Annotated in this window: 43 protein-coding genes (2 of these 43 running past the window's edge); 19 read left to right on the plus strand and 24 right to left on the minus strand. The window is 45.7% G+C overall.

Features of this window, described 5'->3' with window-relative positions; all coding sequences use genetic code 11:
- The 6 genes from AC1XUF_RS22760 to AC1XUF_RS22785 all read right to left on the minus strand — a co-directional run.
- Window positions 1-995 carry the 5' portion of a RagB/SusD family nutrient uptake outer membrane protein gene (locus tag AC1XUF_RS22760; RefSeq protein ID WP_483344146.1) on the minus strand. Its footprint begins 784 nt before the window's first position, so the window shows 995 of its 1779 coding nt (coding positions 1-995); its start codon is at window positions 993-995; the stop codon falls past the left edge of the window.
- 39 nt (window positions 996-1034) lie between these two features.
- Window positions 1035-4223, minus strand: coding sequence for a SusC/RagA family TonB-linked outer membrane protein (locus tag AC1XUF_RS22765; RefSeq protein WP_483344147.1), 3189 nt, complete (start codon window positions 4221-4223; stop codon window positions 1035-1037).
- 484 nt (window positions 4224-4707) lie between these two features.
- Window positions 4708-8259 (minus strand): VCBS repeat-containing protein, encoded by a 3552-nt coding sequence (locus AC1XUF_RS22770; RefSeq protein WP_483344148.1) that lies wholly within the window; start codon window positions 8257-8259, stop codon window positions 4708-4710.
- Between the two features lie 143 nt (window positions 8260-8402).
- A complete protein-coding gene (locus tag AC1XUF_RS22775) occupies window positions 8403-9551 on the minus strand; it encodes a carboxypeptidase-like regulatory domain-containing protein (protein WP_483344149.1) in 1149 nt (382 codons plus the stop codon).
- Between the two features lie 97 nt (window positions 9552-9648).
- Window positions 9649-9885 carry a hypothetical protein gene (locus AC1XUF_RS22780; protein ID WP_483344150.1) on the minus strand — a complete coding sequence of 79 codons (237 nt, stop codon included), beginning with the start codon at window positions 9883-9885 and terminating at the stop codon, window positions 9649-9651.
- A gap of 109 nt (window positions 9886-9994) precedes the next feature.
- Complete coding sequence (locus AC1XUF_RS22785) at window positions 9995-10144, minus strand: hypothetical protein (protein ID WP_483344151.1); 150 nt, start codon at window positions 10142-10144, stop codon at window positions 9995-9997.
- Between the two features lie 175 nt (window positions 10145-10319).
- Here AC1XUF_RS22785 and AC1XUF_RS22790 point away from each other — a divergent pair, with 175 nt between their 5' ends.
- Together AC1XUF_RS22790 and AC1XUF_RS22795 are read left to right on the plus strand one after the other, a co-directional pair.
- On the plus strand, window positions 10320-10691 hold the full coding sequence (locus tag AC1XUF_RS22790; RefSeq protein WP_483344152.1) for a BlaI/MecI/CopY family transcriptional regulator: 372 nt from the start codon (window positions 10320-10322) through the stop codon (window positions 10689-10691).
- 33 nt (window positions 10692-10724) lie between these two features.
- Window positions 10725-12497: a M56 family metallopeptidase gene (locus AC1XUF_RS22795; RefSeq protein ID WP_483344153.1), complete on the plus strand. Its 1773-nt coding sequence runs from the start codon at window positions 10725-10727 to the stop codon at window positions 12495-12497.
- Window positions 12498-12545: 48 nt separating this feature from the next.
- Here AC1XUF_RS22795 and AC1XUF_RS22800 read toward each other — a convergent pair whose 3' ends face one another.
- The 6 genes from AC1XUF_RS22800 to AC1XUF_RS22825 all read right to left on the minus strand — a co-directional run bounded on the left by AC1XUF_RS22800 (window position 12546) and on the right by AC1XUF_RS22825 (window position 21482).
- Entirely contained in the window at window positions 12546-14309 is a 1764-nt protein-coding gene (locus AC1XUF_RS22800; RefSeq protein ID WP_483344154.1) for a phospho-sugar mutase, read from the minus strand.
- Between the two features lie 59 nt (window positions 14310-14368).
- Window positions 14369-17059, minus strand: a complete 2691-nt coding sequence (locus tag AC1XUF_RS22805; protein ID WP_483344155.1) for an MGH1-like glycoside hydrolase domain-containing protein — start codon at window positions 17057-17059, stop codon at window positions 14369-14371.
- 50 nt (window positions 17060-17109) lie between these two features.
- Window positions 17110-18825, minus strand: a complete 1716-nt coding sequence (locus AC1XUF_RS22810; protein ID WP_483344156.1) for a D-alanine--D-alanine ligase family protein — start codon at window positions 18823-18825, stop codon at window positions 17110-17112.
- A 162-nt stretch (window positions 18826-18987) separates the two neighbouring features.
- Window positions 18988-19245: a NifU family protein gene (locus AC1XUF_RS22815; protein WP_483344157.1), complete on the minus strand. Its 258-nt coding sequence runs from the start codon at window positions 19243-19245 to the stop codon at window positions 18988-18990.
- Between the two features lie 68 nt (window positions 19246-19313).
- A complete protein-coding gene (locus AC1XUF_RS22820) occupies window positions 19314-20420 on the minus strand; it encodes an Mrp/NBP35 family ATP-binding protein (RefSeq protein WP_483344158.1) in 1107 nt (368 codons plus the stop codon).
- 48 nt (window positions 20421-20468) lie between these two features.
- A complete protein-coding gene (locus tag AC1XUF_RS22825) occupies window positions 20469-21482 on the minus strand; it encodes a GSCFA domain-containing protein (RefSeq protein ID WP_483344159.1) in 1014 nt (337 codons plus the stop codon).
- A 367-nt stretch (window positions 21483-21849) separates the two neighbouring features.
- Here AC1XUF_RS22825 and AC1XUF_RS22830 point away from each other — a divergent pair, with 367 nt between their 5' ends.
- Both AC1XUF_RS22830 and AC1XUF_RS22835 read left to right on the plus strand, forming a co-directional pair.
- The gene (locus tag AC1XUF_RS22830) at window positions 21850-22602 is read left to right on the plus strand and encodes a glycoside hydrolase family 16 protein (protein ID WP_483344160.1); all 753 of its coding nucleotides are present in this window, start codon (window positions 21850-21852) and stop codon (window positions 22600-22602) included.
- 35 nt (window positions 22603-22637) lie between these two features.
- Window positions 22638-24398, plus strand: coding sequence for a DNA polymerase III subunit gamma/tau (locus AC1XUF_RS22835; RefSeq protein ID WP_483344161.1), 1761 nt, complete (start codon window positions 22638-22640; stop codon window positions 24396-24398).
- Here AC1XUF_RS22835 and coaE read toward each other — a convergent pair.
- The 6 genes from coaE to nusB all read right to left on the minus strand — a co-directional run bounded on the left by coaE (window position 24395) and on the right by nusB (window position 27930).
- Window positions 24395-25003, minus strand: a complete 609-nt coding sequence (gene coaE / locus AC1XUF_RS22840) for a dephospho-CoA kinase (RefSeq protein ID WP_483344162.1) — start codon at window positions 25001-25003, stop codon at window positions 24395-24397. The genes AC1XUF_RS22835 and coaE overlap by 4 nt on opposite strands.
- 32 nt (window positions 25004-25035) lie before the next feature.
- Window positions 25036-25650 carry a YbbR-like domain-containing protein gene (locus AC1XUF_RS22845; protein ID WP_483344163.1) on the minus strand — a complete coding sequence of 205 codons (615 nt, stop codon included), beginning with the start codon at window positions 25648-25650 and terminating at the stop codon, window positions 25036-25038.
- Between the two features lie 95 nt (window positions 25651-25745).
- Complete coding sequence (gene yajC / locus AC1XUF_RS22850; protein WP_483344164.1) at window positions 25746-26048, minus strand: preprotein translocase subunit YajC; 303 nt, start codon at window positions 26046-26048, stop codon at window positions 25746-25748.
- Window positions 26049-26071: 23 nt separating this feature from the next.
- Complete coding sequence (locus AC1XUF_RS22855; RefSeq protein ID WP_483344165.1) at window positions 26072-26515, minus strand: DUF1573 domain-containing protein; 444 nt, start codon at window positions 26513-26515, stop codon at window positions 26072-26074.
- Window positions 26516-26521: 6 nt separating this feature from the next.
- The gene (locus AC1XUF_RS22860) at window positions 26522-26824 is read right to left on the minus strand and encodes a YtxH domain-containing protein (protein ID WP_483344166.1); all 303 of its coding nucleotides are present in this window, start codon (window positions 26822-26824) and stop codon (window positions 26522-26524) included.
- A gap of 101 nt (window positions 26825-26925) precedes the next feature.
- On the minus strand, window positions 26926-27930 hold the full coding sequence (nusB, locus tag AC1XUF_RS22865; protein ID WP_483344167.1) for a transcription antitermination factor NusB: 1005 nt from the start codon (window positions 27928-27930) through the stop codon (window positions 26926-26928).
- A 388-nt stretch (window positions 27931-28318) separates the two neighbouring features.
- Here nusB and AC1XUF_RS22870 point away from each other — a divergent pair, with 388 nt between their 5' ends.
- A complete protein-coding gene (locus AC1XUF_RS22870) occupies window positions 28319-30100 on the plus strand; it encodes an ABC transporter ATP-binding protein (protein ID WP_483344168.1) in 1782 nt (593 codons plus the stop codon).
- A 12-nt stretch (window positions 30101-30112) separates the two neighbouring features.
- Here the strand turns inward: AC1XUF_RS22870 and AC1XUF_RS22875 are convergent, their stop codons facing one another.
- Window positions 30113-30922, minus strand: coding sequence for a LexA family transcriptional regulator (locus AC1XUF_RS22875; RefSeq protein ID WP_483344169.1), 810 nt, complete (start codon window positions 30920-30922; stop codon window positions 30113-30115).
- A 90-nt stretch (window positions 30923-31012) separates the two neighbouring features.
- Between AC1XUF_RS22875 and dinB the strand changes: the two genes are divergently transcribed.
- From dinB to AC1XUF_RS22895, 4 genes are all read left to right on the plus strand, one after another.
- Window positions 31013-32242, plus strand: a complete 1230-nt coding sequence (gene dinB, locus AC1XUF_RS22880) for a DNA polymerase IV (protein ID WP_483344170.1) — start codon at window positions 31013-31015, stop codon at window positions 32240-32242.
- A gap of 415 nt (window positions 32243-32657) precedes the next feature.
- Complete coding sequence (locus AC1XUF_RS22885) at window positions 32658-35627, plus strand: DNA polymerase III subunit alpha (protein ID WP_483344171.1); 2970 nt, start codon at window positions 32658-32660, stop codon at window positions 35625-35627.
- Window positions 35628-35703: 76 nt separating this feature from the next.
- The gene (locus AC1XUF_RS22890) at window positions 35704-36432 is read left to right on the plus strand and encodes a lipocalin family protein (RefSeq protein ID WP_483344172.1); all 729 of its coding nucleotides are present in this window, start codon (window positions 35704-35706) and stop codon (window positions 36430-36432) included.
- 48 nt (window positions 36433-36480) lie between these two features.
- Window positions 36481-39291, plus strand: a complete 2811-nt coding sequence (locus AC1XUF_RS22895) for a M16 family metallopeptidase (protein WP_483344173.1) — start codon at window positions 36481-36483, stop codon at window positions 39289-39291.
- A 74-nt stretch (window positions 39292-39365) separates the two neighbouring features.
- Here AC1XUF_RS22895 and AC1XUF_RS22900 read toward each other — a convergent pair whose 3' ends face one another.
- Window positions 39366-40844: a nicotinate phosphoribosyltransferase gene (locus AC1XUF_RS22900; RefSeq protein WP_483344174.1), complete on the minus strand. Its 1479-nt coding sequence runs from the start codon at window positions 40842-40844 to the stop codon at window positions 39366-39368.
- Between the two features lie 106 nt (window positions 40845-40950).
- Window positions 40951-42435: a glycine--tRNA ligase gene (locus tag AC1XUF_RS22905; RefSeq protein WP_483344175.1), complete on the minus strand. Its 1485-nt coding sequence runs from the start codon at window positions 42433-42435 to the stop codon at window positions 40951-40953.
- A 213-nt stretch (window positions 42436-42648) separates the two neighbouring features.
- On the opposite strand from AC1XUF_RS22905, the gene AC1XUF_RS22910 reads away from it, so the two are divergent.
- Both AC1XUF_RS22910 and AC1XUF_RS22915 read left to right on the plus strand, forming a co-directional pair.
- The gene (locus tag AC1XUF_RS22910) at window positions 42649-45042 is read left to right on the plus strand and encodes an ABC transporter permease (RefSeq protein WP_483344176.1); all 2394 of its coding nucleotides are present in this window, start codon (window positions 42649-42651) and stop codon (window positions 45040-45042) included.
- Window positions 45043-45123: 81 nt separating this feature from the next.
- Complete coding sequence (locus tag AC1XUF_RS22915; protein ID WP_483344177.1) at window positions 45124-47529, plus strand: ABC transporter permease; 2406 nt, start codon at window positions 45124-45126, stop codon at window positions 47527-47529.
- A 14-nt stretch (window positions 47530-47543) separates the two neighbouring features.
- On the opposite strand, the gene AC1XUF_RS22920 is transcribed toward AC1XUF_RS22915, so the two are convergent.
- The 3 genes from AC1XUF_RS22920 to AC1XUF_RS22930 all read right to left on the minus strand — a co-directional run bounded on the left by AC1XUF_RS22920 (window position 47544) and on the right by AC1XUF_RS22930 (window position 49427).
- Window positions 47544-47894 (minus strand): DUF5615 family PIN-like protein, encoded by a 351-nt coding sequence (locus tag AC1XUF_RS22920; protein WP_483344178.1) that lies wholly within the window; start codon window positions 47892-47894, stop codon window positions 47544-47546.
- Window positions 47891-48121, minus strand: a complete 231-nt coding sequence (locus tag AC1XUF_RS22925; RefSeq protein WP_483344179.1) for a DUF433 domain-containing protein — start codon at window positions 48119-48121, stop codon at window positions 47891-47893. The genes AC1XUF_RS22920 and AC1XUF_RS22925 overlap by 4 nt, the downstream gene beginning before the upstream one ends.
- A gap of 61 nt (window positions 48122-48182) precedes the next feature.
- Entirely contained in the window at window positions 48183-49427 is a 1245-nt protein-coding gene (locus tag AC1XUF_RS22930; protein ID WP_483344180.1) for an MFS transporter, read from the minus strand.
- 192 nt (window positions 49428-49619) lie between these two features.
- Here AC1XUF_RS22930 and AC1XUF_RS22935 point away from each other — a divergent pair, with 192 nt between their 5' ends.
- From AC1XUF_RS22935 to AC1XUF_RS22970, 8 genes are all read left to right on the plus strand, one after another.
- The gene (locus AC1XUF_RS22935) at window positions 49620-50087 is read left to right on the plus strand and encodes a hypothetical protein (RefSeq protein WP_483344181.1); all 468 of its coding nucleotides are present in this window, start codon (window positions 49620-49622) and stop codon (window positions 50085-50087) included.
- A 41-nt stretch (window positions 50088-50128) separates the two neighbouring features.
- Window positions 50129-51049, plus strand: a complete 921-nt coding sequence (locus tag AC1XUF_RS22940) for a winged helix-turn-helix domain-containing protein (RefSeq protein WP_483344182.1) — start codon at window positions 50129-50131, stop codon at window positions 51047-51049.
- Window position 51050: 1 nt separating this feature from the next.
- Window positions 51051-53468, plus strand: coding sequence for an ABC transporter permease (locus AC1XUF_RS22945; RefSeq protein WP_483344183.1), 2418 nt, complete (start codon window positions 51051-51053; stop codon window positions 53466-53468).
- Between the two features lie 350 nt (window positions 53469-53818).
- Window positions 53819-54481, plus strand: coding sequence for an ABC transporter ATP-binding protein (locus tag AC1XUF_RS22950; protein ID WP_483344184.1), 663 nt, complete (start codon window positions 53819-53821; stop codon window positions 54479-54481).
- Window positions 54482-54493: 12 nt separating this feature from the next.
- On the plus strand, window positions 54494-55804 hold the full coding sequence (locus AC1XUF_RS22955; RefSeq protein ID WP_483344185.1) for a TolC family protein: 1311 nt from the start codon (window positions 54494-54496) through the stop codon (window positions 55802-55804).
- Between the two features lie 196 nt (window positions 55805-56000).
- Window positions 56001-56651 carry a hypothetical protein gene (locus AC1XUF_RS22960; RefSeq protein WP_483344186.1) on the plus strand — a complete coding sequence of 217 codons (651 nt, stop codon included), beginning with the start codon at window positions 56001-56003 and terminating at the stop codon, window positions 56649-56651.
- 7 nt (window positions 56652-56658) lie between these two features.
- Window positions 56659-57339 carry a hypothetical protein gene (locus tag AC1XUF_RS22965; protein ID WP_483344187.1) on the plus strand — a complete coding sequence of 227 codons (681 nt, stop codon included), beginning with the start codon at window positions 56659-56661 and terminating at the stop codon, window positions 57337-57339.
- An 88-nt stretch (window positions 57340-57427) separates the two neighbouring features.
- On the plus strand, window positions 57428-57671 hold the 5' portion of the coding sequence (locus tag AC1XUF_RS22970) for a GDSL-type esterase/lipase family protein (RefSeq protein ID WP_483344188.1). The gene runs 452 nt beyond the window's last position; only the first 244 of its 696 coding nucleotides appear in the window; the start codon lies at window positions 57428-57430; its stop codon lies beyond the right edge, outside the window.

Here is a 57671-nt window from a genome sequence, read left to right on the forward strand (position 1 = left end):
GTCTTGAACGCATTTACCAAGTTTTGTGATGGCTGGTAGAATCCGCAGCAGCCCCAGGGATCAATATAAGGGTGAGCAAGACCTACACCAGCATCAGCAGCATCTCCCGAGGCACTTGAAACTGAATATTGAATCTCAAAAATGGATTCGACGTTGTTACGGGTCGCAATCAGGAAGTTATCTTCGAACTTGGGCGCTAAAGAAAATTTTCCCGAAGCGATGATTTGCTCCAATATAGGTTTTGCTTTTTGTAACGCCGGAAGGTTCACTGCACCAGTTGTCACGTTCCAACCCTGATACATATAGGTTTTTGCCAGAAATGCAAGTGCAGCCCACTTGGTTGGACGTCCAACCTGGCTTTGCGTTTCAGGGAGACCCTCGGATGCTGCTTTGAAATCTGCTTCGATCATTGGCCAAACATCCTTGTCATTAGGAATTTTGGTGCTTTCCAGATCATCCAGCTTATACGTATTCTCGTCAATGTAAGGAATTGTCTTCCACATTTTTTTTGCCTCGAAATGGTAAAGGCCGCGCAAGAATCTTGCCTCTGCGATGATTTGCGACCTTCTTGTTTCAGCCACTCCCTCTACCTCGGCCAGCGTATTGATCACGTCATTGGTACGGGCAACACCCTTATATAGTCCACGCCATTTGTTTTTGATGTGGTTATTGGTTGGCTGAAAATCGTATTTCTCAATAAAAGACTGCTCGGGCTGGTCACCGGCATCTGTACCCTTATAGGAATCATCTGACGCGAGACCTCCGAATACCCAGCTTTGGATATCGTTGTTCCACGAATCCTGCCCATCAAGCCCTTGGCCGTCAATCATTGCATAGGCTCCAATCAGCAAGCCTTCTACCCCACTTGGAGTTTTCAGGGCTGTGGGGCTGTACTGTCCCTGAGGATCTCTTGAGAGAAATTCATCTTTACAAGCGGTTACAATACCGATTGCGAGGCCCACGGAAAATAAATATTTAAAAAATTTCCTATTCATAATTAATCGGGAGTTTTAAGATCAATAAATAATTGGTTATCAGAACGAGAAGTTGAGGCCCAACAGGAATGTCCTGGATACCGGCATGTAACCTCCGTCAAAACCTAAGGTGTTATCCTGGCCAGTCTGGATTTCAGGGTTCAATCCCGAATACTTGGTGACAGTTAACATGTTTTGACCTTGTATATAAACCTGTGCATTGCTAAATCCAATTTTTGCTGCCGCCGCTTTGGGGACGGTGAAAGTCAGCTGCACGTTTTTCAGGCGGAAATAAGTGCCTTTTTCTACGAAGTAACTTGAAGGCCGGCTACTGATCTGGTCGTCGGCATCCATAATCGGCACAGTGCCTGATTTGTGATCTGGCTGCCACGCATCATACAAAGCACGTTTCGCTCTGTTACCCTGGAATGTGTTAAAGTCGGTGAAATAGCGCAGATAGCTAAAAATCTCGTTACCAACAACCCCGTTTCCAAAAATGGTAAGGTCGAACATTTTATAACCTACATTCAGGTTCACGCCATAAACAAAGTCAGGGTGGGGATTTCCGATTACAGTGCGGTCATCATCCGTGATTTTTCCATCATTGTTGATGTCGGCAATTTTGAATTTACCCGCTTTGTTATAAGAGCCGTAAGGTGCCCAGGCTTTCGCTTCTTCATCGGACTGGAATATTCCAAGTACCTTATATCCATAATAAGAAGACAACGGCAAACCGGCTTGCGTCAACGTTACGGCTGGCACGCGGGATCCAGAACCAAAATATTTGGTAGCATCACTTTCATCCAGTTTATTCACCTTGTTTCTGTACATTGAGTAGTTCACCGAAACGCCATAACGAAGATCTCCTTTCATGGCCGTATTACGGTAGCCTAAGCCTAAGTCGATTCCTTTGTTAGTCATTGCACCAACGTTGAAAGATGGCGCGTTTGCATCTCCGGCCGTAAACGTGATGGGCGTTGAAAACAGCATGTCTGCGGTTTTGCGGTTCCAGAAGTCGATTTCAAATGTTAAAGCATCGTTCAGGAATGTTGCATCCAAACCCAGGTTATTGGATGTGGTAGTTTCCCATTTCGCTTTTGGGTTTCCGAATGAAGAGGCATCATAGCCAATGGTTGGCTGGCTTGCCGATCCGTCGATTGGATACCCTGCGTGGAAGATATCGGCACGATAAGTTGTAAACGCGTTGTAGTCCCCAATTTTCTGGTTACCAGTTTTACCCCATCCATAACGCAATTTCAGATCATTAACAAAGCCGACACTCTTCATGAAATTTTCTTCGGATAGCCTCCATCCCGCGCTGAATGCAGGGAATAGCGCGCTTCTTGAAGCTTGCTGGAAACGTGAAGAAGCGTCATTACGAAGAATAAACTGAAACAGATATTTATCTGCATAAGCGTAGTTGATTTTTCCAAATTGCGAATAGAGACTGTAATCCCTGGTCACACCACCATAGTTAGTCGCCTTGGTAGCATCTCCCAGGTTCAGATAGTTAATGATCGAAGGAATTTCAAAGGCATAACCCGATCGGCTGGCGCCAAACTCTTCCGCAAACTCGCGAATGGATTCAATACCGACGTAAGCATCCACTTTATGGTTCGTTCCAAAATTCTTAGTATAACTCAGTGTATTGGTCCATACCCACTGATAAGAATAATTGTCGGTTGACTGTGAGCTGTTATTGAAGCTACCCTCTACATACTCTGGATTGGCGCGCCCGATATAACGGCCTCTCTGGCTCACACCATCGATACCGAGACTGGTTTTCAAGGTTAGGTTAGGGATGATGTCAAATTCGCCGTAGACGTTACCAAATGCGCGCAAACGATAAGTAGTGTTGTCTTTTTCGCGGTAAAGTGTTGCATAAGGGTTGGAGTTGTTACCAAGGTTCGCACCGCGTGAACCGGCAAAGTTCCCTGCAATGTCATAGATGGGCAGCAAAGGGTGGTGTTTGAAAGAACCGGAAACCGCATTTTGCTCTTGGTTGTTACCAAATCCGCCTTTTCTGTTATCAAATGAAACTGCCAGGTTTTCTCCTACGCGCAGGCGCTTGCCCAAAGCGGAAAATTCAGTGTTGGCACGAACAGTGTAACGATCATACCCAATGAACTTAACCACACCATCCTGACTGAAATAGCCCACCGATAAAGAGTAACGGCTGTTTTCAGTACCTCCGGAAGCAGTCAACTGGTAATTCTGGATGGGTGCTGTGGTGGTAAGCTCTTTCCACCAATTGGTGTCAGCTGCTTTGGTTATCGCGTAGATATTACCAGGCACAAGGGAATATTTTGAAGGGTCAACCTCAGGAGTTCCTGCTTTTCCTTTGCTTGGAAATACGTAGTCGGGAAGCGTAACTTCTCCGTTCGGGCCATAGGTGTACTGTCCGTGTGACGGCGTCTTACCGGCATACTTATCCGCCAGATAAAGGTATTGGCCAAGTTCTTTTGCATTAAGTGCCTCTACATCTTTATAAGCCTTTTGTGTTCCGTAATACGCATTAAAAGAGATCACAGGCTTACCTATCTTGCCTCTTTTAGTAGTAATAATCACAACCCCGTTCGCAGCACGTGATCCGTAAATGGAGGCAGACGAAGCATCTTTCAAAATCTGAATTGTCTCGATGTCATTGGGGTTAAGGTTACCCTGGTTTTCAGTTGGCACACCATCGATAATAAACAGAGGGTCGTTGTTACCAATCGTACCAAAACCGCGGATACGGACCGTGGCATTACCGCCCGGGGTAGCATCATTCACAATGTTTAGACCCGAGGCACGTCCCTGAAGCTGCTGGGCAAACGTGGTAGCGGGAACCGATTGCAGATCCTTGGCATTCACTGTCGTAACAGATCCGGTAATGTCTCTTTTAGATTGAGATCCATACCCCGTTACAATTACTTCTTCCAGGGCACTTACATCGCTCACCATCGTCACGTCAATCACAGTGCGGTTGCCGATCGCGACTTCTTTTGCCGTGTAACCAATAAAGGAGATCACAAGCGTTTGGGCACTGGAAGGAACTTTGATGGTGTACTTGCCGTCTGCGTCTGTGGTGACACCCACGGTGGTTGAACCTTTCAAAGTGACTGACGCTCCGGGCAAAGTGGACCCTGTTTGTTCGTCAGAAACTTTCCCCGAAATCGTGATGTCCTGAGAAAATGCACTTTGGCAGATGAAAAATAGAAGCATACTGAGAACGAGCCTGCTTCCTAACAGGAGGTAATTTTTTTTCATAATGTTTTGTTAGGTTAATATCATTAAACCTCCCAAAACTATCATTTTTAATCATCAAAAAATCTAATTATTGGACAATATATTCAAATCAATAATTAATTGTACTTTTCAAATTTAAATTCCCTCAAAAACTTGTACTTTCTTAATAAAAAGAAGGGTTACAACTTAATTTTTAATCTCATTTTAATGCGTTTTTTTAAAGTGTCAATATTACAAATATCACTTAATCAATGTTTTAAAGTAAATTGACAGTTACTTATGCAAACTTTTAGCCCGAGTTTTTGATTGTCTTATTGGAAGAAGCTGTGTCATTTTAACTCCCCAATCAAATAAAAATATAGTTACATACAATACTAAAATAGTTATAAATGTACGATTGACATTTCATGAGCAAATAAGAATAATTATATATTCAACATGAGTGGAAAACAAACAAAAAACCCGGAAAGACATGCTATCCGGGTTCAAAATAAAGGTTGAAGTTTTACTTAATCGCTCTTTTGGAGCCATTAGAGCTGACTATTACTACATCTCTGACGTATTGAGGAAGGAACAGTGCATGTGACGACTGAGACAAAAATGACGAGCCCAGACTCAGCTCTTCTCTTCTGCTTTTACCATTTTGAAATTTCAGTGTTGCGAAAGTTTCCGTCGGCATTAAAGATACTTTTCGTACCTCTTGCTGGCTCCGGTGAAACCTGACAGAGTCCCGGTTTTGAGAAGTCGCGGTGATCCAGTTGCCACCGCTTGATCCCAGTTTTACCAAGCCCTTGGCATTACCTGTTATCGTATAACCACTCTGCAAAGGACTCAGTGGTGTAAAGCCACCTTTTCCATCACCTTTCAACACAAGCCCGTAAAAAGCGTCATAACGACCCACTGATACCTCAGAGCCATAGTCATTACCTGAAAGCATTAAGTCAAGATTACCATCCTGATCAATATCTTCGGCGATCATTCCAAAGAGCGGCGCAAACTGCGCCCGAAGCGGTAGCTCGTGGATTGCAAATTTTCCACCGCCCCGATTTTCCACATAACTGCTTAGCATATACGTTGCTCTTACCAGTAATGCATCTTTCAATTCTTCCGGTTTTAAAATGTCACTCAGGCTGGATTCCGCAAACTTGCGATACTCCTGAAAACGCTGGCGGACCTGGATAATTTGCTTGCCCATATCATCCCGGATATTATATGGAAACTCTTTATAACTGCCGTCAGCAGCTTTATAAAAGACCGTTGGTATCGCATCAAAGTATCCGTCGTTGTTGAAATCCTTTGCATACATACTTACCGGCTGATTTTCGGTAGCCCTGCTGAGTGAATTTAAACCCAGGTTACCTGCCACATAGTCTATATCACCGTCATTGTCGAAGTCTCCAGAAACCAGGCTGCCCCACCAGCCTTTCTGATTTTCCAGCCCGGATACGATTTTTTTGAGTTTTCCTTTTTCATTTTTAAAGAAGGTCAGGGGCATCCATTCCCCAGCAACCATCAAATCCACCCAGCCGTCGTTATCATAGTCTGTCCACAGAGCATCACAGACAAGTCCGATGTCCAACAGTTCGGGAGCGATCGCAGCAGTGACATCCGAAAATCTCACCTGATTATTCCGGGTATCGTTTCTAAGCACAAAGCTGGAAACCGGCTTGGGATATGCCCCTGATTCAACTCTGCCGCCTATAAATAAATCCAGATCACCATCTCTATCGTAGTCAACAGCCTTTACACAAGAACCATTTACAAGAAATTGAGGCAAGGCAGCAACATCCGGATGAAAATTACCCTTCCCATCATTGAGATATAATATATTTCTTAATCCATCCGAACCTGTTTTGATTTCATAGCTTCCGCTCACAATATAAAGGTCCAGATCGCGATCCATATCAGCATCAAACAGCAAGACGCCCATGTCCTCCGTATTTTTCGCCAGACCTTCTGGTCCCGGCAGGAGATCCGCTACTTTAAAGTTGCCGCCAGGTTGCTGAAGAAAAAAACGGCCTTTATGCTGATAAGCGCCGCCCACAAAAATATCGTCCAAACCGTCCCCATTGACATCCCCTGCTGCCAGGGCAGGTCCAAACTGTGACAATTTGTGAGGCATGAGTTTCTGGACATTGAAATCGATAATGTCAGTCTCCTCATGCCGGTAAGGGATATGAAGCGTCGAAGTGATATCTGTAAACAGTGGATTATCAATCATTTGAATATCACTCGGATGTTCCGTAGCATCATGCTCGCTGAGCACCAGAACCTGGTTGGCCGGTACGTTCTTTAAAATCTGGCTTTTCCCTCCCGGCCATGTAATTTTCAATTGGTCGACTTTTTTCTCCTTTCCCAAACCGAAATGGATTATCGGCTCGACGGTTGACAAATAGCCGCGGTAGGGCGAATTTTCGGTGATCTGCTTTTTGCCGCCCCCATAGGTTATCTCAGCGATTACTCCTATTCCTGCATGGTTAAACCGTTCACCTTTAAACGCGATCCTCAGATAGTTACTTTCACCAGGCGCTAACTGGATACTGTTGTTGCGAAATACAGACGCAGAGTCGTTGATATTATTGACAATGTAATCGAGGTCACCGTCATTGTCCAGGTCAGCGTAAGCAGCTCCATTTGAAAAACCGGGCTCATCAATCCCCCATTGATCCCCTACATCCTCAAATCTGAGGTTCCCTTTGTTTTTGAAAGCAAAGTTTTTGATTTTGACGGCAGGGATATACTCCAGCATCATCATCGGCTCCATGATACTGGAAACCTCCTGTCGATAGGCTACAAAATCGAGATCGGTAATGTCGCGAGGAAACCCATTTGTGATGATCACATCCCTCAGTCCGTCGTTATCAAAATCGGTTACCATAGGTGTCCAGCTCCAGTCTGTCTCGGCAATTCCGCTTAGCAGGCCAATTTCACTGAATACGGGATCCTTACTCTTGGGGGTCGTCTTCCCAAGGTTCAGCTGCAGGGTATTCCTGGCGACCTGGTACTGGTAACCAAACAAATCGTTGTTCTGATAGGTTACGTAGCTATTCGCAGGTGTCATCATCTTCTTTCTCTTGTTCGTTGCGGGCATCATATCCACGGCAATGACATCCACCAGACCATCATTATTGATATCAGCTACATCATTTCCCATTGCCGAATGGGACGTATGTTTGAAATAGGAAGATGCTTTGTCGGTAAACGTGCCGTTGCCATTATTGATATACATCAAATCATTCGTTAGATAATCATTGGTGACGTAAATATCCTTCCACCCGTCCTGGTTAATGTCTGTCACGTTTACGCCCAATCCGTATCCTTCTATAAGAATGCCTGCTTCTTTCGATACATTAGTAAAAACAGGGTGGCCCAATTTGGCATCCCAGTCATTCCTGTAAAGCCTGTCTGTCCGCTTGGAGGAACCGTCGACGATCTTTTTATGGTACCTGTTTGGAAAATTATTGTCATCCATCTCATTTACGACCAGAAACAGGTCCAGATCCCCATCATTGTCATAATCCAAAAATGCGGCGTTGGTCGTATGGGTCGTATCCGCAATGCCATACTCCTTACCCATTTCTTTAAAAACAGGGGTTTTGTTTTGATCCAGTCCCTGATTTACATAAAGTAAATTTTCACGTTCTCTGGCTACTTTCCTTACCGAGGAACAAACATAAATATCAAGGAGATGGTCATTATTGATATCAATCAGCGCGACACCGGTAGACCATTTGTCTTTACCCGCCACACCTGCTTTTTCGGTGATGTCCTCAAATTTGAAATCACCCTTGTTGAGATACAACTTGTTGTCCACCGTATTTCCCGTAAAATATACGTCGGGCAAGCTATCGTTATTGAAGTCCCCCAGTGCCACGCCTCCGCCATTGTAGACATATTCAAAGGCAAGAATGTTCATGGTATCATTCTCAGCCACGCGGTTGGAAAAACGGATCCCGGTATCGTCACTTTCAAGCCGGGTGAATGTTTTAAGTTCCTTTTTGCAGGACGTAAGTAGCATGGCGACAGGTAGCGCCAGGAGCAAATTCTTGACAGACATTAATTGAGTCCTATTAAATGATAGAAATGGGATATTTCGAAATTAATAAAAGGAGATGGGAAATTAATATCATGGCCTTTTATTTACTTTTTGGGCAGTCCATTTTTGCTAAGGACAGGGTCGGCTAACTACAGAAACGTGATCTAATCGTCTCGTCTCCAATCGGCAGGTAACAAAGTAGAAAAGCGGTCGTTCCCCAGGTCACCGGCAATTTCAAACCCCATTGGCATCACCACCCATCCCTGTGGCGTGATCACCATATACCCTTGGGGCATGGTGACCTGAGTATAGGCGTAAGGCATGTCGGAATAAGGGGATCTGGAGCGTCTTTTCATATTAAACACTTCCAGTTGCGTTGTCGACACTACCAATCTCTCTGTAGCCAGTTCACCGGGCCTCACCAGTTTAAAACCTCTCACTTGTTCGATCCGGTTATGCAAGTGATTGGACAACATATTTAATCCATTGGTCGATCGGACCGATTTAGAAAACCGAAGCGAATCCGGAATAGCCTGATATACCTTAAAACCCTGTTCTTCAAGGCTATCCGAGACCATGCTCGCGAGTAAGTGTTTTAATGAACCCTGGTAAGCAATTTTTTGATTGGCCCTCCACTGCTTTTTCTGCAGGCTGTCCTTGGGTGTCAGCAATTCAAACCGCGTGCTGCCTCCATAATAAACTTTTCCGCTGAAATAGTCGAAATCGTCGAGGTCCTGATGAATCCGGTAACCCAATGCATTATTTTCGATTATCAACGGACTGATGGTCTGTGCACGCAAATGCCCGTCGTCATCTTCTGAGATCCTGAGTACCTCGGGATTTATGATCCTACATTGTTTACTGAACCTGGTGTTGCCCAGCAGCTCACGTGTAATGGTTTTGAGGTTTCTTTCTCTCTTCTTGTTCTTCTTGGCGTAAATGGTAACGCCTTGCAATTCCTGCCCTTCCCGTAGTTTGAAAAGAACGGTTTTAATCCCGGGCTGTTCAAAACGAAGCGTCTGTTTTACGGTTTCAAACCCTAAAAACGAAACGACCATTTCGAGATTACCGACTGCAAGGTTACTCAGTCTGTAATTCCCATTTTCGTCCGCATTCGTCCCGATCGTGGAGTTATTGATAAACACATTTGCAAACGGCAGTGGCTTACCCGTTTTGTCATCGGTAACCTTTCCGACCAGCGTCACAGTACCCGCCTGTTGGGCCAAAGATTGATGAATGGTCAGAAAAAGAATACACGTAACGATCCGCAGTGGAATGGTAAAAGGATCTTTCAAATTCACTTTCGGACGCATATCGAGTTTAGCAGCTTTTCATTCCAAAGATAAATGAGGAGTTTGTAAACATCCGAATTTGCATCAGATTTAACACATTAAAAAGCGTCCCGATTCTTTAATATGAAAAATCCGGACGCTTCCACTGGATCCTGATGATGGTTTTGTTTTCAAAGTCACCTTCCGCCTGGATGAAGCCCAGGCTACTTTCTGTAACTACTTCGAAGACATGATTGGCGCATTTTGCTTTTGGAGCGATACCAGGCACCTTATCGGACTTAATGGTCTGTACTGAATAGCCGACTAAGCGCTTTTCCCGGGTTTGTACAGGACTGGTCACCACAACTTCATTCATGACAAACACCGCTGATTGCAATGTAACGTTCGTCACCTTCAGATTTCCGACGACGACTTCGACTTTTTTGAAATCAATAAGTTAGAAACGAGCCTACCAAGCCCAATTGCTATGACCGTTCATTGGTTACCGTCCTTTGGGAAGTCCGTTCACCACCTACACGGGTGCGGGATTTCTCTCCTTCCGCTTCCACAGCCCTCCTGGCGCGCGGGGAGCCATGCTCTTCCGCCGCATTATCCAGGAAAGCCTGTACGAGCAAGGTGGTCCGTAACTTGTTGTGAAGTCACCTGCTCATCGTAAAGAATCAGATAATAAACTAACGGGATATCTCAAATTTATAATAGTCTGCCTGCCAGTGGCATCAGACAATAATTCCAAAAAGCATTTTCACTAGAAAAATAGTTTTTTAACTATAAAAATAGTTTTATACTTGTATGATGAAACTTGAAAAGCTGACCAATAAGGAAGAGGAGGTAATGCAGGTGCTTTGGAATCTGCAGAGTGCCTTTGTAAAAGATATGCTTCCGCTCTTTACCGAGCCGAAATTGCATTATAACACCCTGTCAACAATCATCAGGAATTTGGAGGAAAAGGGCTATGCGGGTCACCGGCAATTTGGGAATACTTATGAATATTTCCCCACCGTGAATAAAGAAGATTACCAGAATCATTTTGTGCTCAACAAGGTAGTGGGGAGTTATTTTAACGACTCGTATAAAGACCTGGTTGCTTATTTCGTAAAAAATGAAAAAGTGACCCCGGACGAACTTCGGGATATTATCAAAATGATTGAAGAAGGAGAGTAAAGTATCCGTGTTTCACCATTAAAATGCCCGCTTATGCTATTTCCTTACCTTTTGAAAGTCAGTCTTTTACTCGCCATTCTAACCGTGGGTTACAGATGGATGGTTCAGTTTGAAACCTTTTCCAAACTAAACCGGGTTTTGCTCTGGTTCAATGTAATAGCCGCGTGGAGCCTGCCGCTTGTTTCCCTGCCGGATTGGGGCCCAACCCGGATCCAGAGCGAATTTCACCAGACGATCCCTAAGATTGTTCAGGCTGCACCGGTGGTAAGGGAAAAAATTGTGGCATACAACCTGGCGCCATCCGTTATCAGTAACCGAAGGCTCAGCTCGCTGTCCCAGCGTATCAAGGCGCTTCATTTAACGCACTGGCTTTTGATTGTTTACATTTCGGGTGTTTTTGTACTGGCGGTTTCCTTTCTTTATCAGGTAGGCCGCCTTATTTGGACGCTGATGCGATCTCCCGGAGAAAGATCGGACCGGAGACTGATTTTTGTCAGAAATACGCGGAGTGATGCGCCTTACTCATTTTTCAGATGGATCATCGTGAATCCTGAGAAACATCAACCCGGCGAGTTACAGCATATCCTTGCTCATGAAACCGAACATGCATTACAATGGCACAGCCTGGATCTTTTATTGGCCGAATTGCAACGTATTATACTCTGGTTCAACCCGTTTGCGTGGTTTCATCAAAAATTGGTACAAGCTAATCTGGAATATCTGGCCGACCGTGCCGTATTGAAAAATGGTTTTGAGAGAAAGCAATACCAGTACAGTCTGGTAAAAGCGGTACTGCAATCGAAGGAGATCCCACTAACGACTTCATTCGCCCAATCATTGCTAAAAAACCGGATCAAAATGATGAATAAAAAACCGTCGCGAGGACTTGTCTGGGGAAAATATTTGCTTCTATTAGCCATGTTATATGTATCGTCAGCGTTTGTGGCACCGTACACCATCACTTTTGCAGAGATGGCCCCGGCACTTATAAGGCCAGCCATTGCAACCCTTGGAGAAAACGAAAGTGCGATCTCGTTTGAACCGGCAGCGGTAATTTCAGAAGATAGCTTGTCAGATTTGGCCCTCGCCGACGAGGACAACCCGGCGCGTATTGACTCGGTACAGCTATTTCAAAGCAAATGGGTGATCAAGAAAAACGATGCGCTTTACTGGGCAATATCTCCGCTGGCAAAGTGGCAGGATATTAGCGAAGTGATGAATGAGATCAAAGCATTTGGCGGAGAGATGACCGTCAATGTCATTGAATATGATCAATTGCAGATATTTATCACCAGTGCCATTGTGCGCGTAAGCGTAAAAAACGGCTCTTCCGGCCAGAGTAATGAAGGAATTGATAAATTTTCACCTATTAAGGGAGTTTCCGGGTACATTACCAAAACAGGGGAATTAGGTATGGGCCATCTCCCGCCCGACCCCATTCAAACCAGCCTTGAAAAAGATTATGAAAAAGCAGTTATGCTTTCGCAAGAAAAGGCACGGGAATATCGGGAATACAAATTCGCAAAACTAGTTAATGATGGATCATATGGATCCGCAAGCACTTATCTAATAGAGGCACTCGATGGAGAAAACGGTAAAGAATTGCTAAAAAAAGTCGGAATAGGCAAATCAGCTGACAATACGTTGCTAGTGGATGCTACTCACAAATTCGCTGAGTTCCAAGTGGACTTGAAGCTTTCTTCCTTCAACGACGCCAATGCGATTCCTTTTGAAAAGATTGAAAAGATCACAATTCTCAAGGATGACCGTCAGGGAAAAGAACAAGTTGTGATTTACACTAAATAATAAAAGCCACTTTTACAAGCGGCTTTTATTTATAGACAACATGCTAACTTATTTCAATCCCAACTCTTCCCCAATCGCCTTCACTTTATCCTTGAGACTTGCATAAACACTATCGAAATCCTCATTTTTCTCCAATGGAGCACGAACACCTACATAGAATTTGATCTTTGGCTCAGTACCTGACGGGCGGCAGGTGAATTTGGTGCCGTCTTCGGTGAAGAACTGTAATACGTTGGAAGACTCAATACCCATTTCGCCCGAAGGAATGGAATGTGTGGTGCCACTTGTGAAATCCACTGTGCTAAGTGCCTTATAGTCATCCATCCTGATCACCGGCGAACCTGCCAATGTCTTTGGAGGATTAGCCCTGAAATCAGCCATCATTTGCTGAATTTCGTCCGCGCCGCTTTTTCCCTTTTTAGTTAGAGAAATAAGCCCTTCGTAATAGAAACCAAACTGTTTGTAGATTTCCATCAACATATCAAAAAGGCTTAACCCTTTGTCTTTTGCATAAGCAGTAAGCTCGGCGATCATGGCGCAAGACGCAATCGCATCCTTATCACGGACCGCGTCGCCAATCAGGTAGCCATAGCTTTCTTCACCACCACCAATGAATTGCTCCACGCCTTCTTTCTCGCGGATAACCTGCGCAATGTATTTGAAACCGGTAAGCGTATTGTAACATTTCACGTCGTATGCAGCCGCCATTTTGTCGATCAGGTCGGTAGTTACAATGGTTTTGCAAACGAATTGAGAACCTGTCAGTTTCCCGGCGTCTTTCCAGGCGTTCAATAAATAGTAGATCAGCACGCTGGCAGTCTGATTACCATTGAGCAACTGGATTTCGCCATGGTGATTTTTAACCGCAATACCTACACGGTCTGCGTCAGGATCGGTACCCAAAACCAGGTCCGCATCAATTTCCTTCGCTTTTTCAACGGCTTTGGACATTGCCTCGCTTTCTTCGGGATTGGGATAAACCACAGTCGGAAATTGTCCGTTACCTTTTGGCTCGGCCTGTTCTTCGATTACCGTAACTGCTTCAAAACCCATTTTGGCAAGAAGCTGGGGAACCAGCGTAACACCTGTCCCGTGCAATGGGGTATATACTATTTTGAGGCCTTTCTGACGTTGAATCGCTTCTTTTGAAATAGAAAGCGACAAAATGTGGTCCATGTATTTGTTGTCAACATCGGCACCGATCTTGATGATTTTTGAAGAGTCACCTTCAAATTTTACATCGTCGATGGACTGGATCGCATTCACTTCGCCAATGATATTGGTATCGTGAGGAGCAACTACCTGAGAACCATCATCCCAATAAGCTTTGTAGCCGTTATATTCCTTTGGATTGTGAGAAGCAGTGACCACTACCCCGCTTTTGCAACCCAGCAAACGGATCGCGAAAGACAGTTCAGGCGTGGGACGAAGCGCCTCGAAGAGATAAACAGTGATCCCATTTGCAGAAAAAATATCAGCAATGATCTTAGCAAATTCATCCGACTTAATGCGGCTGTCGTAGGCGATGGCCACCTTCTTTTCTTCATTTGGAAAAGCTTTATTCAGATAATTAGCCAACCCTTGTGTTGCAGTGCCCACCGTGTACCGGTTCATCCTGTTGGACCCAATACCTATCAGCCCGCGCAGACCACCAGTCCCAAATTCCAGGTCTTTATAAAATGCGTCGGTCAGTTCTGTATCATTTCCTTCATCAATCAATTGCTGAATGGATTGTTTTGTATCGATATCATAATCACCGTTCAGCCAGCTATTCACTTTGGCCGTTACATTCGTGTCCAGTTGCGCAGTCATAATACGTTTTAATAAAATTGATTTAGAAATAAAACTCTAAATGTAAATATATGCCGGAATTATTTACTTATTTCCAGCTCTTCTTTCTCGCTTTGTTTCGCTGTTTCGTTCGCAGTCTTCAGGATTAATTCCGCTACCAGTCCCGTCCAGCCTGTCTGATGGCTTGCCCCGCAACCGCGGCCATTATCACCGTGGAAATATTCGTAAAACAGAACGTGATCATTGAAATGATTGTCTTTCTGCATTTTTTCATCATGGCCGTACACAGCTCGGTTCCCTTCGGTATCTTTTTTGAAAATATCGATTAAGCGGCACGCAATCGCCATTGCAGCATCTTTGATTGTAGCTAAATTCCCTGAGTTGGTAGGATATTCCACCATGAAATCCTCACCATAATAGGCATGGAATTTCATCAGTGAATCAAAAATCAGATAGTTCAGCGGAAACCAGATCGGCCCCCGCCAGTTAGAATTTCCGCCCATGATATCGGTAAGCGCCTCGGCCGGCGTATAATCCACTTGTAGCACCTCACCATTGATATAAAACTTGTATGGGTTTTCTTCGTGGTATTTGGACAAAGCCCGCACACCATAATCCGAAAGGAACTCGCTTTCGTCCAGCATTCGTTTCATGATCATTTTCATCCGGTGGCCTCGCAGAATCGACAGCAGACGATTTTCACCTTTGCCCGATTCGAACCAACGCGATATTAACCTGGCCAAATCCGGGCGGTTAGCCAAAACCCATTCAACGCGGCGTTTGAACATCGGCAGTTTATCAAGGTTTTGAGGGTCAAGAATTTCGACTGCGAACAATGGAATTAACCCCACAATAGAGCGGACTTTTAAGAGAATGCTTTGTCCATTGGGAATATGGATCACATCATAGTAAAACTGGTCTTCTTCGTCCCAGAGGCTGATAGACGAGTTTTTCCCTCCAATGGACTCCATGGCACCTGCGATGTGCAAAAAGTGCTCAAAGAATTTGGATGCCATATCCTGGTAAACCGGATGTACCAACGCTATTTCCACGGAAATGCGCAACATATTAAGCGTATACATCGCCATCCAGCCGGTTGCATCGGCCTGTTGCAGCTTTCCCCCAAAAGGCATGGGGGTGGAACGGTCAAAAACGCCGATATTATCCAAGCCGAGAAAGCCCCCACTAAAGATGTTATTTCCGGTATCGTCCTTTTGATTTACCCACCAGGTAAAGTTCAGAAGCAGTTTATGGAATATTTTTTCCAGGAACTGGATATCCCCAATCCCGTTGTTCTGCTCGCGGTCTATCTCGTAAACCTTCCAGGTAGCCCAGCCGTGAACCGGTGGGTTCACATCAGAAAAATTCCATTCATAGGCCGGAATCTGACCATTAGGGTGCATGTAATATTCCCTAAGTAGGATTTCGAGCTGCCTTTTGGCAAAATCCGCATCTACCCTGGCCAGGGGAACACAATGGAATGCCAGGTCCCAGGCAGCAAACCAGGGATACTCCCACTTGTCGGGCATGGAAATGATATTCGCCGCGTATAAATGTTTCCATCCTGAGTTTCGTCCCCACTTCCTTCCCTGGTTAGGCCCCGGCTGTGCAGGGTCCCCTTTCAGCCATTCATAAACATTGTAGTAATAAAATTGCTTACTCCAGAGCATTCCGGCATAAGCCTGCCGCTGAATGGACCTTAAATCCGAATCAGAAACATCTTTCTGGATATCGTCATAAAATTCGTCGGCTTCCCTGATCCTCTTTGCAAAAAGATCCTCAAAACCTCCGAACGGTTCTGATATAGAATGATTTACATATCTCAGACGAAAAACCGCGCTTTCACCAGCCTTGATTGTCTTGGTAAACTTTCCGGAAGCTTTGGTCCCGATGTGGTTAGGGTTAACCGTATTGCTTTTTCCTGAACTTACAATGTAGTCGTTGATTCCGTCCTTAGGATAAGCCGTGTTGTTGGCCGTTCCATAGAGCTTTTTAAAGTTTGTTTCGTTCTCACAAAACAGCAGCTCGTCGGCATTGTCGAGATATAAGTTGTATTTGCCGTGCTTCCGGTGGGTTACCTCGATCAAACGGTTGGAGATACCGTTCATGATCGGTTTATAATTGAAGGCCTCATATCCCCACGACCAGGTATTGCGGAACATGATGGTCGGCAAAACAGTAATCGGCGCGTCAACGGGGCCGCGATTGAAAACCGTCACTTTCATTAAAATATCCTCTTCGTCTGCTTTGGCATGTTCGATAAAAATGTCAAAATATTCATTGTCATCGAAAACACCGGTGTCCATGATTTCGTACTCCGGGTCAGCCTTACCCCTCCTGCCGTTCTCCTGACGCAATTTTTCATACGGAAATAATTGCTGCGGATATTTATAAAGCATTTTGGTATAGGAATGCGTCGGCGTACTGTCAAGGTAATAGTACATTTCCTTCACATCTTCGCCATGATTGGACTCCCGGTTAGTCAACCCGAAGATACGCTCCTTGAGAATTTTGTCGTTATGGTTCCAGAATGCGAACGAGAGGCATATATGCTGTTTATTATCTGAAAATCCGCCAATGCCATCCTCTCCCCAACGATAGGCTTTGGAGAGAGCCATTTCGTGGGTAATGTAATTCCAGGCATCACCATTTCCGCTATAATCTTCACGAACTGTTCCCCATTGGCGTTCGGATAAATAAGGGCCCCACTTTTTCCATCCCTTATTTTCTTTCTGAAGGCTTAATCTTACTTTCTCAGCGCCGTGTGCCATTAAAATATTTATTTTCGATAGGAATGAATATAAAATACAATCTACAACATTTAGGAGGGAAATGCCATTTCGGAAATTTCAGAATAAACACTCACCTGATAAGAGACGTCACCCGCATAAAATGTAGTAAGCGACTCTGCTCTTTGGGAAGTTTCAACTAAGAGTGGATGTCGTTCGGCAGTCAATAATGCCTCTACATCAGCTACATACTCCTTGAACATCAGCGGGTTGGTTAGCTTATAAAATTTCCCTTCCCCTGTCTTCAAAACCGGTATTGGCGAAACTTGCCCCTCGGCATTCAACCTGCCATACTTAAGCCGTGCCCGTGCATACTCTTCGTCTGTTGCACCAAAAACGATTACTTCGGTAGGCTTCACTACGGCATGACTTGCCCTGATCTTTGAATCAAGTTCCTCCAACTGGCTTCTCAGCCGCCAGGTATCCTTGCCGGTACGTATCCTTTCGCGGATCGATTGCCTTACAAGGTATGTCAGTGCCTGGGTCACATTCAGGCCAATTTCTGCCATCTGTTTGAAAATAAATGACGTGGGTGACATTCCCGGAATTGTGTTGGGATCGTGGAGTAAAATGGTACCGTCGGGCGTTAAAAATCCGTCAATGCGAACACAAACATTGATCCCCAACTGCTCAAACACTTCCCTTATCACTTTCTGTATTTCCTGATTTTTTTCAAGGGACGTATCTACAGGAATGCGCTTGCGACTTGCGCCGGGTTTGTATTTCGCATTGAAGTCGAACACTTTTACCATTTTGATGACTTCGCTTGGCGGTAATGCAAGTGGCTTTCCGTTGTCAAACTGGATGCAGCCGCACGAAAACTCCTGGCCTTCCACAAACTCCTCGATCAGTACCTGGTCTTCGCTGTTCTGGCTGCTCAGAAATGCTTGTTCATGACCCAGAGAAAAATAGGTATCGAGCTGAGCGATCAATTTGGATGGATGGTACACGACATTGCCATCAAAAACAACGGGAAAGCCAATTCCTTCATCCAGATTAGCGATCTTCTGCCCCCAGGCCTGTTTTTCGGCACTGTCAAAAGATTTCCACGTCGCGGCATCCAGTTCAATCTGGAAAAAGCATTGGTTCACTGCCGATGTAAATTCTTCGAGTGAATCTTCCTTCACAATTGCAACCCCGATGGAAGAACCCTGGTGGGGCGCTTTGATCACCAGCGGAAGTCCCAGATGCTTTTTGAGAACCTGAAAAAGGATTGGATATTCCCGGGGCACCCATTTATCGTAAGTCAAAGTCCAGCTTTTTTTCTGCTGCCCGTTGACAAGCGCAATCATTTCATTTTGCAGGATTTTATCAATTCCAACTGCCGAACCCATCAATCCTGGCCCGCTGTACGGAATTTTATACCATTCCAGCAAGCCTTGTATCGCGCCATCTTCACAGTCGGGGCCGTGCATGGCAAGAAATACAAAATCAAAATGCGCCTTGAATTCGTCGGGGGTTAAAATAAGCCCGATTTCACTGGGGACCGGCTCGTCAATCAGTTCCGGGAAAGATTCAATATAGACCTTAAATCCTTCTTTCTGAATACTTTTAGGTGGGTAAAATTCGCGAATTTCTGAGGAATACATCAACTCTTTTTCAAGCAGGATGAAGCGCCCAAAACTGTCGACAAAAACCGGAACAGGCTCAAAAAGGGTCTTATCCAAATATTCAAAAGCGGTCTTACCCCCGGCAAAAGAAATTTCCCTTTCCCGGGAAGGGCCTCCAAAAAAAATACCGATACGCATATTAAAATCCGGATTAGTGCATTCAATCATTAACGCAATATAAGCCACTAATTAAGAGTAATCAATTGCTGCTACGCAAGCCAAGGGTTTTTAAGCCAAAAAAAGCAGTCCCCGTTATAGGCGACTGCTTTCTTAGAAAAATTCACTGGAATATTTTAAGCTCTACGCAAGCTCAGGAACACTCACGGATACCACTTTATTAACATACGGAACGGCCTTTCTGATCGACTCTTCCAAACCCGCTCGGAATGTCATGGCGCTCATCGGACAGCTTTGGCAAGATCCCTGCAATTCAAGTTTAACGATCATCTCGTCTGTCACCTCAATCAATTTCACATCACCGCCGTCTGCGTGCAAATAGGGACGTACAGTTTCGAGCGCCTGCTCAATCAGTTCTATAGTTCTTTCTTTTGAATCCATTGTTACAAAAATCTATCTGCTAATATGCATGATTATATTCAAAAAATCAAATACTGAATCCCTTTGCATTAAACCTGGACCTCCACAGCTTTTGTTTTTTCGCGTGATGCATTTCTGATCGCAACCTGCTGGGCCAAAGATTCCGCGGCATCCCTGAATGCGTCATTGACGATCGGGTTCGTATCCATTACAGCAGGACGACCGTTATCGCCTGCCTCCCGGATTCCCTGTACCAAAGGGATCTGGCCCAGTAACGGCACGTCAAATTTATCGGCCAGCGATTGTCCGCCTCCTTTTCCAAAAATAAAATACTGATGATCAGGCAATTCTTCTGGCGTGAACCAGGCCATATTTTCAATAATTCCAAGAACAGGAACATTGATTTGCGGCTGCCTGAACATCGCAAGTCCTTTTATTGCATCTGCCAGGGCCACATTCTGCGGCGTTGTCACAACCACGGCGCCTGTTACCGGTACAGTTTGTACCAGCGTGAGATGTATATCGCTGGTGCCTGGCGGCAAGTCGATTAAAAGGTAGTCCAATTCTCCCCAATCAGTATCTCCAAAAAACTGTTTCAAAGCCTGACTGGCCATCGGGCCGCGCCAAACCACCGCGCTGTCCGGAGGTGTCAGAAACCCGATCGAGATCATTTTGATCCCGTATTGCCGGATCGGGTTAATGTAATTTTTGCCGTCCTTCGGGGTGATGGTCGGCTGCATATCCTGCGCCCCGAACATCATTGGGATAGACGGACCGGAAATGTCTGCATCGATAATCCCTACTTTTGCACCGGAACGATGCAGTGCCATCGCAAGATTGGCAGTTACCGTTGACTTCCCGACACCGCCTTTTCCAGAAGAAATGGCGATCACATTTTTTACGCCGGGGATGAGCGGGCCTGCATGCCGGGTTGAAGTCACATTGGCTGTAAGCTTGATAATTACTTCAATGTCGGGACTTAAATGTTCATGGACCGCTGCTTCACAATTTCTTCTGATCAACTCCTTGAGAGGGCAGGCTGGTGTCGTCAAAACAACCGTGAAACGGACCTGGTTAACCCCGATCTCGATATCCTGAATCATTCCAAGCGTCACCAGATCTTTCTTAAGATCCGGTTCTTCGACGGTGCTTAATGCTTGTAAGACTTTTTCTTTATTGATTGTAAATTCTCCCATTATGCTGGTTGAGGACTTCGTACTGATACTGTGCAACAACAAATCCGGTCAATGAGTTTGATCTCTTCCGGGAAATTCCGCCAACCTTGTCTGTATTTCCGAAATCTCTCTGGAGACATCCACATTTGCCGGGGCCGATTTCAACTTCTGAAGGATGCTCAATAACATCTTGTGCTGTCCGGCAGTATTTCCGTGGAGCGGCTTATGCTGAATGGAATGGATGATATTTTCCCATTCGTGCATAAAATCCATTGCATCCCTGCCGATGTAAGTTTGGGTAAATTTGTTGAAAATATATTCTTCTGCGATTTTATTAGGATGGATGAGGTCTTCCTCATAAAAACGGTAATCCCTGAGTTCGTCGAGCATCATCTCGTAGGAAGGAAAATATTCGACGTGCTTATACTTTTCGGATATCCTGTGACAAACAAGTCTCAAAATAGATTTACTGACCTGGTTTAAAGGCAAAGTATCCCGGGTATGGCGAACCGGGCTCACCGTGACGATGATCTTCAATTCTCTGCGAAACATTTGTAGTTTTTGGATAACCTGTTCCATTGCCTGGCCGATTTGGTCCGGGTGCAGCAGTTCCTTCACAAATTGATCTGCAGGCTGCTTGTGGCAATTCCCGATGATTTGATTCGTCCTTTTATGTCGGAATGCGTAGGCTGTCCCAAGCGTAATGACCATCAAATTCGCGTCTCTTAAAAACAGTCTGGCGGAGGCCAGCCTTTGTATCAGCTGTGCTTCCAGCGTTTCTTTTTGTGTGCCCCATTGCGAAGAGTGGTAATCATGGTGCAGCCATACGTTATCAGCATTCCGCAGGTACAAATCCGGATTGGGGGCCGTTTCGTTCACAGCAGCGTCCAGGATCTTACAGATTGCAATGGGATTGAAAACCGTACCGAACGGATTATTCAGGACATTAAACTTATAGGTCGTAAGCTGATCTCCCAGCACTTCCGCAAAGCAGGAGCCAACAGTCAGGATGTTGGAATGATACCCTATGCGCCAGTCGGAGGGCTTTACATTTACTTCGGTACTGAATTTGATTTCTTTCATCGGATGAAAGTTGATTTCGGCTACAAAAGTAACAGGTCGGATCAACCTCCTGGCCCATTTCAATTTTAGTATAAAATGTTCTAAGTTTGATCCAATTATCGTGTACGATCCTTACGATCGGCCGAATGAAAGCATCAAAAAAAACCCTAAACCAAATATCTAACCGGCGGTACGAATCAGTAAAAAAACGGGACAAGACCGATACCGCACTAAGAAATTGGATCTCTCCTATTGACAACTTAAAACCATGCGGAAAAGTAAGACAACAACTAACACAAAGTATTTGCTATCCACAGTCCCTACTCTGGTCTGTAGCATTCTGACGTGTTGCTCTCAACCTCCCGGCTTAGTCAGTTCATCAAAGCCTTTGCACTACGAATTCGCGACTACCCCATCCTGGCAGGACGAATTTACCTACAGCGGCAGGCCAGATCCAGCCAAATGGAGTTATGACCTCGGCGACCACGGCTGGGGCAATAATGAGCTGGAAAATTATACCGACGAAATAGAGAATTCGAAAGTCGAGAATGGCAATCTGGTAATTACGGCTATCAGGGAAAAATCGGGCAACGCTGATTATAGTTCCGCTCGCCTGGTCTCTAAAGGGAAAGGTGATTTTCTTTATGGCAAGTTTGAGATCCGCGCAAAACTCCCGTACGGGCTAGGTACCTGGCCTGCAATATGGATGTTGTTCAGTGAAGGAAATTATGGGAACAAAGGTTGGCCGGATAACGGTGAGATCGACATCATGGAACATGTTGGGTTCGATCAGAACCGTATCCATGGCAATATTCACACCAAAGCCTTTAATCATTCAATCCACACCAATAAAGGCAATAATCTGATCGTACCTGGTGTGTCCGAAGAGTTCCACGTTTATTCCTGCGAGTGGACGCCGGATACCATCTCAATGCTGGTTGATGGCAATGCTTATTTCAAATTCGCCAGAGAGGCGTCGTATCAATGGCAGGAATGGCCGTTTGACAAACCGCTGCATTTAATTTTAAATATTGCGATCGGTGGTAATTGGGGAGGACAGAAGGGTCTGGACAACAGCATTTTCCCTCAGAAAATGGAGATCGATTATGTCCGCGTGTACCCGCTGATCACCAAAAAGTAGCTTTGAAAATCCACTGCACGGGAGTATCTTGCATCATGGATCATTTCGTTGTTTCAGCCAGAAAATACCGTCCGGTTACCTTTGACTCCGTTGTTGGACAGTCGCACATCACTACCACTTTAAAAAATGCAATACGTACCAATCACCTGGCGCAGGCCTTTCTTTTTTGCGGCCCGAGAGGTGTAGGGAAAACAACTTGTGCGCGAATTCTGGCGAAAACCATTAATTGCCAGAATCTTGGAGACGATGTGGAAGCTTGCGGAGAATGCGAGTCGTGCGTAAGTTTTCAGAACAATGCCTCTTTCAATATCCACGAATTGGATGCCGCGTCGAATAACTCCGTCGAGGACATCAGAAATCTGATCGACCAGGTGCGGTATCCGCCCCAGACAGGCAATTACAAGATCTATATCATCGATGAGGTGCATATGCTTTCACAAGCAGCTTTCAATGCTTTTTTGAAGACATTGGAAGAACCGCCGGGTTATGCCATCTTTATCCTCGCTACAACCGAAAAACACAAGATCCTGCCGACAATACTTTCCCGCTGTCAGATCTTCGATTTTAACAGGATCCAGCCAAAGGATATCGCTTATCACTTGGGGGATATTGCCAAAAAAGAGGGCATCGCTGCTGAGCAGGAGGCTTTGGAATTAATCGGTCAAAAGGCGGACGGTGGTTTGAGAGACGCACTTTCGATGTTTGACCTGAATGTTACTTTTTCGACCGATAACCAGCTTACCTATGAGGCGGTGCTCGAAAATCTTCACATTCTGGATTATGATTATTATTTCAAAATCACGGACGCGCTCACTACGGGCAGCATCTCAAGATCATTGATCCTTTTTGATGAAATCCTGAGAAAAGGTTTCGACGGACACTTGTTTGTGGTTGGCCTGTTAGAGCATTTCAGGAATCTGCTCGTAGGAAAAGACCCTGCGACATTAAGTTTACTGCAGGTTTCCGAATCAGCAGAACGGAAATACAGGGAACAATCCGCACTTGCGGAGATGAGCTTTTTACTTTCTGCACTAAGCATCGCGGGTCAATGTGACATCAATTACAAATCAGCCAAAAACCAGAGGCTGCACGTTGAGCTATGCCTGATGAAGCTGGCCAACCTGCCCCACATCCTTCAACTGAATTCACTCGCTGCCGTTGATGAAACGGCAAAAAAAAAAGTTGAGCCTGAACAATCCATAGGTGATTCAACCCCGGTACGCGCTGAAAGTGCGGTTGAGAGGCAAGCCTCCCATGGTACACCTCACGATGCACCGGCAAGGCCCGCTCAGCCATCGGTCATTTCGTCGAAGTTAAAAAATACCATTTCATTAAATACCTCGCCGATCTTAGCAGCAAAAACAAGCGCTGACCCCGCTGTTACCGCATTACACCCTGAAAGTGAGTTCTCAAATAACAGTATCACGAAGGAAGAGCTTTCGCTTGAAACTGTTCAAAAGCACTGGTATGCATTTGCCGAAAAACGGAAACAATCAGGGAATTCTACTACTGAGGAAATTTCGCTTAAGAGAGCATTTAAGCTCGAAGGAGCAATCATCGAAATCGCTTTGGATAATACGCATCAGTTGGAGGCGATTCAAAACGTTCGTTACGATTTACTGAGCTATTTGAAAAGTCGCATCAACGCACCCAAATTGGATATTAATGGTCGGGTCGCACCACAGGAGGTGAGCAGACTGCCTTATACACCGGCTGAGAAGTTCAACTATATGGCTGAAAAAAATCCGTATCTGCTGGAATTGAAACAATTACTAGGATTGGATGTCGACTTTTAGGTTTTCAATGCCTTGCTCAGGAAAAAATTGTGCAATTCCAGTATTCTGGGAATCAGCTCCGAATTTTCGTCATTGACTACTATAAAATCAGCAATTTCCTTGCGCCTTTCTTCCGGAGCCTGCCTTCTGATAATGGCCCGAATTTCTTCCTCGCTTCTCCTGTCCCTCGCCAAAATTCTCTTTACACGGAGATCTTCAGGAGCTTCCACAACGATTACGTAATCAAGTGTATTGCCGTCTCCTGCTGCATTCATAATCGCAGCCTCCTTGATCACATAAGGCGAGCGGGAATTTTGTCTTACCCACTCTATGGTGTCGCGCATAACTGCCGGATGGATGATTGCATTGAGTTGCCTGAGCAAGCCCTCATTCTCGAAAACCAGCGCAGATACAAATGCGGTATTGTAATCGCCTTGTTCGTTATATGCTTGATCGCCAAGCAGCGAAACAACTTGCTCCCGGATATCCCGATCATTATTTGTAAGCCACTTTGCCCGGCTATCAGCGCTGTAAATTGGGATATCCAGACAAGAAAATAGTTTACAAATGACACTCTTGCCTGAACCTATCCCACCTGTGACACCAATTTGTAAGGGACGTGACATAGACAAAAGGGATCTGCGCTAAGTTTTGTGATTTACAAGGGAGGAGCCTGCAGATACTGGGCAACCTCAAAACTGATGAAAACATCCCGGTGACTCACTTCCACCAATGGATATACAGGAAGAGGGATTGGCAGGCTTTCATCATAGTTATTCTGAATTTTCGGTGTAGGTACCGACACGCGTATGGTATCCGGAAAAAGCTTTATCAACGAAACAGGGCCATCTACAGAAATCAATGAGGGTGAGACATTGATAAAGCTTGAAATGACATATCCTTCGCGGATGTTAATTTTTGCGCTATCGACCCGTATCGGTATAATTTTCCTGATTTTTGGCTCAAAATTCAGTTCAAAAGTATCTGCTACGACATAGTTGACATGCATATTGGGAAAAAGCTCCGCTATCTGGTCGGTTAGAGCTGTCGAGTTAATAATGCTTGCCTTATTGGGATTTTGAACCCGGTAAATAACCGGATTGGCGTTAAAATTCAGCCAAGATTTCTGAAGCAGGCTCCAACCATCTCCCGAAACATTCACGGAAATTCTCTTGGGCAGCGGCTTCATTGGAACAAATGCCGAATGATCGTATTCGATAGATAACGGATAATTCAGCCTGAGCGAATAATTGTCCTTATTCAGCACATTCATTAACCAAAAGAAAGACGCTGCCAGTAGGCATCCTAGAAAAGTTTTGATCCTGTTTTGGTTTGGTGGGACGTAACTCACGACAACAATTAAAAAATTTATCCGGCGATGGTACGGGATACAGCGGATTTATCAACAGTTAATTTTACACCCTTATCCAATTCGAGTGTAATCGTCGATTCTTCTACGCTGTATATCCTGGCATGAATGCCGCCAATTGTAACAACCTGGTCCCCTTTTTTCAAATTAGTAAGAAGTTCTTTCTGTTCCTTCTGCTTTTTCTGCTGCGGACGGATCATAAAAAAATAAAATACGCCTATGATACCGACCCACATGATCACCTGGTAAATCATCGCCTGCGAACCGCCTGCTGCTGCTTGTGCTAAAAGAGAGAACGTCATTGTAATAAATGGATTAGTAAGATTTAATTTTTTGTTTCTGGCTTTGGAGCTGTATTGACAATTCCCCTTAGCCTCAATTCAGAGTAGGCCGGTTCGGTATTGGCGTACACAGTGATGGTCTTTACCTGTGGCCCGGATTTATTTTTGCTGTCAAAACGAACTTTGATGCTGGAAGTTTCCTTGGGGCCAATCGGCTCCTTGGGCCATTCCGGCGTAGTGCAACCGCAGGATGAGGTGATATTGTTCAGGATCAAAGGATACTCTCCATCATTACGGAACCTGAAACTGTGTTCCACGACAGCGCCTTCCTGAATTGCTCCGAAATCATAGGACGAACTATCGATTAAAGCAAAAACAGGCATCTTTGAATCCGCCTGTTTTTCTGCATCTTTCTTTTCAACCTTTGAGCAATCAGAAAATGCAAGTGCAATTCCAATCAATATGAAAATGTTTTTTCTTCTCATCATGGTAACTCAACTGCCCTCGCCTTTTATCTGAGCCATCAACCGGTCCACATCTTCCAATAATTTCTCCGCTTTCTCGCGGGCGTCGTTTACAACTCTCTCACTTTCGGTCCTTGAAAAATTGTCCGGCTGATCCTTCTTATCAACCAGGTCCTGGATTACTTCCTGCAGTCTTTCGCGATATTTCGACAATCTGTAAGTTAACTGTGTCCGGAGAACTTCTCCTTTATCCGGCGCATAAAGAATCCCCAATGCTGCACCTGTGACACAGCCGGTCAGGAATGCTATTAAATTATTACTGGTTTTACTCATGATTTCTTAAAGTTTTAGCTGTTGCTACGGATATCGGGAACCGGTTTTTCATTATCTCCAAAAACTATTCCATACTTTGAAACACTTTATCTTTGAAAATATTATTTATTGTCTATTAACCCGCGGCCGCTTTTTCTGATGATACCCTCTTTGGCCAATTTAACGGACAGAACGTCCAGGACGCCATTCACAAACTTACCACTTTTGGGGGTACTGTACCTTTTTGCTATTTCAATATACTCGTTGATCGTGACTTTTACCGGAATACCTGGAAAATGGATTAATTCGGCAAGTGCCGTTTTCAGAATGATCAGGTCTACCAATGCAACCCGTTCCAATTCCCAGTTTTTAAGCTGGTCTTCCAGGTAAATATCGTACTGTTCACCTTCAGCCACCACAAGCCTGCATAACTCTTCCACGAAAAACCGGTCTTCTTCCCAATCTTTAGTCAGTGGTGCCAGCTGAAAAGTATGGCTTTCATCTGCAGATTTTAATGTTTTTATGGCCAGGCTTCGGATCAATTCACTATGATCGACCCAATACAGGTCGCGTTGCTCGAAGTATTCCAGAGGAACTTCATGTTTTAGTATAACCTGCCGCAGAATGTGCTGAATGATCGCCTGATCCTCCTCCGCGGTATGGGAAGCCTGTGCACAGTACGCTTCGTATACTGAATCTTTTCTAAGCGCTTCACGGTAAACTTTGCGAAGGAGATTCATTTCGTTCCCCCAATTTACCCCGTTTCTTATGATCTCTTCTTCAAGACCTTTATCTTCAATCAGAACTTTGATAACCCGGTTGGTATCCAGGCCCGAATCCTTTGGAAATGGTGCTTCGGGATCATCATACCTACGTTCACGGTCGATTTTAGCGAGGTGGGAAAGTTCGATGATCATCGACAAAACCCTGACAAAGTCAACATGTATGGATTCGGTTTCATTCAAAACCCTCCTCACCATCTTCTCTCCGTCTGTCGTGGTTTGTCTCCTGAAAGCTTCAAAAGCGCTGGTGGCAACCCTTATGACTTTTTCAGGCATTTCTTCCTCCTCATTCGGTTTGCCGTTTTTGATCAGCTCATCCAGTGTCATGCCTGCGAGACGTTTCATTCCGGACAATTTCTGCCTGTTTTGAGGCTCCATGGAATTTAAATCCGGGGCAAAAGCTTCATCAATATGGTCAAGCGCTAACAATCGGTTGGCGTCAGTGGTTAATTGTCTTGCGTAAAGCGCTTGAATTGCTTTTGTTCGTAATAATCTTCTATTCAGCATAAGCCGGAGTTACTAATTTATAAAAGGTACAGTAAATCAAAGAACGAGTTTGCATAGAGCAAGGCTTCCTGTTGTACCTCGCGTTTAATGTTTAAAATTGACCGCAAAAATAGACTATTTTGTTCAGAATCGAAAAAATGAAATGCCGCCTTTTAATTTTGCAACGTTTTGAATAAATAGGATGTTGGCTAGAAGGCTTCGGATCCGCTGACTTAAAATTTACGTAGTGAAAGCATTAAAGTACCTCAACAAGTACTTATGGAAGTATAAGTGGTATCTCATTCTGGGAATACTGTTTACCATTATTTCCAATCTTTTCGGCATTATCCCCGCTCAACTGGTGCGCTATGCACTTGATCTTGTAGTCGAGACCCTGGATATATACTACCTGTTCACTGGCGCAGCATTACAGACTGAAATGTATGACATTTTCGCTTTCAGCATTTTGCTGTATGGCCTGCTGATTTTGCTGATGGCCCTTCTGAAAGGTATTTTTCTTTTTCTTGTCCGGCAGACGATCATCGTCATGTCCCGGCATATCGAATTTGCGCTCAAAAACGATATTTATCAGCATTACCAGACACTTCCAGCCAGTTTTTTCAGAAGGCACAGCACAGGCGACCTGATGGCGCGCATTTCAGAGGATGTCAGTAATGTCCGTATTTACCTGGGTCCGGCGCTGATGTACGGGATCAACCTGATCGTCCTGTTTTTTCTTGTCATCTCTTACATGGTTTCGGTAAGTGCCAAGCTTACTTTGTATGTACTGCTTCCCCTTCCAGTGTTGTCGATAAGTGTTTACGTGGTCAACAGTATGATCATGAAGCGGTCACAGGAAATCCAGAAGCAATTGTCAGGGCTTTCCACGTATGTACAGGAGGCCTTTTCGGGTATCAGGGTTATCAAGTCGTTTGTTCAGGAAAAACATTCCTTCTCCAATTTTCAAAAAGAAGCGGAGATTTTTAAGGTAAAATCCCTTGGCCTAACCAAAGTCGACGCATTCTTTTATCCGGTCATACTTTTGCTGATAGGGCTCAGTAATATATTAATTATCTACATCGGCGGGCAGGAGATTATCAGCGGGAATCTGACGCCTGGAAATATTACAGAGTTTATTTTATATGTGAATATGCTGACCTGGCCGGTGATGGCGCTTGGCTGGACTACCAGCCAGATTCAGCGTGCGGCATCTTCGCAAAACCGTATCAACGAATTTTTAAATGAAAAAACGACGTTGGTTTCCGAAAAGAACGTGGTGAGGGCTCTAAATGGCGCTATCAGGTTCCGGAACGTTGACTTTGTGTATCCTGACTCGGGCATACGGGCACTGGACAATTTCGATCTGGAAGTGAAAGCCGGAGAGACGGTGGCAATATTGGGAACTACGGGTTCAGGAAAGAGTACCCTGGCCCATCTGATGTGCCGACTCTACGACCCAACAGGCGGAGAAATCCTGATCGATGATATTCCGATGCAGGAATACGACGTACACGCTTACCGCCGTCAGATTGGCTATGTACCCCAGGACGTTTTCCTGTTCTCCGATACGATTCAGAACAATGTCCGGTTTGGAACGCTCGATATGCCTTTTGAGAGAATCGAGCAGGCCGTAAAGGACGCTGACCTGTACAACAACATCATTGATTTTCCACAGGGCTATGATACCATTCTGGGAGAAAGGGGCATAACACTTTCAGGTGGACAAAAACAGCGGCTGTCGATTGCCAGGGCTATTGCACGCGACCCTAAAATACTGGTTTTGGACGATTGCCTCTCAGCAGTAGACACCCATACAGAAAACATTATATTGAACAACATGAAGCGGATCATGGACCAGCGTACTTCCGTAATTATTTCACACCGTGTCTCATCGGCTAAGCTGGCCGACAAAATCGTCGTTCTGGACGAAGGCAAAATTGTTGAGCAAGGTACCCATGCTCAGTTAATGGGCCTGAATGGAATTTATAAGGAACTATATGAAAAACAGCTCGTTGCGGAGGAGGTTTAATTCAAAAAGGTCTTAACGGACTAATCTCCGCATCTCTTCTTTCATTTCCCTCATCTCCTGATGTAAACTGAGCAGGCTCACCTGCTGGTTATCCCCTTCCAGATCAAAAGTCAATTTACTGTTCACCAGCCATACCTCGCGGATCTCATTGCGATCGATCCGGATCGGCGCATATTCCGGGTTAAGCGAGATCAGGGTAACAAACTGCGACTGGGGTTCCTTTTGAACCCGTTTTACCAGAATACTATCCACAGTTACAATCACGTACATCCGCTTGTTGTTCAGATTATCCCAATCATCCACTGCCTTCCCCACAATCCATTCGCCCGAATGCAATGCGGGCACCATGCTGTCCCCGTCCACCTGAAATCCGCGGAATGTAGCATTGCGGTACTCGGGCAAAGGAATGCCGAATGCCGGCAAACTCTCAAACCATTGCGCATCCCCAATGTTATGGGGATAACCCGCAGCTGCCTTCGCATTCACAAGGACGATGTTTTCTTTCCCCGAATTATCGACGGTAACGACCTTGGGATTCACCGAAACCTTGTCAGGATAAAGGTATTTCTGGGTACTGTCCCCAAACAGCCATAAAGGATTGATATGATATTTCTTCAAAAGCTCCTTCACTGCCTGCCCTGGAATGCGGGTACGCCCTCTCTCGATATCGGCCGTGGTAGCACCTATACCCAGTTCCTCCGCAAATCCGGTCTGCGTCAGATTTAACTCCTCCCTTACTTGCTTAAAACGCCTGAATTCCTCTTCGATCTGCATGCTGAATCCTGAAAACTTTAAAACGGCCCCTTGTTTAAGGTTTCTCAAATATAAAAAAATTTTTTGGAATATTTCCTTTCAACACATGGATATGTTCCATATATTTGGAATTAATCCATTATTTAGTAAATATTCCAAATGGATCGCACGATTTTACATATGGACCTGGACACTTTTTTTGTGTCTGTAGAAAGAAAAAATGACGACCGGCTGCGTGGCAAACCGGTGCTGGTGGGCGGTGTGGGCGATCGAGGGGTAGTAGCCGCATGCAGCTATGAAACGAGGTCTTTCGGGATACATTCCGGCATGCCCATGAAAATGGCCAGAAACCTTTGCCCGGAGGCGATCGTCATCAAAGGGGAAGCCGGGGTTTATTCGAAGGAATCAAAAGTTGTCTCCGAAATCATCAGGGAGACTGTACCTGTGTTTGAGAAAGCGAGCATTGACGAATTCTATGCAGATTTATCGGGAATGGATAAGTTTTACAACAGCTATCAGCTATCGTCAGAGCTTCGCACCCGGATCAGAAAGGAGAGCGGCCTGCCCATTTCCTTTGGCTTGTCGACCAGCAAGGTGGTATCGAAAGTTGCAACTGGAGAAGCCAAGCCCGATAACCAGCGAAAGGTCGACGCAGGAACGGAAAAAACCTTTCTCGCGCCGATGCGCGTACAGAAGATCCCAATGGTCGGTGACAAAACAAACAAAATCCTGTACGATATGGGCGTCAAGTACATCAAAACCATACAGGAAATGCCAGTTGAAATGATGACCAAAATCCTGGGCAAAAACGGGACGCTGCTCTGGAACCGGGCCAACGGACTGGACAACTCTCCCATTGTACCATTTCATGAGCGAAAGTCCATCTCCAACGAACGGACATTTGGAAAGGACACCGGGGATGTAAAACGTATGCGTGAGATGCTGCGCGCGATGGGCGAAAATCTCGCGTATCAGCTTCGGACAGGGAATAAGTTAACATCCTGTGTATCGGTAAAGGTGCGTTATTCGGACTTTAACACCGTTTCCAAACAGGTTAAAATCCCATACACATCGGCCGATCATTTGCTAATTCCCCAGATTGAAAGGCTGTTTGACCAGCTGCATAACCGCAGGATGATGGTCAGGCTCGTGGGGGTACATTTCAGCGACCTTGTTAACGGTAATTACCAGATCAACTTGTTCGATGATACCGAAGAGCGGCTAAATCTGTATCTGGCAATGGATTACATACGGGACAGATATGGCACCGACAACCGTGGAAATTCAATTCTGAGCTGGGGCACGACCATCGGTATCCCCAATATCGCTAGTATGGGCAACCCATTCAACGGAGAGCCGCCTATTATCCCGGCACATAGGAATGCTTAGTATGCTCTTTATACATCATGGGACCAGGAATTTTTTCCTGCAAAATTTCCTCGGAGGGATGTTACTGCGTTTTTCCCTGATAACATGGGCTAATGATAGTCAATGATATTAACCCCTGATGCATTTCCTTCCGACCAGTTGAAAATAAACACGCCACTGACCTTTGATGCAGATACTATAAAATCCTTCATAATTCCCCGGGAGCTTTTCCAAACGGTTTTACGGTTAGTCAGCAAAATTCCGGGCGCTATGCAACATTGTCAGTTTTCTAAGTACAGTCTGCTGAATTCCAATGACAATTTATTTACCCTTTCGCAAAGCCCTATTTTTTCATTGTCTTTTGAAAAAAACTAAGAATCATACCGCTATGCATTAGCAACGTCAAAATAAGCACAAGTCCATTTTTCTCAACATAATGCTACTCAACTGTCACTCTTTTTTTAGCCTGCGCTACGGCATGATCAGCGAAGAAGAATTACTTCGGATGGGTCACGAAAATGGCTATGGATGCATGGCATTGACCGACATCAATAACACGTCAGGATGCCTGAATTTTATCCGCATGGCCCCCAAACACGGTATCCGGCCCCTTGTAGGTGTCGATTTCAGAAATGGGATTCAACAGCAGTTTGTAGGCATTGCGAAGAACAACACCGGCTTTCAGGAATTGAACTCATTCTTATCGGGATATCTTTACTCAAAACAAAGCATACCCGACAATGCCCCTGCCATAGAGTCGGAAAATGCCGTTTTTATTTACCCTTTTGAAAAACTGGCGAAGACCCGCAAGGATCAGTTCCTCCCCAACGAATACATTGGCGTCTCAGCAAAGGATTTGACGAGGATTCCGTTCTCACCACTTTTTAAGTACCGGGACAAGCTTGTGATCATGCAGCCTTTGAGTTTTCGTACCAAAAAGGATTTCAACGCGCACCGCTTGTTACGGGCCATTGCAGAAAACACCTTGCTCAGCAAGCTCGCTACCTCTTCTACGGCCGAAGAAACCGATCAGATCATGCCTTTGAAAGTACTCCGGTATCATTTTAAGGACCTGGAGTACATTATTTACAACACCGAAAAACTAATGGCGGAATGCTCCATTCACTTTAGCTTTGGAGATGACAAAGAGCACCAAAACCTGAAGATATTTACAAAAAGTAAAAAAGAGGATTACCAGCTGATTTACCAGCTTGCCTGCAACGGCCTGCGTTACCGCTACGGGGCAAATGTCAACGATGAAATCCTGGACCGCTTTAATATGGAGCTGGAACTCATTGAAAAACAAAACTACATTCCTTTTTTCCTTGTCAATCACGACATTGTAAGCTATGCCCGGCAAAAGGGATACTATTATGTGGGGCGCGGAAGCGGCGCTAACAGCATCATTGCTTACCTGCTCAATATCACCAATGTAGACCCGATTGAACTTGACCTTTACTTTGAGCGGTTCATGAACTTATACCGCAAAAACCCGCCTGACTTTGACATCGATTTCTCCTGGCGCGACCGCGAAGATGTTACGCGACATCTATTCGACAGATATGGCAAAAACGGTCAGGCTGCCTTGCTCGCTACTTACAGCACATTTCAGCACAGCGCTGCAGTAAGGGAGCTGGGGAAAGTATTTGGTTTGCCCGCGTACGAAATTGATAACTTAAGTGACGGCAAATTTGATCCTGATAAACTTGACCAATTATCGACCCTGATTCTCAAATATGCCCGTTATTTTCAGGAAAACAATCAGCCTAACCACCTGAGCATCCATGCAGGGGGTATTCTTATTTCTGAGCGGCCTATCCATTATTTCACTGCCACGGACCTTCCGCCCAAAGGGTTTCCGACCACGCAGTTCGACATGGTGATTGCCGAAGATGTAGGGTTGAACAAATATGATATCCTTGGGCAAAGAGGCCTGGCCAAAATCAAGGAAACCCTGGAAGTAATCCGTTACAACCGCCCGGATGAACCTGAAATTGATATTGACGATGTCAGGAAATTCAAGACCGATCCTAAAATCAACGAACTGATCAAACAAGCCCAATGTATTGGCTGTTTCTATGTGGAATCTCCTGCAATGAGAATGCTGCTGCGTAAGCTGGAAGTAGATAATTACCTTGGCTTGGTTGCAGCCAGCTCAATTATTCGGCCTGGCGTCGCCAAAAGCGGTATGATGCGGGAGTACATCTTGCGGCATCGGCACACGGACAGAAGAGGCGAGGCTCATCCGGAGCTCATGCGGCTAATGCCCGAAACCTACGGCATTATGGTGTATCAGGAGGACGTGATCAAGGTAGCGCATTATTTTGCGAAGCTTACCCTCGGCGAAGCGGATGTGATTCGCCGGGGCATGAGCGGAAAGTTTCGTGGCCGAGAAGAATTTGAAAGGGTCAGGAAAAAGTATTTCCGGAACTGCAGTGAAATGGGCTACGATCCAAAAACAACCCAGGAAATATGGGATCAGATTGCCAGTTTCGCGGGTTATGCATTTGCCAAAGGGCATTCTGCTTCTTACGCGGTGGAAAGTTACCAAACGCTTTTTCTCAAGGCCTATTATCCATTGGAGTTTATGGTAGCGGTATTGAACAACGGCGGCGGGTTCTATGCACAGGAGTTATATATCCACGAAGCCAGGATGCAGGGCGCAAATGTTTTGCCCCCTTGCGTTAATCACAGCTTTGCCGAAACAGTGATTAAAGGTAAAGACATTTACCTGGGCATGCAGTTCCTGAATGAAATGGAAGAAAAAACCATTTTACGCATCGTTGAAGCGCGACAAGCGGACGGGGATTTCCTGTCACTGAATGATTTTCTTGACCGGGTTTCTATTTCCATCGAACAGCTGACGATCCTGATCCGTATCGATGCATTCAGGTTTACGGGAGTCGACAAGAAAACATTGCTTTGGAAAGCCCATTTCAGGCTCAGCACAACACCTGCCAAGGCTCCTCAAAAACACCTTTTTCATACTGAGGTGAAAGATTTCGAACTGCCTGCCTTTCACTCATCCCCTGTTGACGACGCATATGACCAGATCGAGCTTTTAGGTTATCCGCTTTGCAGTCCGTTCGATTTGCTGAAGTATCCGCTGCCACCCAGCGTCATGAGCCGGGACCTGCACAAATATGTGGGCTGCGAAATTATTCAGTATGGTTACCTGGTGGCTGTTAAAAATACCCGCACCACGAAAGGTGAAACCATGCATTTCGGGACATTTCTGGACCAGCGCGGGGATTTTATCGATACGGTCCATTTTCCTCCGGTAGCCGGCAAATTTAAATTTTCGGTCAAAGGCGTTTATAAAATCTATGGCAAAGTGGTTGATGAATTCGGCTTTCTGAGCCTGGAAGTGATCGAAATAACCCGGCTGGATTCGATCGAAAGATAATTCCATTTGCTTTTGTCCGTTCTCTGGTATGTTTTTGCTCATGTATTGCCATCAATAACACCAATGATATACCACGATGAAGTTGCTTATCCCACTTTTAGTCCTGACAGGATATCTGTATTCCTGTACCTCAAAGTCCGGTTCCATATCAGGAAGCTGGGTTACCGAAATGCCGGACCAACCGCAACATAAGTATGGATTTACACTCAAAGACGACGGAAAAGCTACCTCTATCAATCTGGAAACCAAAGAATACCTGAAGTGGGAAAAGCAGGGAGACCTGCTCCTGATCTCGGGCAAAAATGACTACACCGAACAAACCACAAAAGTTACCGATACCCTGAAAATCATTTCTGTCACGGACAGCGTCCTGACAGTCGAAATCGGCGGGAAACAAATCCGCTATTCCAAAACATTGGAACCCGAAAAGTTGGTTAACGACTATCAGATCTATGAGTGTTTTGCATATAAAATGAAAAAAGACTCGGCCTTTCTGCATATCAATACCGCCGACAGCATTGTGACGGGCGAGCTTATCTATATGCTTTTTGAAAAAGATAAAAATCAGGGGAAAATCGAAGGCCGGATGCACGGAGACACACTTTTTGCAAATTATACATTTGTGTCCGAGGGAACGGAGACTGTCAGGGAAATCGCTTTTGTAAAAAAAGGCTCCGGCTGGGTTGAAGGGTTCGGAGAAATTCTCGACAAAGATGGAATGACGGTTTTTAAAGACAGATCCAAACTTAAGTTCAAAAGGGGCCTTTATTTTAAAGGGATCATGTGCCCTGAAAGCATTCAATAATTTTATATTAACTTTCTTCCCAAATCTATCAAAATTAAAATTCGAAAAATGAAAAAAGCGTTCGTCGCTCTATACTTTGCCGTCCTGGCAATTTCAGGCCCCTATCCAGTATTTGCCCAAGACTTAAGCACTCAAAAAGTCCCTCTCGATCCCAGCGTCAAAACCGGCAGGTTGAAAAACGGAATGACCTACTATATCCGTAAAAACACTGAGCCTAAAAACAGGGCTGAGCTCAGGCTGGCGGTAAAAGCGGGGTCCGTATTGGAAACCGATGCCCAGCAAGGATTAGCCCACTTCATGGAGCACATGAATTTTAACGGCACGACCCATTTCCCGAAAAACGAGCTGGTGAATTTTCTTCAGAAAACCGGCGTCCGGTTCGGGGCTGACCTGAATGCTTATACGGGGTTCGACGAAACAGTGTACATGCTCCCGATACCTACGGATTCGGCCGGATTGCTGGATAAGGGACTGCAGGTATTGGAAGACTGGGCACATGGTGCATTGCTCGACCCGTCTGAAATTGAGAAAGAGCGCGGTGTTGTTTTGGAAGAATCGCGCATGGGCCGCGGCGCCAATCAAAGAATGCGCGATAAATTCCTGAAAGTGATCCTGAACAATTCGAGATATGCGGAGCGCCTGCCCATTGGGAAAGACAGTATTTTAAAAACCTTCAAGCCCGAAATCCTCAAGGCATTCTACAAAGACTGGTATCGACCCGATCTGATGGCTGTGATTGCTGTGGGAGATTTTGATGTTGCCAAAGTGGAGGCTACGATCATTCAAAAATTCAGTTCCATTGCGCCGCCCGCCAATCCCAAGAAGAGGATTCAATATGACATACCATTGGATGGGCTCACCAGGGTTGCGATCGTGACCGATCCCGAATATCCACAAAACCTGATCCAGTTGATTTACAAACAACCCAATAACAAGGAAAAGAACCTGCTGGACGTGCGCAACAATTTCGCTCAGGAACTTTACAATGCCATGATGGGACAGAGGATGCAGGAGTTGACGCAAAAAGCAAACCCGCCGTTTTTATATGGAGGAAGCCAATACGGTGATTTCCTGGGCAACCTGGATTCTTATACTTCTATCGCGCTTGCCAAAGATGCTTCCACCATGAAAACAGCACTTATCGCGCTGCTGGAAGAAAATGCCCGCGTTCAGAAATTCGGCTTCACACAACCCGAACTGGACCGTGCCAAGAAAGACTTTTTCAATGGCATTGAACAGTATTACAAGGAACGTGACAAGACGAAGTCTTCCAATCATGTACAGGAGTATCTGGACCATTTCCTGCACGGCAAGCCCTATATGGGCGTAGAAGCTTATTTTGAATTTGTAAAGAAACACCTGGACGGCGTAAAGCTGTCGGAAGTGAATGCGCTGGCTAAAAAATACATTACAGACAAAAACCGGGCGGTTGTGGTCATGGGACCTGAAAAAAGCAAGGATGCGCTGCCGACAGAAGCCGAAATCAGAAAACTTTTGACAGATGCCGGAAAAGATGTGACCGCCTATGTGGACGATGTTGTGGATTCGCCGCTGCTCTCAGCCGAACCCAAAGCCGGGAAAATAACAGGCGAAAAAACGCTGGAAAAGCTGGGGGTAACGGAACTTACCCTTTCCAACGGCGTTAAAGTCTTGCTGAAGCCTACCGACTTCAAAAATGACGAAATTCTGATCAAGGCAACTGCGAAGGGCGGCTATTCGTTGTTTCCTGATGAACGCGAGACAGGGATTTTCACAAGTTATCTGATCCAGTCGGGTGGTGTGGGGCCTTATAACCAGACCCAGCTACAAAAATTCCTCGCGGGTAAAACGGCCAGCGCAGGACCTTACCTCAGCGAATTGACCGAGGGGATTGGCGGCAGCACTAATCCAAAAGATCTGGAAACTACATTGCAGCTGATTTATGCCTATTTCACAGAACCGCGAAAGGACACTGAGGTGGTGGCAGGGATTCTTGCCAATCAGAAGGCTTACCTGGAAAACATGCAGAAAACCCTTACCCCTGAGAAAGTATATTCGGATTCGCTGAATGCAATATTGACCAATCACAACCCCAAACGCAGACCATTGAAGCCAGAGAGTGTGGACAAAGTAAATCTGGATCGTGCAGTCGCCATTTACAAAGACCGCTTCGCGGATGCTTCGGATTTCGTATTTACCATCGTGGGTGCCTTCAAGCCGGAAGAAATCAAACCACTTCTGGAAAAATACCTGGGCAGCCTGCCATCGACGGACCGGGACGATACTTTCAAACATCCGAACATATTTCCTCCAAAAGGAAAGATAGAGCAAACGATTTACAAGGGACTTGAACCAAAAAGCCGCGTGACGCTGGTTTCAAGCGGCGAATATGAATATAATCCCGAAAACAACATTCAGATTGAGGCTTTGCAGGAAATTCTTCAGATCAAACTGATCGAGTCGCTGCGGGAAGAAGAAAGCGGGGTGTATGGCGTCGGTGTTTCCGAATCGACGGATAAATTTCCAAGCGGGCATTATCGGTTCAGTATCGGCTTTGGCTGTGCGCCGGAAAATGTGGATAAGCTGGTTAAACGTACACAGGAAGAAATCGGTAAGATCAAACAAAACGGCGCCGACCCCAAAGACATCGAAAAATTTGTCGCTGAGACCCGGCGCAAAACCGAAACTGCTTTGAAAACCAACAATTTCTGGCTCGATTACCTGGACGACAATACCTTTCTGGGAGATGACCTGGACGAAATTTTCCAACAGGATAAACTCCTGAAATCCATTACAGTAGCTAGTACAAAAGCTGCGGCATTGAAATATTTCGATGATGATCATTTCATCAAAGTTGTGCTGATGCCTGAGAAGAAATAGCCCCTTTTATCCCCGGGCAGCAGCCCGGGGATAATTGATTCTGCCTGCTTTTTTGCCGCCGGTCTTTCTCCTTTCTACACGTCTGATAATTGATTGCTGGCCCTCAGTTTCAGGATCAGATCTGTTTTCATATCAAAAAGATTCTTCTCCAGTCCTACGGGATAAGTATGCGGATTGACAAACCGCTTGATTCCTTTGTAGAAATGTGATAGCTGGTCGTTTACCCTTTTTCTGGTTTCATGAATGGAGGGCAGCATGTAAATCAGCTGGCCCTTTACGAATACAGGCACCAGCAGATCTTCGTAATGCATGGATTCAGGGAACGACCTGTTTTTGGTAAAATCATAAGGATCTACCATTGTTGCTTTTCCAATCAGCGGTGTCTCAATATTGAAGATCATATCCGAGACAAACCCTTTGGCATCCTTGAACCTGCGTATCTGCTGAACGCCGGGCGTCGATATCTTAATGGCCTGCTCCGATAATTTGAGGGTATAATCCCACGCTCCCGACTCATTTTGAATAGCCGCCAACTTATAAACCCCGCCCAATGCTGGCTGGTCGTAAGCAGTTACCAATTTCGTCCCGATTCCCCAGATGGTGATTTTTGCTCCCTGAATTTTGAGACTATCCATGATGTATTCATCCAAATCGTTGCTTGCAACAATACTGGTTTTCTCAAATCCGGCTTCATCCAATAACTTTCTTGCTTCAATGCTCAGATAAGCCAAATCTCCCGAATCCAGGCGGATGCCGCCTAACTCGTATCCTCTGGCCCGTAACTGATTCCCAACCGTAATGGCGTGCTTGACGCCCACCAGCGAGTCATACGTATCCACCAAAAGGGTCACATTATTGGGCATGAACCTGGCATAAGCTTCAAACGCTTCCAGTTCGGAATCGAATGACATGACCCAGCTATGGGCATGTGTTCCCTTCACGGGTATCTCATATAGCTTTCCTGCCAGAACATTGGAAGTAGCGTCGAAACCACCAATATATGCAGCCCGACTGGCAGTAACCCCGCCATCCGGACCCTGCGCCCTCCGCAAACCGAATTCCAATAAAGTATCTTCCCTGGCGACCAGTCGCATCCGTGCAGCTTTTGTCGCAATGAGCGATTGGAAATTGATCAGGTTAAGAAGGGGCGTTTCCAGCAGCTGACATTGAAGGATCGGGCCCTGGATACGCAATAATGGCTCATTGGGAAAAACTACGGTACCCTCCGGGACTGCATGTATGCTGCATGTCAGTTCCAGTTTTTGCAGGTATTCTAAAAAACCCGGTTCGAATAGTTTGTTCCCGTCGTTTCCCGTAAGAGATCCAATATATTCCAGGTCCTCCGGACTAAACCGGAACTCCTGCATATAATCGATCACGCTGCTCAACCCGCAAGCAACGGTAAAGCCTCCCTGAAAAGGGTGCTTCCTGAAATATAAATTAAAGACTGCCTCCTGCTCGGCTTTCCCGGCTTTCCAATACCCATAAGCCATCGTTAATTGATACAGGTCGGTCAGCAGGCTCAAAGATGTGTCGTATAGCTTGTTGATCATCTTATAAATTTGGTGTAAAGAGTCAACGAATTAATAAAAATTCCCGACCAGAACAAAAGAGGCCGTCCCTTACGAAACAGCCCCTTCTTTTATTTTAAAACCATGATCAGATCGCTTCCAGAATTCTTTCAATCGCCACCTGGTAACCTATTTTTTCCTTCAGCTCGCTGATCGCGACGCGCTCCTGCTCCATCGTGTCGCGGTGCCGGATGGTGACCGTATCGTCCTCCATCGTCTGATAATCCACGGCAATGCAGAAAGGTGTTCCGATCAGATCCTGGCGGGTATATCTTTTTCCAATCGCCGCGCCGTCGTCGTAAGTCGTCCGGAAGGACGATTTCAAGGAATTGGCAATTGCCTGCGCTTTTTCGGCCAGGCCATCCTTCTTCACCAACGGAAGTACCGCCGCTTTGAAAGGCGCCAGTGCCGGATGCAATTTCAGATAAGTGCGTTCCTTCGCATTGTCGCCTTCGCCTACCGTTTCAGCAGTATAAGCATTGCAGAAAGCAGCCAGAAAAAGCCTGTCTGCGCCTACCGAAGTTTCAACCACATACGGAATGTAGTTTCCGTAAGGCTTGCCTTCTTCGTTCAGGTCCGAATCGAAATATTGCTGCTTTTTCTTCGAGAGCTCCTGGTGATTTCTCAAATCGAAATCGGTGCGGGAGTGGATACCTTCGATTTCACGGAAACCAAAGGGGAATTCAAATTCAATGTCGACCGCGGCATTGGCATAATGCGCCAGCTTTTCGTGATCGTGGAATTTCAGTTTTTCCGCAGGCAGGCCGATCGCCTTGTGGAATTTCATCCGGGCTTCTTTCCACGATTCGTACCAGGCCATTTCGGTACCAGGACGGATAAAAAATTGCATTTCCATCTGTTCAAACTCCCGCATCCGGAAGGTGAACTGTCGCGCCACGATCTCGTTACGGAATGCTTTTCCGATCTGCGCGATCCCAAAAGGGATTTTCATCCGGCCGCTCTTCTGCACATTCAGGAAGTTCACGAAAATCCCCTGGGCCGTCTCCGGACGCAAATAGATCAAACTGGAATCCTCGGCAACGGAACCTACCTGCGTGCTGAACATCAGGTTGAACTGGCGCACCTCCGTCCAGTTTGTGGTGCCGGAGACCGGGCATTTGATATTTTCTGCGATGATCAGCTCACGCACGCCATTCAGGTCTTCTGCACTCAATAACCTGCCCATTTCTGCCAGTAACGCTTGCGCTTTTTCCGGCTGGCCCTCGGCAGTATATTGTTCCGCCTTTCCTTCCAGCAACTGGTCGGCACGATAGCGTTTTTTGGAATCTTTATTATCGATCATCGGGTCATTAAAACCATCCACGTGACCGGAGGCTTTCCAGGTGAGCGGGTGCATAAAAATCGCCGCATCGATACCCACGATATTGTCGTGAAGCTGCGTCATCGCCTTCCACCAGGCGGTTTTCAGGTTATTTTTAAGTTCGACGCCGTTTTGACCGTAATCATAAACAGCCTGTAATCCATCATATATCTCGGAAGAAGGGAATACGAAACCGTATTCTTTGGCATGCCCTACAATGTCTTGCAAAGTGGTAGCAGGTGTTGGGTTCATTCTATTCAGTTAAAAATCAATAAGTAAATGACGATTCAATACAGGAAACTGCGAATTTGGCAAAATTAGGTAATTTGACCGGACATACAGAAGCGCAATGTTCGAAACCGAACATCTTTCGACCTTTTTAAATCATAAAGCACTGACAATAAGCGATTACCGACAGTGGCATGTGATTTGTTAATTCCTTTAAAAAACAAACCTCAACTAGCTATGCTCCTGAACTACGTCAAGATAAGCTTCCGGAATTTCGGAAAACAGAAACTATTTAGCGGTCTCAATATATTTGGCCTCGCTGTCGGCATGGCCGCGGTTTGGTTAATGGTGCTTTATGTCGCCGACGAACTCAGTTACGACCGGTTCCACGCCAAAGCAGACCGGATTTTCCGCGTAGTACAAGCCGCCAAGTGGGATACCGGCGAAATGAACCTGGCCATTACCTCAGCACCTTTTGCCCCGGCACTTCAAAATGACTATCCCGAAATTGAAAAAACAGTACGTATCAGCCCGGAAGGTGGCGGTGTGATCGGCGTCGGACAAAACAAGTTCAGAGAAGATAACATTGCCTTTGCGGACCCTTCCATTTTCGACATATTCACCTACAAATTCCTTTATGGCGACGCCAGAAAAGCATTAACGCAGCCGCAAAAGATCGTTTTGACCAAAACCCTGGCCGAAAAACTTTTCGGTGACGCTTCCAAAGCGCTTGGGCAAACCGTCTTTTTCAGCAATAACTATCCCAATGCTGTGACAGGGGTTATTGAAGATTCTCCTACCAATTCACACCTTGCTTTCACAGCCATACGCTCTTTACCAACCAACTATACGGCTGGCTGGCAACAAGCCGAGTTTTACACCTATATGCTGCTGAAAGAGGGTGCGAGCGCGGCGAAACTGGAAAGCAAGTTTGGCGGCTTCTTCAAGAAATATCTTGAAAAGGAAATGGGCAACGTAAAATTCACGATGACATTGCAGCCGCTGACTTCCATACACTTACATTCGAATCTGCAATATGAATTGGGGCCAAATGGAAAAATCCAGACGATTTACATTTTCTCGGCGATCGCCCTGCTGATCCTTGTCATCGCATGCATTAACTACATTAACCTATATACCGCGCGATCAATGAAACGTATTCGGGAAGTCGGCGTGCGCAAGGCCATCGGTTCGGAGCGTTTTCAACTGATCTGGCAATTCTTCATCGAGTCTTTTATGATGACCATTTTCGCCGGTGCCCTCGCATTGGTGCTGGTCATTACGCTGCTTCCGCTGTTCAATCAGCTGGCCGATAAATCACTGACCATTGATCGTGACAATGTACTGGTGACCTCGCTCACAGCCGTCGCTTTCATCGCACTGATCAGTATATTAAGCGGCCTTTATCCTGCGATCCAATTTTCAGGGTTCCGGCCGGTTGTTGCGTTGAAAGGGCAATTCGGCACGCATTCGGGCGGTAACTTTCTTCGCAAATCGCTGGTGGTGTTCCAGTTTATGGCAACTGTAGTGATGATCGCATGTTCCGCTATCGTGTACAAGCAGCTCTATTTTGTGAATAATAAAGATCTTGGTTTCAATAAAAGTCAGGTATTGACATTTCACATTGATAAAAACGACGTGCGCAGCCAGGTGCAATCTGTAAAAGAAAGACTTACTCAAAACCCGCTCATTGAAAGCGTTGCCTCGGCGAGTAACCCGATCGGCGGGAATAACATTGGCCAGAACACCCTGTTTTTTGAAACAGAAAACGGAGCAATGCCGACCGAAACGCAGAATGTCCAGAAATTCTCCGTGGATAATGATTTTATCAAAACACTGGAAATCAAGTTGCTTGCAGGAAGGAATTTTGACGGCACTTCTGAGGCTGACTTAAAGAATGCAGTGATCGTTAATGAATCGCTGGTTAAAAAACAGGGCTGGAAAAATCCTGTAGGAAAAAGGGTTAAGTACTTCACCGGCAATGCGGGCAATACCGCAGAGGCGCGTGTGATCGGGGTTGTTAAAGATTTCCACATTTACTCATTGCAACACAAAATCGAGCCGCTGGTACTAAGCCTGCCCGACCCGATGGATCGCGATAACCTGTATGTCCGCATTCAAAAGGGCAAAACAAAAGAAGCACTAAACTATCTGGCAAACACTTACAAGACTTTCGATCCCGAAGCCACCGTTGATTTTCACTTCCTGGACGAAAACTTCGCGAAGCAATACCGGTCAGAACAAAAGCAGGGTAACATTTTGCTGACATTCGCGGCACTGGCGATCATCATAGCATGCCTCGGGCTTTTTGGGCTAGCCGCATTTGCCGCAGAGGCACGCACCAAGGAAATCGGCGTAAGGAAAGTATTGGGCGCCAGTGTCCACAGTGTTGTGCTGCTGCTTTCCAAAGACTTCATCAAGCTCGTAATGATCGCCATCGCAATAGGCACCCCCGTTGCTGTTTACGCCATGAGCGAGTGGCTCAAAAACTTCGAATACCACGAAAATCTCTCCTGGTGGGTATTCGCATTATCAGGCCTGACTGCAATGATTATTGCGATCGCGACGGTGAGTTTCCAGGCATTGAAATCGGCGCTGATGGATCCGGTGAAGTCATTGCGGACGGAATAAATCAAGATGAGACTTGTTAAATTTTCTTAAATACAACGCCACCAAAAATCGTCGTGCAGCATTTCCCCTACTTTTGGGATTATGCTGCACAACTACTTTAAAATCGCCTGGCGAAACTTGCTGAAACGGAAGTTTTACGCCGCTGTCATGCTATTCGGACTGTCCGTGGGGATGACCTTCACATTCCTGATCGCGAGCTATGTATGGGGAGAGTCCAGGGTAAACTTCGACCTGCGTAACGCCGACAGTCAATACATTGTCCGCAGCAAATGGAAAAATCCAGATATGGGCAATGATATGACCAGCCTGGGCCCACTTGGAAAAACATTAAAAGACGATTATCCCAATCTGGTAGCTGGGTATTACCGCTACGATGCCATTACCGTCGCGATCTCCAAAGGCGACAGGCATTTTCGGGAGGATGTACAAACAGGAGATTCTACATTGCTCTCCATGTACGGTTTCCCGGTTATGCATGGGAACGCAAAGACCGCCATGCAATCGCCCAATTCCATTGTCATTACCGAAAGCAGGGCGATGAAGTATTTTGGGAAAACCGATGTGATCGGCGAAAATCTGACGCTGCACAATTTTCAGGGAGGCAAACAGCAGTATCAGGTCACGGCTGTCCTGAGGGAGCTGTCCAATAATTCAGTAACCCACTTACTGCCCAATCAGGCCGAGATTTTCATCCCGTTAAGTTCATTAGAAGGGCGCAAAGGTTCGGAGGACAATTGGGGGTTCCCTTACATGGTTACCTATATTCAGTTGCGTAACGGCGTGGATATCCGGGACCTAAAAAAGCCAATCGACAAAATATTGGCAACCCGTACGTCTGAAAGCACCCGGGCTAACCTTGAAGTTTATTTTACGGGTTTGAAAGATTATTATCAGGAAGCGAATAATGGGCTGGTCAGAAAAATGATCCTGACATTGTCTGGAGTTACCGCCTTCATTCTGTTGATGGCGGTCGTCAACTTTGTGAATATTTCGATCGGAAATTCGTCTGCCCGGTTGAAAGAGATTGGAGTGAGGAAAGTATTGGGAAGCCTGAAACGGCAATTGATCGGCCAATTCATAGCAGAATCCATACTGCTAGCTGTTTTTGCAGCTTTGATATCCCTGGGATTTTACGAGATTTCCAGGACTTACTTTGAAAATCTGCTCAGCAAGCCGATCGCTTCGATCTGGTCGGTATTCCCATACTCGGTTATTGTACCATTGGCTGCTGCGCTGATCATCGGCTTACTGGCAGGCATTTATCCCGCATTCATACTTTCGGCATTGCCTTCCATTGATTCGCTAAAAGGTAAACTCAAATCCATCAAGGAGAATGTCATGTTCAGACGAATACTCATTATCTCTCAGTTTTCCATTGCTCTTTTTGTTTTCGCAGCCGCCGCAGTCATTTCCCAGCAGGTCAGTTATTTTTTCAATAAAGACCTTGGCTTCCAAAAAGAAGCATTGGTTTCTGTCCCCGTACCCCGCGACTGGACGCCGGAAGGGGTTGCTAAAATGGAAGGCATACGGGACGAACTGTCACGCCTGAAGGAGGTCGGAGAAGTAACTCTGTCGTATGAAGTGCCGAATGGAAATTATGGAGGAGGGTTTGGTTTGTATAAAATGGGACAGGATTCGGTCGGTGCCATTTATACGCAAATACTTACCACAGATGAAAAGTACGCCCGGACCTACGGGATCAAAATGGTGGCGGGAAAATTCTTTCACGCTGACAAGGGCAGTTTTCAGCCCAATACCATTGTGATGAATCAAGCAGCCGTGAAAGCATTGGGTTACAAAAATGCGGACGATGCAGTGGGACAGCAAGTCAGGCTTCACTTTTTCCCAAATCCCCTGACAGTCACAGGAGTTTCAAAAAATTTCCATTTTGAATCGATGCATAATATCATCAAACCATTGGCCTTTTTGCAAGTACACGGCGGTGGTTCATACAGGTACCTGAGCTTTCGCTTAAATCCTTCCAATCTCGAAAGGAGCATGCAGACATTGGAAAGCAAATGGAAGGAACTGATGCCTGATGCTCCTTTTGAATATACCTTCCTGGACGACACGCTGCAAAAGTTATATCAGTCGGAAATGCAAATGAAAAAGGCTGCAGGTATCGCGACAGTCCTGGCCATCGTGATTGTGCTGCTCGGAGTTTTAGGAATGGTGTCGCTCAATGTCGCCCGACGGACCAGGGAAGTTGGTATTCGTAAGGTACTCGGCGCATCGGGAGCGAGTGTGGTGATGCTTTTCCTGAGGGAATTTTTAGTCGTTATGCTTATCGCAATAGCCATTGCATTTCCGCTGGTTATCCTGACCATGAACAAATGGCTTCAGAATTATGCGTATCGTATTTCCATTGATTGGGCAACCTTCGCCTGGATCGGGCTGGGATTTGGACTGATGATCACGGTTTTGGTCTTTATGCAGACTTACACGGCGGCCCTGATGAATCCGGTTAAAAGCTTGAAAGGGGAATAAATGGGTTAACCAAACTACTGACCGGGCTTCTTGAATACTTCATAAAGAAAGTAATCGTCACTTTGTAAAAATTCCTCAATCGTATCAGATCGTGAAAGTAGGGTTTGAGAAAGTGATTGGGTCGAACAATTACCGGTCCTTAGCCAAATGATTTTGGGAGGAACCGAAAACGTATTCAACAATTTTACAAAGTCATCATCAATTGTAATAATAGCGGAGAAGTTATTCTGGCGGGCATATTTAAAGATCTCGTAGTCATCCGCATCGAGCAGTCCAAGATCTCTAACGTGGTATAAATCCCATATCTCTGACCTAATAAGAGGTATGATGCGATGTGATATATTTTGATCAATCAATAGCTTCACGCTGCTACATCATAAAAGATCTTCCTTTGTTGATTAGCTGAAAACTCGAGAGAGACAAGGATATCTTCTTTTGTTAACTCGGGAAAATCAAGGAGAATATCTTCGAAGGACATCCCTGAGGCCAACCATCTAAGAATATCTTCAACGGTAATCCTCATTTCGCGAATGCATGGCTTCCCACCTCTTTTCCCCTCTTCTATGCTAATGATATTTTTGTAGATATACATAAATCAAAAGTGTTTTGGCAAAAATAGTGGATTGTTAATATTTTCTCAACCGCCCAAACTCTCAACTCAACCGCACCGAAAACAAATCCTTAGACCTCAGATAGATCCATAGGACTACGCCGAGCGTTAAAACCCCGCCCATCATGACAGAGGGGACAGTCCCAAATGCTTTGGCCATCACGCCAGATTCAAAGGCGCCCAATTCATTGGACGAACTGACGAACATGCCGTTCACAGCAGCGACGCGTCCCCGCATTTCATCGGGAGGGTAAATCAGCAGGATGGTCTGACGGACTATCACGCTGACACTATCAAAAACGCCTGTCGCAAAAAGCGCGGCACAGGACAGTAAAAAGTTGGTGGATACCGCGAAAATGATGGTAAATAATCCAAACCCAGCCACCGCAATCAGCATATTGCGCCATGCATTGTGTGTAGGCGGAAAGTAAGCCATCGCGAACATCGTGAGCAGGGAGCCGATGGAGGGCGCCGCCCGCAACAAGCCCAATCCTTCCGGACCGACTTTCAGTATATCTTCCGCGAAAATGGGCAGAAGAGCAACCACGCCCCCAAATAAGACTGAAAACAGGTCCAGCGATATCGCATACAATACGATCCGTGTTTTGAAAACAAACCGGAAACCTTCTTTCAGGCTATCCAGCAATGGTGTCACTATTTTTGGGAATTCGGGTCGGGTTTTGATCATACCCAACAAAACCCAGCAGACGACAAAGCTCGCAATCACACAGAGCAAGGTATTCGTCAAACCAAGATATGCATACATAAACCCCGCAATGGCGGGGCCTGTAATGGAGCCTGCCTGCCAGAAAGAACTGCTCCAGGTAGACGAGTTATGATAGATATTCCTGGGCACCAAAAATGGCTTCAGCGAGCTGGATGCCGGAGAATAAAACCCTTTTGCAAACCCGATCAGTGCAAAGACCGCATAAATAATAATCAGATGCTGGGTCTGTGAAAGCGCATGATAGATGCCCGGCTGAAAGGCCACATACAAAATCAGCGATCCCAGTACAATCACCATCAAACTCAGGTGCATAATGGTTATCTTGTTCTTCTGGTCGGCAATATATCCTCCAAAAAGCGAGGTAACGACAAAAGGGACCACTTCTGCCAGCCCTACCAGCCCGAGGGCGAGCGGGTCGTGGGTCATTTTGTAAAGCTCGTAACCGACGATCACTTCCTGAATCAGGATAGTGGCCGAAAAGAGAAAGGTATTGGATATAAAAAACCTGAAATCGGAATAGCGAAGTGCTGCGTAGGGATCTTGAGAAGGTATTGTTTTCAAATCGATGTTGCGGTGTTCCGGTTTGGTAACACCTTTGATGTGGATTTATGTTCTGTTTTAACTGAAAATTAATGCAAAATGCGATCTTTTACATTTCGTTTACAATGTTTTACCACGGCGAACCGAAGCTTTTATGCGGTATCGATACTTTTGATCATTGTTCAAAACCGCAACAAGTTAAACAAGATGATCATGAAAAATCCATTCCCCAGATTCCTTGCCGCAATCCTCGTGATTTTCACCCTGCCTACTTCCATTGCACTTCCTGAAACTTTAAGACACGGCTTTTATTACAATCCAGTTATGTTGGACGGCCAGGCCGTAAGTTATGAAAGATTATCTACCGCAAGCAGGGGCACACTCACTTTGGTGGCGGGAAATCCGGAGTCTGGCCAGGTCAGAAAAGTCCCGTTTACCATTTACCTGGTGAGGGCCGGACAGGTGGTCGAGACAGGTTTCAATGCACTTAACCACCCTGTACTGGAATTTGAACTTAGTAAAATACTAAGCTCCGCCAGGGTTGACGACCTTATCGTAATCGACCCTGTGGACAAACAAAATGGCATTGGTCAGCGTATCATTAACGTCGACCGCCTCCAGATCATGCCTCAGTTCAATTGGCTCATCGGACTTAGTAAACCAAGCAAGGGAGGCTGCTAGAAATAATTAAATTTGTCATTATCAACCTGTAACGTATCGCGATGATTTGGATCAGCACATTTTTTCAGGAATCGAGAAGCCGGATTTATCCGGCCCATATCATGGTGCTTTTCCTTGGACTTTTGTTCTGCAGCCAAATCGCGCTGGCCAAGAGCGATGATTTCCGCTTCGCCGAAAAAGTAAACCTGGCGCTCAGGCGCACTGCCCATCATTTGCTGGTACTGAACGGAGATTCGACCACGACCATTCAACCCGTTCAACAGGTAGATCCGAATACTTTCTCGGTCCGGTTGGAAAATCTGTTGACCTACGAAAAATTACCCGAACTGCTGCAGCAATCCCTTCAAATGCAGCACATCGAACGAGGCTACAACGTTTCGGTTTTAAAATGTGAAACCAAGGTGATCCAGCTCGGATACAACTTCCAGGATTTGAACCAAAAAGGCGGGGTTCCCTGCCAGGCCCGCAACCAGGATGCCGGATGTTATACATTGCAAATCAGTTTTATCCCTCAGGATACCGAAGCAGCGGGCAACTTTTCCAATTGGTGGATGCTGCCGTTTGGGAGTACGCTTGCCGGGCTTGGTTTAATGGCCTGGAGACGGTCGAGAAAGAAAAGTACTGTTCCGGATATGCCCGAGCCTGCCGCAGCCGCGTTACACGCCAAACTCAGATTCGGAAATTCTTTTCTTGATGTCCCTGGACAAACCTTATCAACGGGTACGGCAGTACATGCACTAACCTACCGCGAGGCAAAACTGCTCAACTTGTTCGTCAAAAGCCCGAACCAGGTGCTAGAACGTGATTTTATCCTGAAATCGGTTTGGGAGGATGAAGGTGTAACGGTTGGCCGGAGTGTGGATGTGTTCGTTTCCCGTTTAAGAAAAATGCTTGCTGGTGATCCCAGCATCAAAATCACCGCCATCCACGGTATTGGGTATAAAATGGAGATCCTTTCCTGACATGTTCAAAACTTTCCTGAAAATGACCGGCCGCCATTTGTGGCAGACCAGGCTCTATGTGTCCATTCAAATAAGTGGGCTTGCTATAGGCTCGGCCTGTATGATCCTGGCAGCGCTGTACCATACCGATGAACGTTCATTCGACCGCTTTCATAGCCATAACCCCGATCTCTACCGCATTACAACAACTTTGGAAGTCCTGGGCAAAAAGACAACCACAGGTGGTACCGGACAGGTGCAGGGACCGGCTTTCTATGCACAGGTCCCAGAAGTATTGCACTATGCCAGGGTCATGGGCGGGGATATTCACGGGGACGTTCATGCAGGAGAAAAAGCATTCCGCCTTAGAATGCTTTTCACAGATGATCATTTCTTTGACGTTTTCACTTTCAAATTGCTTCATGGAGACGCAAGCACCGTATTAAAAAATGTGAACGCCGTAGTCATATCCCGGAAAACAGCGCTGCGATTTTTCAACCGGCTGGATGTGATCGGGGAAGTCCTGCAAATGGATTCCGACCCCTCCGCCATCAGGATTGGAAAACCATTGGTAGTGAGTGGCGTCGTCGAAAATCCTCCTGCCAACTCTTCCATCCAGTTTGATATCCTTTTGCCGTTCCGGTTTCTGCAAGTGTCATTTGACGATAAAAGCTGGCTGAATAGTTATCTCGGCACATTTGTGGTTTTGCATCCGCTTTCCAATGTGCAATCCGTGATCTCAAAGTTTGATCAGATACACCATATCAATGCCCGGGACCAATTGGCAAAAGCGCTGAAATCGAAGGAGCCGGCCCCAAAAATCACCTATGGGCTGCAGCGCATAACCGATATCCACCTCAATCCGCAGGAAATTGCCAATACAAACAGGGAGGCGGGTATTATCAACGGCAGCAAGCCGATCTATTCTTACATTTTTTTGGGTATTGCGACTTTTGTTTTACTGATGGCAAGCATTAATTCGATTAACATCAGTATTGCCAATTCCATGAGAAAAGCCCGGGAGGTAGGGATCCGGAAAACCACCGGAAGCAGCCAAAGGCAGCTATTGATTCAATTTCTAGGCGAGCCCGCATTCTTAAACTTTACCGCTTTGTTATCGGGGATTGGGCTTGCCTTGTTGGCTTTACCGGCTTTTAATCAACTGACAGGCAAGCAAATCACTTTTGAGGCAGTAACAGGTCCGCAATTACTGATCTGGTTAACAGCCATTCTCTTGTTCAATACCCTCGCTTCCGGACTTTATCCGGCTTACCTTCTTTCCAGATTAAATCCGGTAGAGGTACTTTATCAGAAGGTCAGATTATCGGGGTTAGGCGTTTTTGGGCGTGCATTGGTGGTCTTTCAGTTTGCGGTAGCGATCTTGTTAGGCATTGCTACGTTGATTTTTTATGAACAAATGCATTTTATCAACCGCAAAAACCTTGGCTATAACCCAGCCCAGATCATCAAAATTGGCATTTCCGGATTACAAGACGTCAGGCGTATCTCTGAAAATTTCAGGGATGAACTGAGAAATGACCCTCGGATAAAGGGAATCTCGCTGGCGGGTGAATTCGGTTATAGAGAAACCAACATCAACAGCAGAAACATGCTGAGCTATTATAGAGCCATTGATCAAAATCACCTCAACGTATTGAATATCCAACTTCAATCAGGGCGAAATTTCTCATCCAGATTTCCCTCCGACCAAAACTATGCGGCTTTGGTTAATGAATCATTCATCAAAACCGCCGGAATTTCGGATCCCATCGGGAAACAATTCTTAGCCGATTCGTATTTTGGCAACCAGCCATTTACCATCATCGGTGTCTGCAAAGACTTCCATTATAGTTCTTTAAAGGAAAAAATACAGCCCATGGTGCTACTGATGAGTGATCAATACGGCGGCGATGCCATCTGGGTGGAGATCGACCAGAGAAAACAGCACGAAACGCTTGCCTTACTCAAAACTACATTCAAAAAAGCAGCCCCGACGGCCGTTTTTGACTACTCCTTTCTGGACGAGCAAAATGCACTCGGTTATCAGCAGGAACTGAGGCTGCAAAAAACGGTCACGATCGTTACAGGACTTTCTGTCCTGATCTGCGCCCTCGGACTTTTTGGACTGGCCCACCTTTCCACCGCACAGCGTACCCGCGAAACTGGTATCCGAATAGTACTTGGGGCAACCGTTCTCAGCATTGTGGCCTTATTTTCAAGAGATTTTATCAGACTGATCCTGCTGGCGATTGGCATAGCCTGCCCCGTTGGCTACTATATCATGAGTGTCTGGCTGGATGGATTTGCATACAGGACCGCCATTCCCTGGCAGGCGTTCGGACTGCCAGGTATCCTGGCCATTCTGATCGCACTAACCACCATTGGTTTGCAGGGCTTAAAAGCCGGGCTGGCCAATCCTGTGCGCGCTCTACAGGGCTAGCAGCATTCAACTAAGTCTCTAAAAATTAACTATTTGAATTCCCAAACTGAGCAAGATGGAAATGCTGGAAGCACACCGCCGGGCCAGTTAAGTCCTTCGATCGCCCGGTGAACCGGCCTCCTCAGGATGACAGCAGAAGGGTGCCCATTGATCCCGTCCGATACCGTACACATTTGTACGATTTCGAACGATTGACCTTTAAGAACAAAACTTAATAATTTGAATGTCAATAAATTATCCTTTTGGCAAGCCTTTTTAAAATAGGACTGGCATAAGAGGTTCAGGAATAGGTATTGTTTTTCAAATGGGTTGTCCGTAACTATACCTGAAATCTCAAACTCAAAATTTTTATGATTAAGTTAGAAAAGATATCCAAATATTACCCTGCAGGTTTTGGCAAGACTTACGTTTTGCGACACATTGATTTAAATATTAAAGAAGGCGAGTTTGTATCGATCATGGGGCCATCCGGTTCAGGGAAATCAACCTTGCTGCATATTCTTGGATTGTTGGAAGAACCTTCAGAGGGTGAGTACCTGTTTCTCGACGAACCAGTCCAGAAATTATCGGAGAAAAAACGTACCGAGCTGCATCGCCACCATATCGGTTTTGTGTTCCAGGCTTACCACCTGATCGACGAGCTGACAGTTTATGAAAACATAGAAACACCGCTTTTGTACAAGGGAACATCCTCCTCAGAGCGCAAAAGCCGTGTGGCAGAGCTGCTAGATCGTTTCAATATGGTTGCCAAAAAGGATCTTTTTCCCCATCAGCTTTCAGGAGGTCAGCAGCAACTGGTAGGTGTAGCCCGCGCGATTGTTCACAACCCGAAGGTAATATTTGCCGATGAGCCCACAGGTAACCTGCACTCGGAGCAGTCAATCGAGATTATGGAATTGTTTCAAAAATTAAACCAGGAAGATAAAGTCACCATTGTACAGGTAACCCACTCAGAGATCAATGCCGGTTATGGAAACCGGGTGGTCCGCCTGAAAGACGGTTGGTTAGCCTAAAATCTATTAGCCATGAAATACCTAACTTTACTATTCAGCATTTTCGTGTCGTACGTACAGGCACAAACCACGTTGAGTCTCCGCGAATGCGTTGACCTTCTGGCCAAGAATAATCTTATTTACCAGCAAAGTACGCTTCAGGCACAATCTGCCCAGGCCCAATTGTGGCAAACCAAGTCGCAAATGCTCCCACAGATTTCCTTCGGCGCGAGCCAAAGCGTAAATATCGGCCGTAGCATCGACCAGTATACCAATGCGTATATAGATCAGGTTTATGGATATAACAATATGGGCATTAACTTTCAGACACCTGTTTTTCAGGGTTTTAAAGTACAGAATCAAATCAGACAGTATGTTTTGCTGAAAGAATCTGCCGAGGTAAACCGTACCGCAGTTCTGAATGCACAAACTGTTCTGTTAATGGTGGGGTACGTGAACGTATTGGCTACAAAGGCGCTCTATGAATCCTGGACACAACAAGTTGAATCTTCGGTTACACAGGTGGACAGGGTCTCCAAACAGGTTAATGCCGGGACAGTCGGCGCCAACCTGCTGTATGAAATCAAAGCGCAGCTAGCCAACGATAAATTCAGCCAGGTGACTGCCCTTAATAATTACCGCACAGCCCGGCTGGCACTTTTCCAACGGATGAATGTGACCCCCGACGACAATGTTGAATTCGAGCCACTCGTTCCGAGGGATTCGACACTCACAGCTGATAACGCCCTGGACATTTATGAAGATGCACAAAAAAGCTTCCCCGAAATACGCAGCGCTGAGCTGTACCGCCAAAGCTTTGCATACCAGGTGAAGTCCATCAAAGCAAGCAATTATCCTTCTCTAAGCCTTAGTGGCGGGATCGGGGCTTTCTACGCTACCAGCAACAAGAGCCTGGATTATTTCAATCAATTGAATGCTACACGGAACGGTTCACTGCAATTGAACCTGAATATTCCGATTATGGGCCGCTGGACGACCCGCCCTCGGGTTGAACTTGCCAAGGTACAGGAACGCCAGGCTCAGAATACCCTTGATGTAACCAACCAGACGTTAAGACAGGCCATTGAACTGGCCGTGTTGAACTTGCAAACGATGGCCGATAAACATGCTTCTGCGCAAAGCCAGGTTGAGTCGCTTACCGCGGCATTTGCAGTGGTAGAGAGCAAGATGAATGCAGGCATTGCCAATTCATACGAATACTCACTTGCCAAGGCCAACCTGGCCAAAGCACAAGGCAACGCTATCCAGGCTAAATACGACTATCTGATGCAGCAAAGACTATTGCAATATTACCGTCAGGGCAACTGGGAGGGAGTATTTTAAAATATTATGGCTGTCGAAAAAAGCCGTTGGCCGACAGCCATCAAAGATTGTTAGGTTAAATTTGGTATCGGTAATACTTAGAGGCAGTCATCCATTGGCTGCCTCTTTTCTGTGCTTTGTTAAATTAACCTAAATAGTACAGTGGTTACATTAACATGATTATATTGCTTTTAACTATTCACTTAACTTGAAAACCATGAAGAAACTTTTTATGATGACCCTGTTGTGCGCTTGTTGTCTGGCTGGCGAAGTTCACGCGCAATTGCAGAAAGGTGGTCGTTATTGGGGTGCCACTGTGAACTTTAACGGAGATCATCAAAAGGATAAGTATCCGCCCAATTTCAGTTCTAACACCGAACGGTTCAATGTTACGCCCTCCATTCAAGCGGGGTGGTTTTTCCGCGATAACAAAATGTTTGGGTTGAGACTAACCGGCTCGACGAACCAGTTTAAAAACAAAAACGAAAGTTCAGGCGGCGACTACAAATCCGGCTTCCATTACAGCAGTGTGTCACTGTCGCCTTTCATCCGCAACTACAAATCCATCAATGCCAAATGGGCCCTTTTTTTACAATCGGGTTTCAATGCTTCCTATATCTGGTCGAAGACCTACTCGGATCAACTTGAGAATAGCGTTGATGGCTATGCTGCTCAAATTTATGTAAATCCGGGCATTGTTTTCCGGATCACGCCCCGCTTCGCACTGGAATCTGATGTAAACGTACTTTCACTAGGGATGGGCTACACCCATTTAAACGGCAACTCATTCGATCTGAATGCCGGCGTTACTTCCTCGATCAGTCAGTATTTTGGCCTGCGTGCATCATGGTATTTACAATCTAAATAAGCCCGTCATGAAAAAGATCTTTTTACTCGCATTCCTCGCATTCGCATGTTCAATAAGCCATATACAGGCCCAGTTTACAGGCAAAAGATTCATTTCTGGCGACGCGGCCATTGGTTTTGGCATTAATAATCCCGACGATTCCAAAGCTACCAATGGATACAGCTACGGTATCCAAATAGGTTTGGGTAAGTTTAAAACGGAGACACGTGCTTCCGGCTGGAACCTGAACACCTCTCTGGCAGGCCGTAAAGAATATGTGATGGTCAACAATTCGCTCACTGCTGTTGATGGGATTCGGGGAGTGGGTTTCGGCGTCGGCCATTTCTGGCAATTTTACAAACACTTCAATGATCACTTTGGTATCTTCGGCGGGCCTGACATTGGCTTGGATTACGATTATAGCAAGAGTCTGACGGTGAATGGCAGTGAGGTATATGACGTGAAAGGCCATGCGGTTTCAGCTGCACTGGGTATCAGCGCGGGAGCTTATTATAAATTGAATGAAAGATGGTGGCTCCTGGGCTCCCTGGGATTTGCCAGGCCTGTTTTGCTCAAATATACCTCGTCGAACGCAGCCAAAAGGTTGAGTGACGATGAACAGATCACGCGCAATTTTACCTACGGGTTCGCGCCAGGTATTACTTTTCCAAATGTCGGTCTTGGTCTGAGATATTTTTTACGTGACTGATAATTGCGTCACCGCTTCAAAATAATCTCGTCATTTACATTAAAATCGAAGTAGATATGCCTTTTTCCGGCATATCTACTTTTTTAGAATGAAAAAATACCTGCTGGTCCTCTTTATTGGACTAAACGCTTGCCAGAGACAACCAGCCACAACCCAGCTCGCCGCTCCCTGGGAGCCCGATTACAAGCTCGACAGATCAGAAAGCGCGATCCTCGAATTTGAAAAAAAAGACGCTGAAAAAATGCCTGCACCGGGCGGTATCGTTTTTACTGGGAGCTCCTCGTTTACGAAATGGCAATCTGCGGCGCAGGACCTTGCGCCCTTACCGATTA

The organism is Dyadobacter sp. HNCC25DJ185 (assembly GCF_056895195.1).

Bases quoted from the DNA above. Each gene is read 5' to 3' on its own strand.
- AC1XUF_RS22825 (WP_483344159.1), bottom strand. From the start codon at position 21,482: ATGAAAGAAATCAAATTCAGTACCGAAGTAAATGTAAAGCCCTCCGAC.
- AC1XUF_RS22780 (WP_483344150.1), bottom strand. From the start codon at position 9,885: ATGAATGAAGTTGTGGTGACCAGTCCTGTACAAACCCGGGAAAAGCGC.
- AC1XUF_RS22810 (WP_483344156.1), bottom strand. From the start codon at position 18,825: ATGCGTATCGGTATTTTTTTTGGAGGCCCTTCCCGGGAAAGGGAAATT.
- AC1XUF_RS22765 (WP_483344147.1), bottom strand. From the start codon at position 4,223: ATGAAAAAAAATTACCTCCTGTTAGGAAGCAGGCTCGTTCTCAGTATG.
- AC1XUF_RS22820 (WP_483344158.1), bottom strand. From the start codon at position 20,420: ATGGGAGAATTTACAATCAATAAAGAAAAAGTCTTACAAGCATTAAGC.
- AC1XUF_RS22815 (WP_483344157.1), bottom strand. From the start codon at position 19,245: ATGGATTCAAAAGAAAGAACTATAGAACTGATTGAGCAGGCGCTCGAA.
- AC1XUF_RS22940 (WP_483344182.1), top strand. From the start codon at position 50,129: ATGATTTGGATCAGCACATTTTTTCAGGAATCGAGAAGCCGGATTTAT.
- AC1XUF_RS22955 (WP_483344185.1), top strand. From the start codon at position 54,494: ATGAAATACCTAACTTTACTATTCAGCATTTTCGTGTCGTACGTACAG.
- yajC (WP_483344164.1), bottom strand. From the start codon at position 26,048: ATGACGTTCTCTCTTTTAGCACAAGCAGCAGCAGGCGGTTCGCAGGCG.
- AC1XUF_RS22855 (WP_483344165.1), bottom strand. From the start codon at position 26,515: ATGATGAGAAGAAAAAACATTTTCATATTGATTGGAATTGCACTTGCA.
- AC1XUF_RS22925 (WP_483344179.1), bottom strand. From the start codon at position 48,121: ATGTATATCTACAAAAATATCATTAGCATAGAAGAGGGGAAAAGAGGT.
- AC1XUF_RS22965 (WP_483344187.1), top strand. From the start codon at position 56,659: ATGAAAAAGATCTTTTTACTCGCATTCCTCGCATTCGCATGTTCAATA.
- AC1XUF_RS22895 (WP_483344173.1), top strand. From the start codon at position 36,481: ATGAAAAAAGCGTTCGTCGCTCTATACTTTGCCGTCCTGGCAATTTCA.
- AC1XUF_RS22805 (WP_483344155.1), bottom strand. From the start codon at position 17,059: ATGGCACACGGCGCTGAGAAAGTAAGATTAAGCCTTCAGAAAGAAAAT.
- AC1XUF_RS22910 (WP_483344176.1), top strand. From the start codon at position 42,649: ATGCTCCTGAACTACGTCAAGATAAGCTTCCGGAATTTCGGAAAACAG.
- AC1XUF_RS22775 (WP_483344149.1), bottom strand. From the start codon at position 9,551: ATGCGTCCGAAAGTGAATTTGAAAGATCCTTTTACCATTCCACTGCGG.
- nusB (WP_483344167.1), bottom strand. From the start codon at position 27,930: ATGAAACGTCTCGCAGGCATGACACTGGATGAGCTGATCAAAAACGGC.
- dinB (WP_483344170.1), top strand. From the start codon at position 31,013: ATGGATCGCACGATTTTACATATGGACCTGGACACTTTTTTTGTGTCT.
- coaE (WP_483344162.1), bottom strand. From the start codon at position 25,003: ATGTCACGTCCCTTACAAATTGGTGTCACAGGTGGGATAGGTTCAGGC.
- AC1XUF_RS22900 (WP_483344174.1), bottom strand. From the start codon at position 40,844: ATGATCAACAAGCTATACGACACATCTTTGAGCCTGCTGACCGACCTG.
- AC1XUF_RS22835 (WP_483344161.1), top strand. From the start codon at position 22,638: ATGGATCATTTCGTTGTTTCAGCCAGAAAATACCGTCCGGTTACCTTT.
- AC1XUF_RS22790 (WP_483344152.1), top strand. From the start codon at position 10,320: ATGATGAAACTTGAAAAGCTGACCAATAAGGAAGAGGAGGTAATGCAG.
- AC1XUF_RS22845 (WP_483344163.1), bottom strand. From the start codon at position 25,650: ATGAATGTGCTGAATAAGGACAATTATTCGCTCAGGCTGAATTATCCG.
- AC1XUF_RS22960 (WP_483344186.1), top strand. From the start codon at position 56,001: ATGAAGAAACTTTTTATGATGACCCTGTTGTGCGCTTGTTGTCTGGCT.
- AC1XUF_RS22885 (WP_483344171.1), top strand. From the start codon at position 32,658: ATGCTACTCAACTGTCACTCTTTTTTTAGCCTGCGCTACGGCATGATC.
- AC1XUF_RS22950 (WP_483344184.1), top strand. From the start codon at position 53,819: ATGATTAAGTTAGAAAAGATATCCAAATATTACCCTGCAGGTTTTGGC.
- AC1XUF_RS22770 (WP_483344148.1), bottom strand. From the start codon at position 8,259: ATGTCTGTCAAGAATTTGCTCCTGGCGCTACCTGTCGCCATGCTACTT.
- AC1XUF_RS22860 (WP_483344166.1), bottom strand. From the start codon at position 26,824: ATGAGTAAAACCAGTAATAATTTAATAGCATTCCTGACCGGCTGTGTC.
- AC1XUF_RS22890 (WP_483344172.1), top strand. From the start codon at position 35,704: ATGAAGTTGCTTATCCCACTTTTAGTCCTGACAGGATATCTGTATTCC.
- AC1XUF_RS22905 (WP_483344175.1), bottom strand. From the start codon at position 42,435: ATGAACCCAACACCTGCTACCACTTTGCAAGACATTGTAGGGCATGCC.
- AC1XUF_RS22795 (WP_483344153.1), top strand. From the start codon at position 10,725: ATGCTATTTCCTTACCTTTTGAAAGTCAGTCTTTTACTCGCCATTCTA.
- AC1XUF_RS22945 (WP_483344183.1), top strand. From the start codon at position 51,051: ATGTTCAAAACTTTCCTGAAAATGACCGGCCGCCATTTGTGGCAGACC.
- AC1XUF_RS22800 (WP_483344154.1), bottom strand. From the start codon at position 14,309: ATGACTGCGCAACTGGACACGAATGTAACGGCCAAAGTGAATAGCTGG.
- AC1XUF_RS22935 (WP_483344181.1), top strand. From the start codon at position 49,620: ATGAAAAATCCATTCCCCAGATTCCTTGCCGCAATCCTCGTGATTTTC.
- AC1XUF_RS22915 (WP_483344177.1), top strand. From the start codon at position 45,124: ATGCTGCACAACTACTTTAAAATCGCCTGGCGAAACTTGCTGAAACGG.